General features: G+C 64.8%; 56 protein-coding genes and 2 pseudogenes. 41 read left to right on the forward strand and 17 right to left on the reverse strand.

The genetic code is table 11. From position 1 onward, the window contains the following. Positions 1-237 precede the first annotated feature (237 nt). From RW112_RS09880 to RW112_RS09890, 3 genes are all read left to right on the forward strand, one after another. Entirely contained in the window at positions 238-951 is a 714-nt protein-coding gene (locus RW112_RS09880) for a 4a-hydroxytetrahydrobiopterin dehydratase (RefSeq protein ID WP_317781606.1), read from the forward strand. 1,150 nt (positions 952-2,101) lie between these two features. Continuing rightward, positions 2,102-2,722 (forward strand): prolipoprotein diacylglyceryl transferase family protein, encoded by a 621-nt coding sequence (locus tag RW112_RS09885; RefSeq protein WP_317781607.1) that lies wholly within the window; start codon positions 2,102-2,104, stop codon positions 2,720-2,722. A gap of 19 nt (positions 2,723-2,741) precedes the next feature. After that, entirely contained in the window at positions 2,742-3,014 is a 273-nt protein-coding gene (locus tag RW112_RS09890) for a hypothetical protein (RefSeq protein ID WP_317782176.1), read from the forward strand. Between the two features lie 685 nt (positions 3,015-3,699). Here RW112_RS09890 and RW112_RS09895 read toward each other — a convergent pair. Both RW112_RS09895 and RW112_RS09900 read right to left on the reverse strand, forming a co-directional pair. Beyond that, entirely contained in the window at positions 3,700-4,431 is a 732-nt protein-coding gene (locus tag RW112_RS09895) for a phosphonatase-like hydrolase (protein ID WP_317781608.1), read from the reverse strand. Next, complete coding sequence (locus RW112_RS09900) at positions 4,424-5,200, reverse strand: GntR family transcriptional regulator (protein ID WP_317781609.1); 777 nt, start codon at positions 5,198-5,200, stop codon at positions 4,424-4,426. The genes RW112_RS09895 and RW112_RS09900 overlap by 8 nt, the downstream gene beginning before the upstream one ends. Positions 5,201-5,363: 163 nt before the next feature. Here RW112_RS09900 and RW112_RS09905 point away from each other — a divergent pair, with 163 nt between their 5' ends. The 5 genes from RW112_RS09905 (at position 5,364) to RW112_RS09925 (ending at position 10,339) form a co-directional block, all read left to right on the forward strand. Then, on the forward strand, positions 5,364-6,590 hold the full coding sequence (locus RW112_RS09905) for a TIGR03364 family FAD-dependent oxidoreductase (RefSeq protein ID WP_317781610.1): 1,227 nt from the start codon (positions 5,364-5,366) through the stop codon (positions 6,588-6,590). A gap of 53 nt (positions 6,591-6,643) precedes the next feature. After that, entirely contained in the window at positions 6,644-7,558 is a 915-nt protein-coding gene (gene phnD, locus RW112_RS09910) for a phosphate/phosphite/phosphonate ABC transporter substrate-binding protein (RefSeq protein WP_317781611.1), read from the forward strand. After that, complete coding sequence (locus RW112_RS09915) at positions 7,558-8,322, forward strand: phosphonate ABC transporter ATP-binding protein (protein ID WP_317781612.1); 765 nt, start codon at positions 7,558-7,560, stop codon at positions 8,320-8,322. Before phnD ends, RW112_RS09915 begins: the two co-directional genes overlap by 1 nt. Further along, entirely contained in the window at positions 8,319-9,149 is an 831-nt protein-coding gene (gene phnE / locus RW112_RS09920) for a phosphonate ABC transporter, permease protein PhnE (protein ID WP_317781613.1), read from the forward strand. Before RW112_RS09915 ends, phnE begins: the two co-directional genes overlap by 4 nt. Positions 9,150-9,544: 395 nt before the next feature. Beyond that, a complete protein-coding gene (locus RW112_RS09925; RefSeq protein WP_317781614.1) occupies positions 9,545-10,339 on the forward strand; it encodes a hypothetical protein in 795 nt (264 codons plus the stop codon). A gap of 266 nt (positions 10,340-10,605) precedes the next feature. On the opposite strand, the gene RW112_RS09930 is transcribed toward RW112_RS09925, so the two are convergent. The 3 genes from RW112_RS09930 to RW112_RS09940 are packed head-to-tail and all read right to left on the reverse strand — an operon-like array spanning position 10,606 to position 12,644. Continuing rightward, on the reverse strand, positions 10,606-11,373 hold the full coding sequence (locus RW112_RS09930) for an SCO1664 family protein (RefSeq protein ID WP_317781615.1): 768 nt from the start codon (positions 11,371-11,373) through the stop codon (positions 10,606-10,608). Then, a complete protein-coding gene (locus RW112_RS09935) occupies positions 11,373-11,927 on the reverse strand; it encodes a DUF3090 domain-containing protein (protein WP_317781616.1) in 555 nt (184 codons plus the stop codon). Before RW112_RS09935 ends, RW112_RS09930 begins: the two co-directional genes overlap by 1 nt. A 24-nt stretch (positions 11,928-11,951) precedes the next feature. Then, on the reverse strand, positions 11,952-12,644 hold the full coding sequence (locus RW112_RS09940) for a histidine phosphatase family protein (protein ID WP_317781617.1): 693 nt from the start codon (positions 12,642-12,644) through the stop codon (positions 11,952-11,954). A gap of 855 nt (positions 12,645-13,499) precedes the next feature. Between RW112_RS09940 and RW112_RS09945 the strand changes: the two genes are divergently transcribed. Continuing rightward, positions 13,500-14,027, forward strand: a complete 528-nt coding sequence (locus RW112_RS09945) for a hypothetical protein (RefSeq protein ID WP_305940865.1) — start codon at positions 13,500-13,502, stop codon at positions 14,025-14,027. 231 nt (positions 14,028-14,258) lie between these two features. Then, positions 14,259-14,482: pseudogene (locus tag RW112_RS09950) on the forward strand (4-hydroxyphenyl-beta-ketoacyl-CoA hydrolase); the annotation flags it as partial. A gap of 18 nt (positions 14,483-14,500) precedes the next feature. Here RW112_RS09950 and RW112_RS09955 read toward each other — a convergent pair. Then, positions 14,501-14,689, reverse strand: a complete 189-nt coding sequence (locus RW112_RS09955) for a hypothetical protein (RefSeq protein WP_317782207.1) — start codon at positions 14,687-14,689, stop codon at positions 14,501-14,503. Between RW112_RS09955 and RW112_RS09960 the strand changes: the two are divergent. After that, positions 14,628-15,052 (forward strand): annotated as a pseudogene (locus tag RW112_RS09960) (SDR family oxidoreductase). The gene RW112_RS09955 and the pseudogene RW112_RS09960 sit on opposite strands and share 62 nt — an antisense overlap. A gap of 45 nt (positions 15,053-15,097) precedes the next feature. Here the strand turns inward: RW112_RS09960 and RW112_RS09965 are convergent. Beyond that, positions 15,098-16,030, reverse strand: coding sequence for a LysR family transcriptional regulator (locus tag RW112_RS09965; protein WP_317781618.1), 933 nt, complete (start codon positions 16,028-16,030; stop codon positions 15,098-15,100). Between the two features lie 155 nt (positions 16,031-16,185). Here RW112_RS09965 and RW112_RS09970 point away from each other — a divergent pair, with 155 nt between their 5' ends. Then, entirely contained in the window at positions 16,186-17,487 is a 1,302-nt protein-coding gene (locus RW112_RS09970; protein WP_317781619.1) for an aromatic ring-hydroxylating dioxygenase subunit alpha, read from the forward strand. Next, the gene (locus RW112_RS09975) at positions 17,484-18,899 is read left to right on the forward strand and encodes a ferredoxin reductase (RefSeq protein ID WP_317781620.1); all 1,416 of its coding nucleotides are present in this window, start codon (positions 17,484-17,486) and stop codon (positions 18,897-18,899) included. Before RW112_RS09970 ends, RW112_RS09975 begins: the two co-directional genes overlap by 4 nt. Before the next feature lie 136 nt (positions 18,900-19,035). Here RW112_RS09975 and RW112_RS09980 read toward each other — a convergent pair whose 3' ends face one another. From RW112_RS09980 to RW112_RS09990, 3 genes are all read right to left on the reverse strand, one after another. Then, a complete protein-coding gene (locus RW112_RS09980; protein WP_317781621.1) occupies positions 19,036-19,653 on the reverse strand; it encodes a TetR/AcrR family transcriptional regulator in 618 nt (205 codons plus the stop codon). 134 nt (positions 19,654-19,787) lie between these two features. Beyond that, positions 19,788-20,654, reverse strand: coding sequence for an alpha/beta hydrolase (locus tag RW112_RS09985; RefSeq protein WP_317781622.1), 867 nt, complete (start codon positions 20,652-20,654; stop codon positions 19,788-19,790). A gap of 46 nt (positions 20,655-20,700) precedes the next feature. After that, positions 20,701-21,699 carry an NADP-dependent oxidoreductase gene (locus RW112_RS09990; RefSeq protein WP_317781623.1) on the reverse strand — a complete coding sequence of 333 codons (999 nt, stop codon included), beginning with the start codon at positions 21,697-21,699 and terminating at the stop codon, positions 20,701-20,703. Positions 21,700-22,066: 367 nt separating this feature from the next. Between RW112_RS09990 and RW112_RS09995 the strand changes: the two genes are divergently transcribed. Next, the gene (locus RW112_RS09995; protein WP_317781624.1) at positions 22,067-22,690 is read left to right on the forward strand and encodes a hypothetical protein; all 624 of its coding nucleotides are present in this window, start codon (positions 22,067-22,069) and stop codon (positions 22,688-22,690) included. A gap of 134 nt (positions 22,691-22,824) precedes the next feature. On the opposite strand, the gene RW112_RS10000 is transcribed toward RW112_RS09995, so the two are convergent. Next, positions 22,825-23,556 (reverse strand): GntR family transcriptional regulator, encoded by a 732-nt coding sequence (locus RW112_RS10000; protein WP_317781625.1) that lies wholly within the window; start codon positions 23,554-23,556, stop codon positions 22,825-22,827. A 148-nt stretch (positions 23,557-23,704) separates the two neighbouring features. On the opposite strand from RW112_RS10000, the gene RW112_RS10005 reads away from it, so the two are divergent. From RW112_RS10005 to eda, 6 genes are all read left to right on the forward strand, one after another. Then, positions 23,705-25,087 carry an MFS transporter gene (locus tag RW112_RS10005; RefSeq protein ID WP_317781626.1) on the forward strand — a complete coding sequence of 461 codons (1,383 nt, stop codon included), beginning with the start codon at positions 23,705-23,707 and terminating at the stop codon, positions 25,085-25,087. Further along, complete coding sequence (locus tag RW112_RS10010; RefSeq protein WP_317781627.1) at positions 25,084-26,118, forward strand: L-idonate 5-dehydrogenase; 1,035 nt, start codon at positions 25,084-25,086, stop codon at positions 26,116-26,118. The genes RW112_RS10005 and RW112_RS10010 overlap by 4 nt, the downstream gene beginning before the upstream one ends. 81 nt (positions 26,119-26,199) lie before the next feature. Next, the gene (manD, locus tag RW112_RS10015; protein ID WP_317781628.1) at positions 26,200-27,411 is read left to right on the forward strand and encodes a D-mannonate dehydratase ManD; all 1,212 of its coding nucleotides are present in this window, start codon (positions 26,200-26,202) and stop codon (positions 27,409-27,411) included. Between the two features lie 20 nt (positions 27,412-27,431). Continuing rightward, positions 27,432-28,397 (forward strand): PfkB family carbohydrate kinase, encoded by a 966-nt coding sequence (locus RW112_RS10020; RefSeq protein WP_317781629.1) that lies wholly within the window; start codon positions 27,432-27,434, stop codon positions 28,395-28,397. Between the two features lie 71 nt (positions 28,398-28,468). Next, complete coding sequence (locus RW112_RS10025) at positions 28,469-29,854, forward strand: mannitol dehydrogenase family protein (protein ID WP_317781630.1); 1,386 nt, start codon at positions 28,469-28,471, stop codon at positions 29,852-29,854. Next, entirely contained in the window at positions 29,847-30,476 is a 630-nt protein-coding gene (gene eda, locus RW112_RS10030) for a bifunctional 4-hydroxy-2-oxoglutarate aldolase/2-dehydro-3-deoxy-phosphogluconate aldolase (RefSeq protein WP_317781631.1), read from the forward strand. Before RW112_RS10025 ends, eda begins: the two co-directional genes overlap by 8 nt. Before the next feature lie 48 nt (positions 30,477-30,524). Here eda and RW112_RS10035 read toward each other — a convergent pair whose 3' ends face one another. Beyond that, positions 30,525-31,361, reverse strand: coding sequence for a hypothetical protein (locus RW112_RS10035; protein WP_317781632.1), 837 nt, complete (start codon positions 31,359-31,361; stop codon positions 30,525-30,527). On the opposite strand from RW112_RS10035, the gene RW112_RS10040 reads away from it, so the two are divergent. Continuing rightward, positions 31,360-31,512 (forward strand): hypothetical protein, encoded by a 153-nt coding sequence (locus RW112_RS10040; RefSeq protein ID WP_317781633.1) that lies wholly within the window; start codon positions 31,360-31,362, stop codon positions 31,510-31,512. The genes RW112_RS10035 and RW112_RS10040 overlap by 2 nt on opposite strands. Before the next feature lie 86 nt (positions 31,513-31,598). Beyond that, complete coding sequence (locus tag RW112_RS10045) at positions 31,599-32,435, forward strand: alpha/beta hydrolase (RefSeq protein ID WP_317781634.1); 837 nt, start codon at positions 31,599-31,601, stop codon at positions 32,433-32,435. A gap of 46 nt (positions 32,436-32,481) precedes the next feature. Here RW112_RS10045 and RW112_RS10050 read toward each other — a convergent pair whose 3' ends face one another. Further along, entirely contained in the window at positions 32,482-33,294 is an 813-nt protein-coding gene (locus tag RW112_RS10050) for an MBL fold metallo-hydrolase (RefSeq protein ID WP_317781635.1), read from the reverse strand. A gap of 218 nt (positions 33,295-33,512) precedes the next feature. Between RW112_RS10050 and RW112_RS10055 the strand changes: the two genes are divergently transcribed. From RW112_RS10055 to RW112_RS10075, 5 genes are all read left to right on the forward strand, one after another. Then, positions 33,513-34,199: a flavodoxin gene (locus RW112_RS10055; protein WP_317781636.1), complete on the forward strand. Its 687-nt coding sequence runs from the start codon at positions 33,513-33,515 to the stop codon at positions 34,197-34,199. 51 nt (positions 34,200-34,250) lie between these two features. Beyond that, positions 34,251-35,438, forward strand: coding sequence for an MFS transporter (locus RW112_RS10060; RefSeq protein ID WP_317781637.1), 1,188 nt, complete (start codon positions 34,251-34,253; stop codon positions 35,436-35,438). A 28-nt stretch (positions 35,439-35,466) separates the two neighbouring features. Continuing rightward, positions 35,467-36,084: a dihydrofolate reductase family protein gene (locus RW112_RS10065; protein WP_317781638.1), complete on the forward strand. Its 618-nt coding sequence runs from the start codon at positions 35,467-35,469 to the stop codon at positions 36,082-36,084. A gap of 114 nt (positions 36,085-36,198) precedes the next feature. Next, positions 36,199-36,465, forward strand: a complete 267-nt coding sequence (locus RW112_RS10070; protein WP_305940887.1) for a DUF1876 domain-containing protein — start codon at positions 36,199-36,201, stop codon at positions 36,463-36,465. A gap of 44 nt (positions 36,466-36,509) precedes the next feature. After that, positions 36,510-37,973 carry a protein adenylyltransferase SelO gene (locus tag RW112_RS10075; RefSeq protein WP_317781639.1) on the forward strand — a complete coding sequence of 488 codons (1,464 nt, stop codon included), beginning with the start codon at positions 36,510-36,512 and terminating at the stop codon, positions 37,971-37,973. 20 nt (positions 37,974-37,993) lie between these two features. On the opposite strand, the gene RW112_RS10080 is transcribed toward RW112_RS10075, so the two are convergent. Next, the gene (locus RW112_RS10080) at positions 37,994-38,416 is read right to left on the reverse strand and encodes a hypothetical protein (protein WP_317781640.1); all 423 of its coding nucleotides are present in this window, start codon (positions 38,414-38,416) and stop codon (positions 37,994-37,996) included. Between the two features lie 292 nt (positions 38,417-38,708). Here RW112_RS10080 and RW112_RS10085 point away from each other — a divergent pair, with 292 nt between their 5' ends. The 9 genes from RW112_RS10085 to RW112_RS10125 all read left to right on the forward strand — a co-directional run bounded on the left by RW112_RS10085 (position 38,709) and on the right by RW112_RS10125 (position 48,702). After that, positions 38,709-39,503, forward strand: coding sequence for an IclR family transcriptional regulator (locus RW112_RS10085; protein WP_317781641.1), 795 nt, complete (start codon positions 38,709-38,711; stop codon positions 39,501-39,503). 154 nt (positions 39,504-39,657) lie between these two features. Then, positions 39,658-40,935, forward strand: a complete 1,278-nt coding sequence (locus RW112_RS10090) for a cytochrome P450 (protein ID WP_317781642.1) — start codon at positions 39,658-39,660, stop codon at positions 40,933-40,935. A gap of 4 nt (positions 40,936-40,939) precedes the next feature. Further along, positions 40,940-42,019: a PEP/pyruvate-binding domain-containing protein gene (locus tag RW112_RS10095; RefSeq protein WP_317781643.1), complete on the forward strand. Its 1,080-nt coding sequence runs from the start codon at positions 40,940-40,942 to the stop codon at positions 42,017-42,019. A 47-nt stretch (positions 42,020-42,066) separates the two neighbouring features. Further along, a complete protein-coding gene (locus RW112_RS10100; protein WP_317781644.1) occupies positions 42,067-43,944 on the forward strand; it encodes a PEP-utilizing enzyme in 1,878 nt (625 codons plus the stop codon). Further along, positions 43,937-44,701, forward strand: coding sequence for an SDR family NAD(P)-dependent oxidoreductase (locus tag RW112_RS10105; protein ID WP_317781645.1), 765 nt, complete (start codon positions 43,937-43,939; stop codon positions 44,699-44,701). Before RW112_RS10100 ends, RW112_RS10105 begins: the two co-directional genes overlap by 8 nt. A gap of 48 nt (positions 44,702-44,749) precedes the next feature. Continuing rightward, positions 44,750-45,070 carry a 2Fe-2S iron-sulfur cluster-binding protein gene (locus RW112_RS10110; protein WP_317781646.1) on the forward strand — a complete coding sequence of 107 codons (321 nt, stop codon included), beginning with the start codon at positions 44,750-44,752 and terminating at the stop codon, positions 45,068-45,070. Between the two features lie 2 nt (positions 45,071-45,072). Beyond that, the gene (locus RW112_RS10115; protein ID WP_317781647.1) at positions 45,073-46,386 is read left to right on the forward strand and encodes an NAD(P)/FAD-dependent oxidoreductase; all 1,314 of its coding nucleotides are present in this window, start codon (positions 45,073-45,075) and stop codon (positions 46,384-46,386) included. 40 nt (positions 46,387-46,426) lie between these two features. After that, entirely contained in the window at positions 46,427-47,188 is a 762-nt protein-coding gene (locus tag RW112_RS10120; RefSeq protein ID WP_317781648.1) for an HD domain-containing protein, read from the forward strand. Continuing rightward, positions 47,185-48,702 carry an aldehyde dehydrogenase family protein gene (locus RW112_RS10125; protein WP_317781649.1) on the forward strand — a complete coding sequence of 506 codons (1,518 nt, stop codon included), beginning with the start codon at positions 47,185-47,187 and terminating at the stop codon, positions 48,700-48,702. The genes RW112_RS10120 and RW112_RS10125 overlap by 4 nt, the downstream gene beginning before the upstream one ends. 27 nt (positions 48,703-48,729) lie before the next feature. Here RW112_RS10125 and RW112_RS10130 read toward each other — a convergent pair whose 3' ends face one another. Then, the gene (locus RW112_RS10130; RefSeq protein ID WP_411709902.1) at positions 48,730-50,709 is read right to left on the reverse strand and encodes an amino acid transporter; all 1,980 of its coding nucleotides are present in this window, start codon (positions 50,707-50,709) and stop codon (positions 48,730-48,732) included. Between the two features lie 221 nt (positions 50,710-50,930). On the opposite strand from RW112_RS10130, the gene RW112_RS10135 reads away from it, so the two are divergent. From RW112_RS10135 to ppk2, 5 genes are all read left to right on the forward strand, one after another. Next, entirely contained in the window at positions 50,931-51,260 is a 330-nt protein-coding gene (locus RW112_RS10135) for a PadR family transcriptional regulator (RefSeq protein ID WP_317781652.1), read from the forward strand. A 1-nt stretch (position 51,261) separates the two neighbouring features. Beyond that, positions 51,262-51,633, forward strand: coding sequence for a DUF1048 domain-containing protein (locus RW112_RS10140; RefSeq protein ID WP_317781653.1), 372 nt, complete (start codon positions 51,262-51,264; stop codon positions 51,631-51,633). Further along, positions 51,630-52,433 carry an ABC transporter ATP-binding protein gene (locus RW112_RS10145; RefSeq protein ID WP_317781654.1) on the forward strand — a complete coding sequence of 268 codons (804 nt, stop codon included), beginning with the start codon at positions 51,630-51,632 and terminating at the stop codon, positions 52,431-52,433. The genes RW112_RS10140 and RW112_RS10145 overlap by 4 nt, the downstream gene beginning before the upstream one ends. Further along, positions 52,430-53,191, forward strand: a complete 762-nt coding sequence (locus RW112_RS10150; RefSeq protein WP_317781656.1) for an ABC transporter permease — start codon at positions 52,430-52,432, stop codon at positions 53,189-53,191. The genes RW112_RS10145 and RW112_RS10150 overlap by 4 nt, the downstream gene beginning before the upstream one ends. Positions 53,192-53,316: 125 nt before the next feature. Further along, entirely contained in the window at positions 53,317-54,252 is a 936-nt protein-coding gene (ppk2, locus tag RW112_RS10155) for a polyphosphate kinase 2 (protein ID WP_317781657.1), read from the forward strand. 78 nt (positions 54,253-54,330) lie between these two features. Here ppk2 and RW112_RS10160 read toward each other — a convergent pair whose 3' ends face one another. Together RW112_RS10160 and RW112_RS10165 are read right to left on the reverse strand one after the other, a co-directional pair. Next, positions 54,331-55,848 (reverse strand): CYTH and CHAD domain-containing protein, encoded by a 1,518-nt coding sequence (locus tag RW112_RS10160; RefSeq protein WP_317781658.1) that lies wholly within the window; start codon positions 55,846-55,848, stop codon positions 54,331-54,333. 5 nt (positions 55,849-55,853) lie between these two features. Then, positions 55,854-56,120, reverse strand: coding sequence for a hypothetical protein (locus RW112_RS10165; RefSeq protein ID WP_305940901.1), 267 nt, complete (start codon positions 56,118-56,120; stop codon positions 55,854-55,856). Positions 56,121-56,178 lie beyond the last annotated feature (58 nt).

A 56,178-nucleotide genomic window follows, 5' to 3' on the forward strand; every position in this document is an offset into this window, starting at 1 on the left:
CGTGACCGCCTTGCGCTGGCTCATCGTCAAACCCATCCCTCAAGGATGTCCGCACCACGGCATTCCCGGACCTTTTCAGGTGAGGCAACGTATCCCGCTCCACGGACCTTTCCTATGAGTCAATGCGTTCCCTTGAAGATGCGTTCGGTATCGGCTTTACTTTGGCAAAGGGGGCGGGAGGCACTTAGAGATGACGAGCTCCAGCGCTGAGACGAAATCACAGATGAGGTCCCGAACATGGACATGCTGAACGGCGAGGAGGTCGCCGAGGCCAGGCTGACCGACTGGCGCAAGTTGGCCCAGGGACTCCACGCCCGCTACCTGGTCGACGACTTCGGCACCGGTGCACGGTTCGTTACCGCGGTAGGCGAGGCGGGCGATGCGCTTGGACACCACCCGAGCGTGTCGATCGGCAAAGGGTACGTCGATCTCAAGTTGGTCAGCGCAGACGCCATCTACCGCGACGACGAGGGCACCGAACACGTCGTCGAATGGGTAACTCAGCAGGACGTCGACCTCGCGCGACGGATCACCGAGATCGCCGCCGACCACGAGGTCGACCCCGACCCGGCCTCGGTCAGCGTCATCGAACTCGGTCTCGATACGGCCCACTCCGCGACTATCGCCCCGGTGTGGGCCGCCCTGTTGACCGGGAACGCCGAGGCCCAGGGTCACGGGTCGCCCAGCGACGAGATCAGGGACGCCACAGGGCGTGTACCGAACCTGTGGTTTGGGGACGCCGGTGAGCACGAGGCCCCGAGTCAGCGGTTCCACGTCGAGGTCTACGTGGCGCCCGAAGTGGCCGAGCAACGAATCGCCGCTGCCGTTGACGCGGGCGGGACTGTCGTCGACGACAGCGGCGCGCCGTCGCTCACCGTGATCGCCGACCAGGACGGCAACACAGGAGTCCTATGCGTCGCCGAGTCCCCCTCGACGAGATCTACCTCCTGACTTTCTTCAACCCGTTCCCGAGACAACCCCTGAGGTGGGCGTGACGACTTCGCACGTGATAGGCCGCTCACGGCCGAGACCTTCCCGGCGTGGCTGACGCTCGCGCAGAGGCGCAACGGGGTCTGGGGTGGGTGCTTGGTACGTTCCGGGTTCAGCGGGAACGTCTTTGGGTTAGCTATGGCTGGCGTACGATCCGTCGACAGGGTCCAGGTTTGGGATCCGGACTCTTCTTCCGGGGACGGTCCCGGTTTGGTTGACATCACCGCGGTCATTCCGCTGAACACGGCGACGGTCACGCTGGCGACACTGGCGTCGTGGACGAGGTAGTCGGCCGTTCCGGGCACTCGATGTGTGTCTGTCAGATTTGTGCGTTGATCTGATAACGGAGTCACCGCTGGGTAGTGCTGGGCTGGTTGCTGGAACTCAAACACAACCGCGGACTCGAAGACGTTCTCGCCCACGATGTGTTTGATTCGTGGCGGCGCTCACCACGTGGCGGCCGCCCCGGGAACTGAGCGTCACAGACGCGCCTCCGCTCGTCCCCGAGATGGAGGACGCTGTCCTGCAGACAGCCAGGAGCGTGTGCCAGCCAGAACACCACAATCCGCCCGGGCACCCGTCTACTTGCGGGACGGCCGGCCTCACCCTCCTGCCGTCGGCCCTATCCAGGCACTGTAGTTGCCTCCTGATCCTCCGCCGCCGCTATCGTCATCCTTGCCGCATCGTGAACAGCGTCTATACACGCCCCCGTCGTCGGCATGTTCGACGTGCCAATCGTGCCGAACGTTCAGCTTGCACAGCAGGGCCTGGATCATGGCAGCCTCCGATTCAAATCGTAACGCTCTTACCTCTAATGATGGCCTCCGCACCGCACCTGGGAAACGGGCAATCGTTGGATAGCGACTGACGTGTGTTTCCGTGTCCTATGGATGCTGAATGTTTCGTGGGACCGGGCCACTGAAGCGGAGACGTCGGCTCGGGTGAAGTGCGATGCGGCTGCAGGAACAGACTCCGGCCGCGCCAGCGTGTTCACCGTGTGCCCGTCTCTCAGGGTTCTATCTCTGAAGCCGCGTGGCGTCTCCACGTCCATATGTGGTTGCCGGGGCAACAGTTCCCTGGAAGCCTGGCAGGCCACTGTTACACTCTGCTCATGATCTGGCTTCCCTTCGCGGGAGACGTGTCGGTGCACGCCGGCGCGTTCGGGCTGGGAATCCTCGCAGCCTTGCTGTTCTACGCCCATGAGAAGCGCCGGCATGGTCTGTCCGACCCGGGGTTGTGGCCCGTTGCCGGTTTCACGGTAGCCTGCGGGGCCCTCGGTTCAAGGGTGCTCACGTGGGACTTTTCCCGGCAGGTCTCCTTGGCGGACTGGTGGGGAAACGGTGACCGCAGCATCCTCGCGGGCCTTGTGGGAGCGTGGCTTGGCGTCCACTTGGGTAAGCGGATCCTGTTCCATGTGGCCGCATTCGCGCTCAGGTGGCGCTATCGGGACCGCCTGCCTGGTCCTGGCGACCTCTTCATCTGCTACGTGGCGTTCTACGCCTTGCTCCGGTTCGGCGTCGAATTCGTCCGGGGCAACGAGATGCTCTGGCTGGGGATGAGCCGTCCCCAATGGTTCTTCCTGAACACTCTCCCCCTGCTGCTCTGGCGGATGCTGCGGGATTCGGGAAACCACTCCGCCCAAAGTTGGAAAGAAGAGTGGCATGAGCGACGACAACCCCGAAGAAGCCTGGAGCCCACTGCCACCGCCCCGAGAAGAGGAGCCGCCCTCTAAACCAGGGCTCGGCCTCGTGATGCTCGGAATCCTGTTAGGGGCTCCTGCCCTTTATGCCCTTTATTTTGGGACAACAAGGGGTATCGCTCCGGATGAAGGGTACAAGACCTTCCTCGCCGGGCCTGCAGCGTTCATACCCATCGCCATCTATCTGGTGGTGGCGATTGTGCTGGCGGTCCGGCCACGCACGTCCCGGTTGGGTGCGGGGCTGCTCATGGGCCTGGGAATCTTCACCCTGCTAGGCGGCGGGCTCTGCGTCGGATACCTCGCGCAGATGAGAGGCGAGGTCTGAGACGAATCCGTCACCGTTCTCTTCCCGGCCAGAGCCTGCCGCACCGTTCTTCGATGAACCCCATGCCGGGCCGCCAGCGCGCGGACCCACAGGCCCTCCACCCGGGAGTCCTTTTGGATCCGCGAACAACTCCACTTTCGACTCCATCCAAACCAGCCTTCCGCCGCATCCATCCACTGATGATCCAACGTTGGAGGCGGGGCGACACATGAGCGTCACAAGTGCCCCGCGAGTCCCGGAGTGGGGCCAGGAAGCCGTTGGGGTCGCGCCAGTCGTCGAAGATTTGGCCCTCGGACGTCTCCGCCCGAACGCCCCCACCGCGGTGGACCCGGACGCCAACCGATTCGACGACGTCGTCGGAGACGGTTTCGCGCTGCTGGCTCTCGCGATCACTCGTGAGGAGCGCGAACGGATCCTGCACAAGGGCGCGGCGCCCGTCGTGCCGGACCCCGGATCTGAGCTCCACCAGTGGCTCGTCCGCAATCGAGCCGCTGCTGCGGTTGTCCGCCCGGATCGCACCGTTATGTTCACCTCCGACTCCGTCGCCGGGAGCCTCACCCGCCTGCTCACGCTCCAGGACGTTGCCATTGAGTTGTCGGCCGCAACAGGACGGCCGATCGAATTCCTGCCTTGCAGCGCAGAGGAATTTGCGGCGTTTGGACCGTGCGGCACTCAGATGACGCAATCAGACGGGCAATATGGCCGGGATATTCCTGACGCCGTCCAGGATGTGCTGGTGCGGGTATTGCGCGAGAGCCGCACGGTTAAGCTTTCCCGTCAGCACGCCCACCGCCGTGACACCGGCGCGGGTGGCGGCGAGCAGGTCATTGGCGGTGTCCCCGGCGGCCAGCACTTCGCGGACATCCTGGACTCCGGTGAGTTCCATGGTCCGGTGGATCATGTACGGTGCGGGCCTGCCTGCGGCCACGTCATCGGCGCAGACCACGGCATCGAGCACGATGCCGTGGCGGGCCTTGCTGCCCCCGGCGGTGCCGTTACCGCCGGGGATGCTGCCGCCGTCGTCCGCAACGGTCCAGCCCAGCCCCGCCAGTAGCGGCTCCGCGACGTCGCGGGAGAAGCCGGTGGTGAGCGCGACCTTAATTCCGCGGTCCTGCAGTTCGCGGATGGCGTCCTCGACGCCGGTTAGCGGCACGGGCGGGTTGGCCGCGTAGGAATCAGCCAGCAGCTGTTTGAACCGGGCGAAGGCATTCCTGACGGTATCGGGGGCAGGGGTTCCGCCGCCCCGTTCGATGAGTGCGGTGATGGCTTCGACCTTGTCTGCGCCCATCCACTCCTGGACGGCCTCGGCTGTGGTGGCGGCGCCGGTTTCTTCAACCGCCCGGGCCAGCGCCACATAAACGTCGCCGTGTTCATCGATGGTGGTTCCTGCCATGTCGCAGGCGACGAGCTTAATCATTGGTTCCGTTGGCGCTTTCTGTGTGGACGCGGACCAGGGCTGCGCGCCGGTCCACGGTGTTGTCGATCGTAAAGTTGGTCAGGGATGGCAAATAGCAGTCTTCGGAGTATTCAAGCGGTAGCCCGTCAGCTGATGAGGTGAGCCGGCGTTCGCGCAGCAGGGGAGTGCCCGGGGCCTGGTTCAACAGTTCGGCGTCTTCGTCAGTGGCGGCCACGGCGTCAATAGTGTGTCGGGCGCCGTGCAGGTCAACGCCATGTGCCTTGAGGAACGCGAAAATGGAGCCGGAGTCCGTGTCGAAGTCAAAAAGCAGCCGGCCCACTTCCGGTACGAAGGTGGTCCGTTCAATCATGGCCGGTGTCCCGTCGAGGAAGCGGACCCGCAACACCTCCACCACCTTCGCTCCGGCAGGCACGCCGAGCTGTTCGGCGGCCTCGATGCCCGGTTCCCGGAGGGCTACTTCCAGGGTCCTCTGCCCGGGAACCTTTCCGATTCCCACGGCCCACTCCGTGAAGGAGTTGAACGTGGAGAAGGATTGTGACGGAACGGCGGCGCGGACCATGGGGGACCGGCCCCGGCCGCCCGTCAAAACTCCTTCGGAGCGGAGTGCGGCCAGCGCCTGGCGGATGGGTCCCCGGGATGTTCCGAACTCACGGCACAGCTCAGCTTCACTGGGCAGCTGAAAGCCTGGAGGCCAGGAACCGTCCGAGATCCGGCGCGCGAATTCCTCGCTGAGTCGAAGGTGAAGGGGAGCGTTCTGCTGGGTAGTCACAAGTTGATAATACAAGTTACCGTGACTGTTTTCCCGACTTTTCAGCTGTAAATGGTGAATTCGCGGTGAATGAACCACCCTTCAAGTTAAGACTCAGCAAACTTGTATATACAACAGCCGATCTGGCTTGATTCCTCTTTCCGCGACGTCCAGTGTCTACGTTGTGAAGAACGAAACGCATGAAACCAAGCCCCCCTCCGGAACAGGCGAAAGACCCGGCGCTCCCGCCGACCTCGTCATCGTCGGAGCGGGAATCATCGGCCTGGCCCACGCAGCCCACGCCGTGGCCAATGGACTGACCGTCACCGTCCTGGAGCGTGACCACCGCGCGGTGGGCGCCTCAGTGCGCAACTTCGGCCATTGCTGCATTACTGCGCAAACCGGTGAACTCTACGAACTGGCGCAGGTCTCCCGGAAGTACTGGCTCGAGTTCGCCGAACTGGCGGGATTCTGGGCCGTCGAGTCCGGTGCCGTGGTTCTGGCCCGAACTGCTGCGGAGATGACCGTCCTGGACGAACTCGCGGCCGTCCGCGAGCCCGGACAGGTGGTGCTGCTGTCCGCTGGAGAGACCCGCGAGCGGCTCACCGGAATGCCCGACGGCGGAGCCTCCGCCCCGGACGGAGGAACCATCGGTCCCAGTTGGCCGGGGCTGGTGGGCGGTGCGTTCCTGCGCGACGACCTGAGGGTTGACCCTAGGACCACGGCGGCTCGGCTGGCGTCCTGGCTGGAGCGGCAGCCCGGCGTCGAGTTCCGGTGGAATACCTCAGCTGTTGGGTTCGGACTGGACGCCAAGGGGACGGCCACGGTGAGCACCTCCCGCGGCGAAGTCCGCGGCAGGCAGGTCCTCGTCTGTGTTGGCCATGATGTGGATTACCTGTTCCCCGCACTGGCCGCCGAGCACCGGATTGAGCGCTGCTCCCTGCAGATGTCGCTCGCCACGCGGCCGGTCGGACTGGACTTGGCTCCGGCGGTGCTGACGGCCACCTCCATGCTCCGCTACCCGGCATTTACTGAGATGCCCGCCGCGGCGGCGCTCCGGGCCCAAATACGGGAGACGCGCCCCGAGCTGCTGGACATTGGCGCCAACGTGATGTTCACGCAGCGCCCGGATGGCAGCCTCATCCTCGGGGACTCCCACGACTACGACCGCACTGCCGCCCCCTTCCTCGACGAACCGGTCACGGCAATACTCAACGACGAAATCGCCCGGACACTCGGCGCGGAGCTGGACATTGTCCAGCGGTGGCAGGGCATATACGCCTCCAGCGACGTCGGGCCGCTACTGGAGCGAGAAGTCCAGCCCGGCGTGACCGTGATTTCCGTGACGTCCGGCGTCGGCATGACGCTGTCTTTCGGGCTGGCACACCGGACCATCGCCCGGCTCTTCTGAACCCTCCCTGCTGAACCTCCGACTGCTCCATCCATCGCATCCCAAGGAATCCCATGAAAACCAAGCTCTTGACCGGACCCGCCGCGGCCATCGCTGTTGTGCTGGCACTCACTGCCTGCGGCGGCAACGCCCGCTCCGGCGCGGACAGCGCCAGCGCCACCTGCCCCGGAGGTGAAATAAGGTTCGGCATTGAACCCTATGAAGACCCCGCCAAACTCAAACCGGCCTACGACGTCCTTGCCGCGGCGCTCGAAAAGAAGCTCGACTGCCCCGTCGAAGTCCAGGTCGTGGAGGATTACGCCGCCGAGGTCCTGGCAATGCGCAACGGGAAACTGGACCTGGGGCAGTTCGGCCCGCTGGGGTACGTCTTCGCCAGCCAGAAGGCCGGGGCCGAACCGCTTGTCTCCTTCGGCACCGCGGGGAAGGAACTCAGCTCCTACACAGCCGGTATCTGGGTGGCGAAAGACAGCCCGATCACGGACATCGCCGGCCTCAGGGGCCAGTCCCTGGCCCTGGGCAGTGTGGGGTCCACGTCCGGGGATGTACTTCCCCGTTTCGGTCTCCGTGAAGCGGGCATAGCGGATGCCGACCTCAAGATGGACTACACGGGCGGCCACCCCGAGGCCCTTCTCGCCCTCAAGAACGGCAAAGTCGAAGCGGCCGAAATCAACTCCCAGACCCTGGCCACCGCCAAGTCCGCCGGGACCTTCAACCCGGAGGACTTCCGCAGGATCTGGACCTCGGACCCCATCCCGAACGATCCCATCACCGTCCGCGGCGACGCAGACCCTGTCTTCAAGGAAGCAGTCAAGGCCGCCTTCCTGGACCTCGATGCAACCGACATCGCTAAAGTAGGCGAATTCCTCGACGTGACACCTCCCGGTCCCCTCCTGCCCGTGACCAAGGAAACCTATGCGCCCTTGTTCGAGCTTGCCAAGACCATGGACCTCTCCGAAGAGGACCTCTGATGCAGACTCCACTCCTCAGCGTCACGGGGCTGAGCAAGTCTTTTGGCGGCAGACCCGTACTCCAGGGCGTCGATTTCGACCTCAGGAAAGGTGAACTGGTCGCCTTCCTGGGGGCCAACGGCTCCGGTAAATCAACGACCCTCCGCTGCGTCATGGGCATCTCCCGGCCGGACGCCGGATCCATCAGTATCGACGGCGTGAATCTTGCCGACCTGCAGGGCCGCGCGCTTCAGCAAGCCACCCAGCGGACAGCCATGATCTTCCAGAAGATCCACCTGGTCCCGCGCCGCTCAGCCCTGGACAACGTCTGCGCCGGCGCCCTGGCCAGAATCCCCACCACGCGGTCGCTAACCCCGCTGTTCTATCCCGCTGCCATCCGGCAGGAAGCACTGGAATGCCTGGACCGGGTAGGGCTGGCGGACCGTGCGCTGGACCGGGTGGGACGGCTGTCCGGCGGCCAGCAACAGCGCGTTGCCGTTGCCCGCGCCCTGTGCCAGCGCGCAGATATCGTCCTGGCCGACGAGCCGGTCTCGGCCCTGGATCCACACGCCGCCGAACAGGTCATGGCTCTGCTGAGGGACCTCGCCCACCGCGAACAGATGGCCGTGGCCGCAGTCCTGCACCAGCCGGACCTTGCCCTGCGATATGCGGACCGATCCATCGGCCTGCTCAACGGAACCATGGCGTTCGACCTCTCCTCGGGCAATGTCAGTTCCGAGCAGCTGGACAAGCTCTACGCCCCGGACCGGAGGCTCGCGGCATGAACCCGGACGCCCCCACCGAGAATTCGGTCCGCCCGGACGCCAGGCTGCTAAAGAAGCCCACACGATGGGTGACGACGGCGGGCGTCACTGCCGCCGTCGTCGTCCTCCATCTTTTCGCCTTCGAAGGGACGGACTTCCAGCCCGGTCTGCTCGTGGACGGCGGGAAGGGCATGGCGGCGTTCGTCGGCGATGCCTTCCCGCCGGACCTGGACTGGGACCGGACCGTCAAACCTGGTCTTGACGCGACACTGGTCACGCTGTGGATCGGGCTGCTGGGCACCACCATGTCAGTGCCCTTCGCGCTGCTGCTGGCCGTGCTGGCAGCCGACACCACCACCCCGCACCGGTTGGTCTACCAGGCAGCACGATCTGTTCTGTCCTTCTTCCGGGCAGTACCGGACATCGTTTTCGCTCTGATCTTCGTCACGGCCGTGGGCCTGGGTCCCTTCGCCGGCGTACTGGCGCTGATCTGCCACAACACGGGTGTGATGGGCAAGCTGTGGGCGGAATCCATGGAGGAGATCGACGGCGGCCCGCAGGAAGCGCTGCGCACTGCCGGCGCCAGCCGGATCCAACAGGTGGCTAATGCAACACTGCCCATGGTGGTTCCCCAGTTCGTGGGGCTGCTGCTGTACCGCTTCGACGTCAACGTCCGGTCATCCTTGGTTTTGGGGCTGGTGGGTGCAGGCGGCATCGGACTCCTCATCAACCAGGCCATCAAATCCTTCCAGTTCGACGCCATGCTCACGCACATCATCATCGTGCTGGTGCTGATCATCGCGGTGGACCAGTTCTCGGCGTGGATCAGGCAGCGCCTGGCGGCCTGATCTCGTGGGGGAGGGGTCCCTACGGGCTCCGGTCCAGGAGCCCGGCGCGCTCCCGGGGCCAACTCGTTCACCGCGGACGGGTGGTGGATATCCTTCGGTCGGGCAATCTGTTTTGGATCCGCGAGTTGCGCACAGGGGACAGACGTTTGCCCGACACCGAGGAATTCAGCATCACGCCCGTTTCTTGACCTGCTCGGAAAGTGGAGCCTTCGGCCTGCGGATACATTAAGTAGCGGGGTGATGCCGCGGGGCAGCAGTCGCATTCAGTTCACGCGCCTGTGACCCAAAGAAGATTTCATTAGTGATACCCGGCGACTCTCCGCTGCCCCTTTGCCATACTTAATCGCGCGGACGGACGACGGCGGGTCCGCCTGCCGCATTGCTACAGTGAGCCCATGAGCATGGCTGGAGGGGAACAAAACCCGCCGGACGCCAGCGCAGGGGCGCTTCCGGACGGCCCAGTCGGCGTTGGTCCGGCTGCTGTTGCGCCCGTAGATGGGGCGGTGGGGAATCCTGTTTCCCGGTCCTCTACCGCGTCGGCTGTCCCGCTGTCTCAGCGGCTGCCTGCCTGGCTGGTCCGGAATCCGCTGCATTCAGGCTGGGTGTGGACGGGTTTCTGGGTGTTGCTGATCATTGGTGACGAGTTCGTGGACCTGGCCGGCTGGACCTGGTACGTGCTGGTGGGGATGGCTGCCTTGCCCACACTGGCCTGCACTGTGGCCGTGCTCCATGCGACCCCGCGCCAGTACCTCAAGCCCCAAAAAGAATCGGTGCTCGCGCACTTCTTTGTCCGGTTCCTCGCGCTGACGGCCGCGTTTATGGTGTGGGGCCTCTCCGTGGTGGCCAGCGCCTCGATTTCGACAACCGTCCAGGCACTGGCCGGGGACTCGGAGCGTGCCGTGACGTCCTTGGGGTTCAACCTGCTCCTGGCGGCGGTCCCCCTGGTTGTGTCGGTGTTGTGGATGGCGCTTATTGTGCGCTGCGCGTGGTTCCTGCGCCGTCTCCGCGGCTGGCGGCAGAGCCCGGAAGATTCCCGGCTGCCCAAGAGATTTCTGCGGCATTCGCCCCAACTCCGGCGCGTTGTGGTGGGTCTGGCCCATCCCGGCTTGCTTCTGGTGGCTGGGCTGGGCACGTCTGTTCTGGCACTCTTCCTCGGCGCCGTGGAACTCACGCTCAACCTGATTGCCTGAGGACCGGCACAATGTGCACACCCTCGGCTTCGGATCGGGTCGTCCGGGGGCGTACTGGGCCGGATCGCGGTGGTTTCGGGGGAGTGGCGGAAATTCAGGGGCAGGAACCCGGTTCGAGTCCCGCCTCGGGACAGTGCTGAATTGGTCCAGCGCATCCGCCAAGTTCGCGACTTATCACGACGCAGCGGCCAAGTTAGCAGTGCCTGGTTCATCCGTCCCGTAAGGAGATCGCAACACAGCCTGCGAAGCCCGTAGCCGCAATTCCCTTAGAAAAGCGGCCAGGGCACCGCCGGCGTCTCACCGCTCGGAGCCGGAAACCGCCCTGCCAAGCGCAATCGGGCGCAGCGCGCGGCGAGCGACGCGATTTCCTCGGCGCTGAGCAAACCCGCCAGGTTTCGGCCCAGCCCACCGTGAAGTCCCTCGCTGACACGATCGACGCCGTCGCGTTCCTCGGCGGTCAGATCGTCTCCCATCCATCCCCACAGCACCGTGCGCAGCTTGTGGTCACGGTGAAAGGTGAGCCCATGGTCCACTCCGTGCCGGTGTCCGTTCGTCATGGCCAGAATGTGGTTGCCTTTGCGGTCGGCGTTGTTGACGACCATGTCGAACACCGCCATTCGTCTGAGCGCCGGTGAGTCTTCGTGAACGAGGGCAACCATCCGTCCGTTCTCATCCTGACCCTCAAGGACTTGTTTCCACCCGGTCTCCGGTACGTCGTCGGCCGCAACGAGGTCCACTGCGCTCTGGTCGGGGTCTGACTCCTGCCACAGCTGCACCATTCCTTTACCTAATGGACCGTCGCGCAGCCAGGTGCGCGGCACGACGTCCCAGCCGAAGACTTGCGAGACCAGGTAGGCGGCCACCTCCCGGTGAGCCAGGGTGCCGTGGGGAAAATCCCACAGCGGACTTTCGCCTGCCATCGGCTTATAGACGACCGCCACGTTGCCGATGCTGCCCAGGAATGTAGCGTTTGAAGCCGTCGTGATGCGGCCCGTGAGCGTCAGCTCGGCGGTCACTAGGTCCGGCGCTGGCATCAGACCTCGGGAAGGGTGCAGATGTGCCCATCGGCGTCTATGGGGTAACCGCAGAGCGAGCACGTCGGACGCCCGGCCCCCACGATCTCACGGGTGCGCTTGGCGAATGCGCGGGCGGTGCCGACCGGCATTCGCACCAGCAGCATTTCGGGTTCGTTGGCGCCGTCCTCATCAAGCGATTCGTCGTTGTCATCAGCATCGACATCGGTGATGGGGTACGCCTCTACTACGACCTGGGCCGTGGTTGGGTCCCAACCCAAGCTCATGGCACCGGCGCGAAACTGCTCCTCAACGGCCTCAAGCTGGTCATTGTCGACAAGTTCAATGGGAGTACCCGCGGGAACGCTGAAGGGGTTGCCCTCGACGGTGATGAGCTGGTCGAGAATTTCGTCGATCTTCTCCGCGAGCAGAGCCGACTGCTGCTTCTCCAGGGCAATACTCACGATCTGAATCCCTGAGCGCACCTGCAAATAGAACGTGCGCGCCCCCGGAAGGCCAATGGTGCCAACGACGACCCGATCAGGCCAGGCAAACTCGTGAACTCGTGTAGGCATGTCAGTATTCTAGGCACATGAGGTTCATGGCGCCTTTTGCCCTGCACCGCCGCCCACCGGCGCATCGCCAGACTGGATGCCGTTCGACAGCCACGACAGATCACCCGCGTCGGTGTTGGTCGCGTAAACGCTCGGCCGACTAGCGCCGTAGCGCACGATCGATACGGAGGCGGGGCCCACGATAATACGCTGGAACAGGTCAAGGTGCATGCCGAGCGCGTCGGCGAGGATTGACTTGATGATGTCACCGTGACTCACCGCCACCCACACGGCCCCTGGCCCGTACTCGGCTTCGAAGGCTGCATCGTGGCGTCGAATCGCTGCCACCGACCGAGTCTGCATCGCGGCCATGGATTCACCACCGGGAAACACGACGGCGGACGGTTGCGACTGCACCACCGGCCACAAATCCTCGGTCGCGAGATCACTGAGCGTGCGGCCCTGCCACTGGCCGTAATCGCACTCGGTGAGATCGGGATCGACAGGCGCGTACGGCGAGCCAGCCTGACGATCGAGGATGAGCTGGGCGGTCTGCTGACAACGCTCAAGAGGGCTCGACACCACCCCGACTAAGGGCACGGCCGCGAGCCGGTCGCCGGTCAGAGCCGCCTGGTCGCGCCCCATCTGGTCCAGGCTGACGCCGACGGCCCGACCGGCCAGCAGTCCGGTGGCATTGGCTGTGGTGCGGCCGTGCCGCACGAGAATAACTGTCGCCATCCACCCAGCCTAACCACCCGCTCGATGTCGGTGTGAACCGCACCGGGTCCGGCGTCGTACGGGCACATAGAGTACTGGCGGAACCTTTCAAGGCACGCCGACGCGCACAAAGCCGCCCAGACGAACTCAGGACGCATTGAACAGCTCATGGCTGAGGCAGCAAAACCGGAGGAACCGGCACCGCCAGAACCCCCGGCCGAAGTCGCCCCCGCATGGAGGACGTCCTGTACCCGCGCCGCGACGGATCCAGTAGTTCCCGCCCTCTCAGAGCGGGTCGTGTGCCATTAATTGTGATGGACCACACCAGCCCCGCGCTGTGCGCCCAGGGACAGTCTGCATAACGGCGGATCCAGGTTTGGCCTGACACGCCGGGCGTTGCCCGGCGGGGAGGACTAATCATGAGCGACACCATGGATCCCATGGCGACTGATGTGGATCAGCAATGCTCCGCCTCCTTGAGGCGGCATTCGGCGGACAGGGCAAACCTATGCAGATAAGCCGCGTAGAGGACTATGCGCTGACAGCCAGGGAGCAGCAGATCCTTCAGTTACTGGGCAAAGGCTCAGGAGTGACCCGTAACCGCCAAGAATCCGGCCGGCACAACAGGCCCGGCCCGGAACGATCAACCATGATCGCTCCAGCGGTGCCCATTCATATTTCAGCAGGCGTACCGCCTGAGAACCTGGACTATTGCCACTGAAGTGTCCTGTGTTTGGTGATCGCGTGAAAGACATGTTTGCTCCTCCCAATGGTCATCTCGTTCGCTTCGAAAGCAACTCAGATACAACGATGGCAACATCAAGGGGTGCCAGACGGAAAGTTATCCACACCAAGACATCCGATACGGTTGATGTCGTGGGGGAAAAGAAGGCTGCCGACGCGCACTTCCTGCGGGCAGTGAACCGTCCGTACTACTACGGGTACGCCAAAACAGGTAAAACCGTCTACGCCTACACGAAGGAAGAATGGGGCATCGGTGCAAGCTCCGGCGGCGGCGACCAGCACGTGATTCGCTCCTTCTACTTCAGCCTCCTGGGAACCGTCCTGATCTTTCTCCCGGCCACCCTTGCCTGTGTCATCTTCGGGCTCCTTGTGCTGTTCAAGATGCCGCTCATGGCGTTGGTCATGCTTTTCTTCGCCGCCCTCTTCGGACTCGGAGTCCTCCAGGGATACTTCAACGTCACCGAAGAATGGCGGGGGAGGAAGGCCCGGAAACTCAAAGGCCTCCCCAAGCCCTGGTGGGAGGCGGCCGATGACCACGCCTACGAATGGTTCCTCACCCACCCTGATCCCCGCATCCAGTTGACCCTGGATTACTTCCCGTATTCGGTGAAACTCCGGAACGAAGACCGACGCAACGGCCAGATCAGCGGAGGGGCCTGACGTGCCTGGTGGCTCGCCTGCAGACTCCGACATCCCGCTCGAGGTGAGCATGAGCGTTAAAGGACGGCTGGGCCGGGTGGCCGCCCGTCGATGAAGAGTTGACCGTCACCCTTCTCGTCTCCGCATGGCACTTCGCCATACGGCAGCTTCGCAAATGGGACCAGGTTGCGCGACAAACCAACGGCAGTGAGCCGGGGCAGCCCGAACTCAGGGGCCCGGTAATCGCGTCGTTTGAACATCATCATGGCCCACCCGTCGTTTCCCTGGCAGGATGAGGCGCTCGCGGTTGCGGCGCGCCACACCAACGTCTGCATCGACCTTTCCGGTTGGTCCCCGAAGTACTTCCCGCGGACCGCTGGATCGCCGACTTCGAAAAACTGGCCATCAAGCCTGAAGTGCAGCCCCTCATCATGCGTGAAAACGCGATCAGGTTGCTTGGCCTGGGCGTAGCCTGAGCCTGACCCAACCACCGACTAGGCGCCCTGTTCGCTGATGTCGTCAAGGAAGTCGGCGGGCTGGATGTGCTGGTCAACAATGCCGGCATCGCCGGCCCCAACGCCCCGGTGGAGGAATACGACGCCGGGGCTTTCGCCGCCGTTCGTGGGCACCCAGCGGGCCATTTCGCTGCTGAAGGAATCCGACGCAGCCTCTATTGTGACCATGTCCTCCCTGGCCGGCCGCTTCGGGTACCCGAACCGTGTTGCGTACTCCACCACCAAGTGGGGACTGGTCGGCTTTGCCAGGACCCTCGCCACGGAACTGGGCCCTTCGGCATCACCTCGAACACGATCCATCCGGGAGCTGTGGACGGCCCGCGCATCATGAGCGTCTTCGAAGGCCGCGCCTCCGTCTCCGGGCGCACCCTCCAGGAGGAAATTGACTCCGCCATGGACAACCAGTCCGTGAAGAAGTTCATCAACTCTGATGACATTGCCGCACTGATCCTGTTCCTCGCCGGGCCGCACGCCCGCACCATCTCCGGCCAGATGTTCCCCATCGACGGCGACTCAAAGTGTGCAGTCTGAATGCGCACCCAGACAGCTCCCAACGAATCCCTTTTCCAAGCGGTTTCAGAGATCGTCTTCGGGTCGGGCAGTGAGGATCCGGTTGGCCCTGACCTGAAGGATGCCGAGCGACTCCTGGATCAGCGGCGATGCGATGCTGCCGCTGCGCACCGCAGCGACAATGCGGCGCGCGGGTTTCCCCTTGCCAGTAATGCGCAGCCGAACCACGTTTTCGGCTCCACGCAGGGGCGCCAGTCGCGGCAGCAGGCCCACGCCCAGTCCCGCACCAACGAAGGCGATCTGGGTTTCCCATTCAACTGCCTCGTGGGCAATCCGCGGTGTCACTCCGACTGCCGTGAACGCCGCGGTGAATAGGGAATGGTAGGTGGAGCCGGCGGCCTCGGTGATCCAGGGTTCCGATGCCAGCTCTTCGAGCGTCACCGTTTCCCGCGATGCCAACGGATGGTCAGCCGGAATGATCACGTCCAGGGGATCGTCAAGCAGAACGGTCTGCTCGAAGCGCGGATCGTCCTCAACGTAGGTGTCGGACTGCATGGCGACGATGACCGCGAGGTCGATTCGCTCGGCAACCAACAAGTCAAAGCAACGGTCCGGGTTGGCCTCGAGTACTTGCACATCCAGCAGGGGGCGTGTTGAGCGCAGGGTAGCGGCCAGCGGCGCGAGCAACTGTGCGGCTGCCGTGGAGAATCCGCCGAGGCCAAAATGGGATTGCACCTGGTCGCCGGCCTCCATGGCTGCGGCGCGCAGGCTCTCCCATTCGGCAATGATGGTGTCCGAGCCCGCCACAAGAAAGCGGCCCGTGGCGGTCAGCCGCACACCCCGGCCGTCCTTCGTCAACAGCTGCATTCCAAGTACCCGCTGGAGCTCCCGCAACTGCGCGGAGACTGCGGAAGGAGAATAACCTGTCAGCTCCGCAGTTGCGCCAATGGTGCCACACCGGGCGAACACCCGAAGTGTGATGAGCCTTGGGTCAATCATGCACCTATTATGCACGGTTATCTTCTAAATCTTGCGCTTTTGTTGCAGTTCAATCGTCCCTAATCTCATGACTACAAGGATTTCGACAATGCGGTTGCACCACGCACCCGTGGTCACGAAACGCATACTTACCCAGGCCTCCCGGGAGGAAACACATGTCTGCTCCAGTCTTGCCCCTCAACTCACGCGGAAAACTCGCTTCATCTTTGCCTGCAGAGCAGCTGGCGGAGATCAGCGAGCTGTTCGAGTTCCGGCGCAAGGGATATTCCCTCGACGCGCCTTTCTACACCGATGCCACGATTTTCAAGATCGACATGGAAGCCATCTTTGGCCAGCACTGGATTTTTGCCGCCAGCATCGCCGAACTCCCGGAGCCGGGCGACTACGTCACCGTCGACTATGGGCCCTACTCCCTGATCGTGCTGCGCAATGACGACGGCGGCGTGAACGTCCTGCACAACGTATGCCGCCACCGCGGCGCCCGCGTCCTGACTGAGCCCGCCGGGTCAACAGGAAACCTGGTCTGCGGCTACCACTCGTGGACATACTCCCCGGAGGGCAATCTGATCCACGCCTCTGCACCGGGGGAGACGAAGTTCGACAAGGGGTGCTTCGGCCTCAAGCGCGCCCACAGCCGCGTGGTTGCCGGACTCATCTTCGTCTGCATTGCGGACGAACCGCCGGCGGATTTTGACGAAACCGCCAAGATCTTCGAGCCTTACCTCGCGCCCCACGATCTGTCGAAGACGAAAATCGCCTACCAGCAGAACATCGTGGAGGAGGGCAACTGGAAGCTCGTCATGGAGAACAACCGTGAGTGCTACCACTGCGACGGCCACCCGGAGCTCGCCTGTTCGCTCTTCCCCACCTGGGGCCTGACGGAGGGCCTGATTCCGGCCCACCTTGAGGAAGTGTGGGACCGCAACAAGCAAGCCCAGTCCTCGCTCGAGGAGCGTTGCCGCCGCTATGGACTTCCCTACGAGGTGGTGGAGGAGCTCGACACCCGCATAGCGGGAATCCGCATCTCGCGGGAGTCGCTCGACGGCGACGGTGAATCGTTCTCGCCCGATGGGCGCAGGCTGTCCAAGAAGCTGCTCGGTGACTTGCGGGACTTCCGTCTTGGCCGCTGCTCGATGCACCTGCAGCCCAACAGCTGGTTCCACTTCCTGGGGGACCATGTCATCACGTTCGGCGTTTTCCCCATCAACGAACACCAGTCCTTGGTACGCACTACCTGGCTGGTAGCTGACGACGCCGAGGAAGGCGTCGACTACGACCTGGACAAACTCACCTACACCTGGAAGCAGACCAATCTGCAGGACAAGGCGTTCGTGGAGCTGTGCCAGACGGGCGCCGGCAGCCCCGCCTACGAGCCCGGCCCTTACATGAAGAGCGAATACCAGGTGGAGGCGTTCATCAACTGGTACGTGCAGCGCGTCCAGGAGCACTTGGCATGACTGAACTCCTCACTGAGACCGTAGTCCAGGAACCACATCGCATTCGCGGTCTTGAGATGCCGTGGAACAGGGTGATGGGCAGCACCGAGGGACCCGCCAGCGCTGCCCGTGCGCTGGGTCCCTGGCATCCGCAGGAGTTCATGGCCGAATGTGTCGAGATTGTTCCCGAAGTGGGCGGCATGATGACCTTCGTGTTCCGTCGCTCCGACGGTGCGCCCCTGGCGTTCCGTGCCGGCCAATACGTCAACGTTGCCTTCCCCGTGAACGGCGAGGACCATGATCCGCTGGACCGCAGCTACTCGCTGTCCAGCGCACCCACCAAACCGTGGACCTTCGACATCACAGTCAAACGTGATCCCACTGGTCTGGTCTCACCGTGGGTGCACGAGAACATCAAACCGGGCACCGTCCTTGAGATGCTCGGACCGGTGGGGGCATTCCACCTGCCCGACGCCGATCGGCGGGCTCGGTACCTCCTGCTGGCCGCCGGTGCGGGCATCACCCCCATCATGTCGATGGTGCGGACCATCCACTCCCTGCCCGGACAGGCCGATGTGGTGGTGCTTTACCACGGAGCGGAGGCGGGAGGCTTTGCCTTCCACAAGGAACTGGCCTACATCGCGTCCGTGGATTCACGCATCAAGGTCTTCTACTCGCTGGGCGACCGCAGCATACCCGAGGGCTGGGAAGGGCTGAGTGGAAGGCTGACGGCGGCCATGCTGGAGGAGGTGGCCCCGGATGCCAACGGCCGCCAGGTCTACGCCTGCGGCCCCGAGGGCTACCTGAACACCGCCACCGAGCTCCTCGGGAAGGTGGGCGTCGACGACACGTCCATCCACATGGAATTCTTTACGGGTGATCGCCAGACGATCCTTGAATACGAGGCGGAGCTCGCGCTTGCAGTGGACATCGCCGAGGAAATCGCCGAAGAAATCGCGGATTCCGCCGAGGACTACTACGAAAGCCAGCCCACAGCGTTCGGGCTTTACGAGCCCGGCTACGACGCGGAGGGGCCCCTGAAAGCCGCGGGGTTGCCGCTGGAAACCGTCGATCCGAACGCGCCCGATTCCGGGGCCTCCGACGGCGGTTCGGATGTGGGAGCGGAGGCCGCGGCCCCTGATGCTTCGAGCTTCGACACAGTGGGAACGGGAAGCCTCACCCTGTCCTTCATGCGCACCGGCATCAATGTGCGCATCGACCCCACCGAGCACATCCTTGGCCCGGCCCAGCGCGCGGGCGTCAGGATCGGCGCGAACTGCAAGGAAGGCATGTGCGGCTCCTGCAAGGTGGTCAAGCTTTCCGGGGAGGTGGAGATGAACCACCAGGGTGGGATCCGGGCACGGGAAATCGATGCAGGCAAGTTCCTGCCCTGCTGCTCCACCGCGCGGACCGACATGGTGATCGATGCCTAGCAGCTTCCAGATGCTCTGGCCGAAAAACTTCTGAACAGCTTCGGGCTACAGCCGGGGCCGTCCTGGGAGGCAGCCGAACAAACACGATGGTCCACTACGACGCAAACAATCCGATGCGGACTGAAGGACTAATAGATCAGGAAGTTCCTGCGTCAGCGGTCAGGAGCAGGCGGATCTGGGTCCTGATGTCCTGCACAATGTCCTCGACGCTAATAGCGGGATCCGAGCTCCCTGCCATGCTGAGGAACATGATTGCCGAGACGATGCGTGCGGTGGTTGCGGCATCACCGGCGCTGACCGGTCCATTGCGGCCCAAGACGTCTGCGATGGCCTCCTCAGTCTGCGCGACGATGCGGAGGGCTTCACTGTGGCGTGGCTCCGTCGGGTCACCGAAGACCATCTCCCGCAGGTAAGTGCGGCCATTGTGGACCTGGACGCGGTTGCACTCCACGATCGGCTGCACGATGGCCATTACCGCATCCAGTGCATCAGGGATGGTTTCAGCATCTGCCCGGCCCCGCTTGAGCGCTTCGGCGTAGTGGGCGTTCTGCACGAGCAGAAGGAGTTCTCCCTTGGTCTTTGCGTAGAGGAACAGGGTTCCGGTGCCAATGTCGGCCTTATCAGCGATCTGCTGCGTGGTCACATCTTCGACCCCGTGTTCTGCGAACAGCTCACTGGCTGCCGCAGCGATCCGGTCCAGCTTCTGCTGCTTGTTCCGCTCGCGCCGTCCGAGAGGCTGGGAAGCGACAGGCATGAGGACTCCTCCGGATTCAAACTGACTGGACTCAATTATGAGTATAGGGGGACCGGCCGCGCGAGTCAGGTGAAGTGCTGCACGTTCAATTGCGCGGTGAGGCGCCCTCGATAGCCTTGGTCTCTGAGCCTGGGTCAGTTGGCGAGGAATTCGACGGCGGCACGGGCGAACTTGTCATGATGCTGGAAGATGCCGCCGTGACCTGAGTCGGGATAGATGATCAGTTCGGATCCCTTGATGCGCCGGTGCAGGTCCGCAGAGAGGACGGAAGGCACCATGCGGTCGTTGTCGCCATTGGCGATAAGGGTGGGATGCGTGAGCGTGGACAGGTCCGACGGTGCCGAGCGCCCGAACTTCTGGATTGCCTTTAGCTGCGTCTGGAATGCACTGGTGCGGATCGGCTTGTCACGGTCCACCGTGCGTTCGTGGAGGCGCTTGATGAAGGACTTCGCGGCAGGCTTGCCGGTGACGTTGCGGTTGAAGAACAGGAACTCTTTGGGGTCCGACCGTGTCAGGGTGGCGCGGAGTATGTCCCAGTAGGTGGTGGCGACCACCTTGTCCATGTCCTTGCCTCCCCGCGGGCCCGTTCCCGCCAGCACGAGCCTGCGGACGAGGCCGGGATGCTTGAGGGCCAGGTCCTGGGCGATCATGCCACCCATCGAGAAGGAGAAGACGTCGATCTTGTCGAAGCCAAGCGACGTGATGAAGTTGTAGGCGTCGTCGGCCATTGCCTCGATGCTGTGCGGAACCCGCCCGCTGGATGCGCCAACACCAGGCTGGTCGAAGGTGATGACGTGGCGGTTCTGGGCAATGGGGTCGATGATGCGTGGATCCCAGTTATCCATCGTTGCCGCAAGGTGCACGAAGAATACGACGGGAATACCGCCCTTTGGTCCTAAGACCCGGTAAGCATAGGTGGTGCCATCTGCGGTAACGGTTTTGGTAGGTGCTTTCGCGTAGGAGGTGATGACGGAGTCGTGCGGGGTGTCGGTATTGTCCATGACGGTTTTCTCCTAGATAGTCAGCTGAGTGAAGGCCGACGGCGGGTCAGCCGGCGAGGGTGACCACGGCTTTGCCGCGGATTCCGCCCTTGCCGAGGGATTGCAGCGCCTGCGGGGTGTCGTCGAAGTTGAAGACCTGGCCGACGACCGGACGCAGCACGCCGTCGTCCACCAGGGCGCTGATCTGGCGCAACTGGTCGCCACTGGCACGCATGAAGAGGAATTCATAGCTGACGCCGAGCTTCCTGGCCTGCCGCCGGACCTTGCTGCTGAGCACGGTGATCGCCAGGCGCAGCACCGGGTTCAGGCCGGCTTTGCGTGCGAATGCCGGGTCCGGCGGCCCGGAGATCCCGATCGCCTTGCCACCGGGTTTGAGGATGCGCAGTGACTTCTCAAGGTTCTCCCCGCCGAGGCTGTCCAGCACAAGGTCGTATCCGGTCAGGAGTTGCTCGAAGTCCTGGGTGCGGTAGTCGACCACGATGTCTGCTCCGAGGTCACGCGCGAAGTCGGCGTTGGACCTGCTCGCGGTGGTTGCAACGGTCGCGCCGAGGTGCTTGGCGAGCTGGATGGCGATCGAACCGACCCCGCCCGCGCCGGCGTGAATGAGAACCTTCTGCCCCGGCTGCACGTTTCCCTGCTCGACGAGTGCCTGCCAGGCCGTAAGTGCAACGAGTGGCAGCGAGCCTGCCTCCTCCATGCTGGCCGTCGCGGGCTTCAGTGCCAAGTCTTCCTCGGCGACGGCGATGCGCTCGGCAAACGTGCCAATGCGGTCCGTGGCGGGGCGGGCGTAGACCTGGTCACCGGGCTTGAACCCCCGCACCTTAGACCCGGTGCGGATAACGGTACCGGCGAGGTCATGGCCGAGGATCAGCCGGAGCTTGTAGGGGAGGACCTGCTTAAACTCACCAAGCCGGATCTTCTCGTCCAACTGGTTCAAGCCCGCCGCCTCCACCCGCACTAAGACATCCCGGTCCCCGACGACTGGCTCAGCGACATCCGCTTCGCGCAGCGGCTCCCTGTACTTGGTAACGACGAACGCCCGCATGCCGTGATGCTCCTTCTTGGGTGGGATATTGGTTGAGTGGGTGCTGCTATCGGCGCAGCGATATCGGGGAGAGCCCTCCGGTCGCGCTTAGGTGCGTTGTCCATAAGGGAACTCCCGGTTGGCTCTGATTTTTGTTGACTGTAATCAATTATGACTATGCTCAGATTTTTGTCAATGCGCGCTGCCCTGGTCACCGAGCTCTCCGTCGTGGTCCGCTCAGGGGACCACGAACCTCTCATCGAACACTTCATCGACTGCTATGCCCCCGAAGTCGTGACTTGAGCTCGTGCGGAGGTGACTGCACACTAGTGGGATCACGGATCCTGAACGAAACCATCCCTGCAGCGGCCGGACCCGAAAGAGAACAGTGCCCAAGAACAAAGTGAGCGGTCCCCTCGATTACTGGCTATCCCCGGAACTAGCCCGCATCAGCCCGCAGACCGCCCCTTCCCGGTTGCGGGAATTAGCCGATACTCAAGGGACCCTGGCGGCAGGCTGGAGCAGTGCGATCGCCGGCGGACCCGTCCTGGCTTTGGCGGGTGCGTTCTTCTCAGCCATGTCAGGAAACCCTGCCCCGGTGTTGGTGCTCGGCCCACTGGGTACCGCCCTCCTGGTGCTTGGCCTGACCTCGTGGAAGCGGGTTCGTGGCAGGCTTCCCAATACTGACAAGCTGCTTATCACCCGAGGCCCCGGTAACGCCCGCGGCGGCATCACCATGGTGGCCGTACTGGCCGGCCTCGTTGGTGCGGCCATGGCCATGGCCGCACCAACGGCCGCCGAACGCGGCACAAGCGTTTCGCTGATTGGTGCGTACCTGCTCATTGTGGCTCTCCTGGGGGCCTGCATTGCGGTCCCGTCGGCAGTAATGGGCCGGGCCAGGCAGTCCTTCCGACGAAGGGTGCAGGAGAACGGTGTTCTCCGCCAGGCGGTCGAAGAGGATCTGGCCACTTGGCGTGACCCCTATGGCAATGCAGGTTATGGACCGCTCTAGGCTTCCGTGGCCCTGCTCATGACAGTCCCCGCTCTCCTGGCCCCCGGCGCAATGATGCCTTGTGCGCCGAACACAAGAAGGTTGCCGGAGGCCTGACGGCACACCTGTATGACCCGAGCAGCTTCAATGTGAGACTACGTCAGGCGGGCGACGCTCCGGCGGCTGGCGCGTGGTGCGGCGCCATCGGAAAACAGTTCCGGGGTTGATTCCTGGATGCGCTGGACGTCCTCGAAGACGCCCCGCAGGTGGAGGCGAAGGCTGCTGTCGGCGTCGGCGAGGTTGCCGGCCTCCAGTGCGTCCACCACCGCCGTGTGCTGCTTGATCAGCGTGGCCACCGGCCTGGTGTCGCGAAGGCTTAGGCGCCGGGCGCGGTCCAGGTGCGCCTTGGCGGAGTTGACCGCAGCCCATGCCGACTCATGGCCGGCCAGCCGCAGGAGTTCGCGGTGGAAGTCCTCGTCGAGGCGGAAGAACTCCTCCACATCACCATTGGCGTCGGCCGCCGCCTGGCTTTGCAGCATCTCCCGCAGTCCGGCGAGGCCCGCCGTGTCCGCGGCAACGTCCCGCAGGGACGCGCATTCAATGGCTTCACGGACGAACTGGGCCTCCGAGACGCGCGCCAGGTCCACCAGGGAAACGAAGGAACCGATCTGCGGGAAGACCTGGACCAGGCCTTCTTCGCGGAGCAGTATCAGACTTTCGCGCACGGGCGTGCGGCTCACGCCCATTTCTTGTGCAAGTTCGTTCTCTGAGAGCGGCTCACCAGGGGGAAGTTGCAGGGAAATGATGCGACGCCGAAGCGTTTCCAGGGTCTGATCCCTCACGGACAGTCGGGGCTGCTGTCCCTTGCCGCTTTTTTCGGTTGCCATGGCTCCAGTATAAGACTCTTGACACACTAGAATGGTAGTGCTTGTATGGTAGTAGCAACGGGATGCGGCGGATCACAACAGAGGATCTGCAGTCCAGCTTCCGTTCACCTCTCCCCTTCGTTTTTCATCGCCTGCAAAGGAGCATTAGATGACTGAGAGCATCGCGCCGCCCACAACAAAGCCGGATGCAAAGCCCACCCGTGAACTGGCCAAAGTGGCGGTTTCCGGCTGGCTGGGGACGGCCATGGAGTTCATGGACTTCCAGCTCTACTCGCTGGCAGCAGCCATCGTTTTCAATAAACTCTTCTTTCCCGATGTCAGCCCGGTCATCGGCCTGATCGCCGCCATGGCAACGTACGGCGTAGGCTACGTGGCCCGCCTTGCAGGTGCCGTCTACTTCGGCCGCATGGGCGACAGGATCGGCCGCAAGAAGGTTCTGTTCATCACCATCGCCCTCATGGGTGCCTCCACCACCCTCATCGGTGTCCTGCCCACTTACGCGATGATAGGAGTCTGGGCTCCCATCCTGCTGGTCGCGCTGCGACTGGCGCAAGGCTTTGGCGCCGGTGCCGAGATCGCCGGAGCCACCGTCATGCTGGCCGAGTTCGCTCCCGCCCGCCGGCGCGGCCTGATCTCCTCCCTCGTCTGCCTCGGCACCAACTCCGGCACCCTCGCCGCCTCCGCCATCTGGGCAATCCTCGTCTCCACGCTGTCTGAAGAAGACCTGCTCAGCTGGGGCTGGCGCATCCCGTTCCTGTTCAGCTTCGTGCTCATGATCTTCGCCGTCTGGGTCCGCCGCTCCGTCAAGGAAAGCCCCGTCTTCGAAGAGCGCGCCGACGTTGTGGATGGCGTGGCACTGTCCAAGCGGGAAATCGCCGCCGCGGAAGAGCTCGCCAAGACCAGTACCATCGAAGCTGCCCTGCATCAGCGCAAGGGAAAGGCGTTCCTGATCGCCCTGGGCCTGCGCTTCGGACAGGCAGGCAACTCCGGTCTGATCCAGACCTTCCTCATCGGCTACCTCGCCACCGTCCTCCTCGTCGATAAGAGCGTCGGCACCACCGCCATCATGTACGGCTCACTGCTGGGGTTCCTCACCATCCCCGTCATGGGCATGCTCGGTGACCGCTTCGGCCGCCGTCCGCTCTACCTGGCGCTGAGTTCACTCACCGCGCTGTTCGCGATCCCCATGCTGATGATGGTCACCAGTGGAAACACAGTCCTCATCACCGTCGCCATGGTGATCGGCCTCAACCTGGGCGTGCTGAGCCTCTTCGCGATGGAGAGCGTGACCATGGCCGAGTTCTTCGGTGCCCGCACCCGCTTTACCCAGCTGGCGCTGGCCAAGGAGATCGGCGGCATCCTGGCCACCGCCATCGGCCCGCTGCTTGCAGCAACCCTCACAGCAATCACCGGCCACTGGTGGCCGCTGGCCGCGATGCTCATCGCCTACTCACTGATCACCCTGGTCTCGGCCTTCGTGGGACCCGAGGTCCGCGGCCGCGACATGGTCCGCCTGGAAGACGCCGTATGAAAGCCGTCGTAGTCCACGGCGCCAACGATCTCCGCATCGACGAACGGCCGGAGCCGGAGGCTGGCCCCGGGGAGGTAGTGCTCGACGTCGAATGGGGCGGCATCTGCGGATCTGACCTTTCGTACTGGCGCCACGGAGCCTCCGGGACCGCGGCCCTGGAGTCGCCGCTGGTCCTCGGCCATGAGGTTGCCGGCCGGATCGCCCAGCTGGGCGCCGGCGTCGACAACCTGGAGATCGGACAGCCGGTCACGGTCCACCCGGCCGAACTCGTCGGCAACGGCACCATGCCCGACCGGCTCAGGGGGAGGACCAACCTCTACCCGCAGATCCGGTACTTCGGTTCCGCGGCCTTCGACCCCCACACCGACGGCGGCTTCAGCGAACGCAAGCTCGCAAAGGCTTCCCAGATCCGCCCGCTGCCCGACGGTGTCAGCACTCTCCACGGTGCGCTGGCCGAACCGCTCGCCGTAGCCATGCACGCCGTCGGCCGCGCCGGTGACCTTACCGGCCGGGACGTCCTGGTCAACGGTGCCGGCCCCATCGGCTCCCTGGTGGTGGCAGCGGCCAAGCATGCCGGTGCCAGGACGGTCATTGCCGCCGACATCAATGACGCGGCGCTGCAGATCGCCAAGGCCATGGGCGCCGACGAGGTCCGGAACGTCTCCGGCGGGGGCACCCTGCCGGAGGACATGGAGCTGGTGTTCGAGGCTTCCGGGATTCCCGCGGTGCTGGGCGGCGTCCTGCGGGCCACGGCCCGCGGCGGCATGCTCGTCCAGGTCGGAAACCTGCCGGGAGCTCCGGCCCCGGCGGCCCTGGGCGACCTGGTCACCCGGGAAATCACCTGGATCGGTTCCTACCGTTTTGTGGACGAGATGACCGACGCACTCCGCGCCATGGCAGAAGGCCTGGACGTATCCCCGGTCATCACGCACACGTTCGGAATCGACCAGGCCGCCGAAGCCATGCGCGTCTTCGGCGACCCTGCCGCCGGCAGCAGCAAAGTGATGCTCCGGCTCAGCCCAACTGAGTAGCAGCAGGTGTCGTTATGGGGGCTCATAACGACACCTGCTGCGACCTACATGCAGATCCAGATACTTACGAAGGACCAACCAGTGAAGATCACCGACGCACGGGTAGTGGTTTCGTCACCCGGACGGAATTACGTCACGCTCGTTATTGAAACCGAGGACGGCATCACCGGAATCGGCGACGCCACCCTCAACGGCCGCGAGCTGGCCGTGGCGTCATACCTGTCCGAACACCTCTGCCCGCTGCTGATCGGCCGCGATGCGCGCCGGATCGAGGACGCCTGGCAGTACTTCTACAAGGGTGCCTACTGGCGCCGCGGGCCGGTGACCATGACGGCGATCGCCGCCATCGACGTCGCACTCTGGGACATCAAGGGCAAGGCTGCCGGCATGCCGGTGTACGAACTGCTGGGCGGTGCCGCCCGCGAGGGCGTCATGGTCTACGGGCATGCCAGCGGCTCCAGCCTTGAGGACCTCAGCGCCGACTTCCAGCACCACCTGGACCTCGGGTACAAGGCCATCCGGGCGCAGGCTGCGGTTCCCGGCCTGGACAAGACCTACGGCATTGCGCCGGTGGACGGGAAACTTTACGAACCGGCCAGCGGCAATGTCCCGCAGGAAGACACATGGGAGACCTCGGCGTACCTGGACTTCGCGCCGAAGATGATGGCCCATGTCCGCGACGAATTCGGCTACGGCGTCCACGTCCTGCACGACGTCCACCACCGCCTCTCGCCGATCGAGGCCGGCCGGCTGGGCGCAGCCCTGGAGCAGTTCCGTCCGTTCTGGATCGAGGATCCGACGCCGGCCGAGGACCAGTCGGCGTTCCGCCTGATCCGCCAGCACACCACCACTCCCATTGCGGTGGGCGAGGTGTTCAACTCGATCTGGGACTGCCAGCAGCTGATCACCGAACGCCTGATCGACTACATCCGCACGTCCGTTTCGCACGCAGGCGGGATCACGCACCTGCGCCGGATCTTCTCCCTTGCGGACCTCTACGGCGTGCGCTCGGGCTCGCACGGCGCCGGCGACCTTTCGCCGGCGTCGTTCGCCGCGGCCCTGCACGTGGACATGAGCATCCCGAACTTCGGCATCCAGGAATACATGGGCCACCGGGAACCGGCCAACGAGGTGTTCACTACTTCCTACAGCTTCAACGACGGCTACATGCACCCCGGCGACGCCCCCGGCATCGGCGTAGGGTTCAACGAGGAAGCTGCCGCAAGATTCCCCTTTGACCCCAAATACCTGCCCGTCAACCGGCGGCTCGACGGATCGGTGCATGACTGGTGAGCCACTCCAACCAAAAACCCATGGCCCCGTTCGACGTCGTCGTTATGGGGGAGATCCTCGTTGAGGTGGCCACCGACGTGGCCTTCGCACACGGCGTGCCTGCCCAGCTTGGTATTTCCGGCGACGCACTCAACGTCGCGGCCGCCGCGGCGGCAGCCGGCGCCCGCGTGGGCCTGCTGTCAGTCCTGACCGACGACGACCTTGGCAAGGCGATCGCCGCCCGGATCGTTGAACTCGGCGTTTCCCCGGACCTGCTGACGTTCCGGACCGGGCAGCAGGGCGTTTACCTGGTGCACTGCGACCCCGACGGGCAGCGCGAGTTCTCCTACGCCCGCAGCGGCAGTGTCGGATCCAGCCTGGGACCGGACGACGTCGACCCGACTGTGTTCTCGGCCGCCGGCGCCGTGGTGGCGGGCGGCATCGCCTGCGCCATCTCGGAATCGTGCCGCGCCGCGGTCCTCAAGGCCGCCGCGCTGGCCAAACGCTTTGTGTTCGATCCCAATTTCCGGCCGCGGCTCACCTCAGCGGAAGAGGCGACGGCGGCGCTGCTGCACCTTGCGCCGCGCACGTTCCTGGTGACTCCGTCCTTCCCCGGTGAAACGTCCGCGCTCCTGGGCTGCGACACCGCGGTGGACGCGGCGGCCAAGCTCCGCGACCTCGGCGCCGCCAACGTTGCCGTGACCTGCGGCGCAGACGGGATCCAGCTGGAGGGTGAAGGCGGGGTCAGCACCTGGATCGAGTCCATCCCGGCGCCCGCTGTGGTGGACCAGACCGGCGCCGGCGACGCGTTCGTCGGCACCCTGACCGCCCGGCTGGTCCTGGGGGACGCCCTTCCCCTGGCGGCCCGCCTTGGTGCGGCGGCGGCATCGCTGGTGGTGGGCGGCAAGGGCGGCACGGGCTTCATCCCCACCCTGGAGCAGACCCGCGCCCATGCCGGATCTGCCGCCGCGCCGGCCCACGAAGGAGCGCAGCCATCACACGCCTAAACGCAGCCACTCTCGCGGCCGCCGGCAAGCACCAGCCGCCGCTGGCCCCCGGTACGGTCAGGCCCGGCATTGTGCACCTGGGCCTGGGCGCCTTCGCCCGTGCCCATACCGCCGTCTTCACCGAAAACGCCATGCTAGCGACCGGCTCCTCAGACTGGGGGATAGTGGGGGTGACCCAGCGCTCGGACACCGTGGCACGCCAGCTCGCACCGCAGGACGGGCTGTTCACCGTGGCCGAGCGGGGCAGCGGAGCCGGTCCGCTGCGCGTGGTGTCCAGCATCGTGGAGGCCATCTCCGGCCGGGACGATCCCGAAGCTGTCGTGGAGCGGATCGCCGCCCCCACCACGCAGGTGGTCACGCTGACCGTCACGGAAAAGGGATACCGGATTGATCCCAGCACGGGGTCGCTCAACACCGCCGACCCGCAAGTGGAGGCCGATCTTGCTGGCCACCCGCCGCAGACCGCCATCGGACAGATCGCCCGCGGCATCCAGCAGCGCGCCCGCACAGGGGCCGGGCCGCTCACCGTCGTCTCGTGCGACAACCTGCCCGGCAACGGCGAGCTGACCGGAACCCTGGTCCGCGCGTTCGCCGCGGCCCTGCCGAACACGGAGGCGGAGCCGCTGCTCGCCTGGCTGGATGCCAACGTCACGTTCCCGTCCACCATGGTGGACAGGATGGTGCCGGCCACCACCGAAGGCGACCTCGCCGCCGTCGAACATGAACTCGGACTCCGGGACGAAGCCGCGGTGGTGGCGGAGCCCTTCATGCAGTGGGTCATCGAGGACAAGTTCGCCGCTGGGCGTCCGGCGTGGGAGGAAGCCGGTGCGCTGTTCAGCACCGACGTTGCCGCGTGGGAGGCAGCCAAGCTGCGCCTGCTCAACGCCAGCCATTCGATGCTCGCCTACCTCGGCCTCGCCGCCGGGAAGATGACCATCGCAGACGCCGTGGGGGAGAATTCCTTCCGCACAGCGTGCCGCCTCATGCTGGCCGAGGACGCCCTTCCCACCATCAGCCTGCCCCAGGGCCTGGACGGCGCCGCCTACTGCGCCCGGATCCTGGACCGCTTCGCCAACCCGGCCCTGGGACACACCACTGCCAAGGTGGGCAGCGACGGCTCGCAAAAAATCGGCCTCCGGCTGCTGACCACTATCCGTGCAAACCTCGACGCCGGGCGCGAACCGAAGTGGGCTGTGCTCGCCGTGGCAGCGTGGATGCACCACGTGGCCACCACGCCGGCGAACGAGCTGAACGATCCCCTCACGGCGGACCTCAGCGCCGCACTCCCCGCGCAGCGCACCGCCGCCGCCGTCATTCCGGCGCTGCTTGGCGTGCGCAGCATTTTCGACGCCGGGCTCGCAGCGAACACAGCCTTCATGGACCTGCTCACACACTGGTACAACATCATCGACACGGACGGGCTGGACGGCCTGAGAAAAGAGATCACCCATGGCTGACGCAACCAGCGCCCTGCATGTTTCCCCCGTCATCCCGGTGGTCACCATCGCCGACCCGCAGCACGCCGTACCGGTGGCACGCGCCCTGGTTGCGGGCGGCATCTCAATTATCGAACTGACACTGCGCACGGACAGTGCCCTCGAATCGCTGGAGAGGATCGCCAGTGAAGTGCCGGACATCCTGGTGGGAGCCGGCACCATCCTCACCCCGGCGCAGGCCGACGCCGCCATGGCGGCGGGCGCCCAGTTCCTGGTGAGCCCCGGCGTAACGCCGGCCCTGCTGGACCACATGCTGCAACTCGACGTTCCCGTCCTTCCCGGGGTGGCCACCGTGGGCGAAGTGATGGCCGTCCTCGAGCGGGGCATTACGGCCATGAAGTTCTTCCCCGCAGGTCCCGCCGGAGGGCCGGACTACCTTGCGGCCATCGGCGCACCCGTTCCCGCAGTGCAGTTCTGCCCCACGGGCGGCATCAGCCTGGCCTCCGCGCCGGACTACCTGTCGCTGGCGAACGTCACCTGCGTCGGCGGCAGCTGGCTGACCCCCCGGGCAGCGGTCGAGGGCGAAGACTGGCAGGAAATCACCCGTCTCGCACGGGAGGCCGCCGGGCTGCCGCGAGGCTGAGCATTTCCAAACCCAACGACGACGGCGGGCTTCCCGCCGTCGTACTGATCAGGCCTTGGCGAGCGGCAGCACCAGCATGTAACCGGTCGGCAGGTCGCTGCTCCAGCGTCGCGGCTCGCGGACCACGAACTGCGTCGCCAACTGTTCAGGGGTGAGGACGGCGTTGGGCGCGGGGGACGGTCCCCACTGCCCGTCGCCGTACGGGTAGAGCGGATCCTGGACGCGGATGCCGGTGACTGAGAAGTCCTGGAAACGGTCGGGATCTCCGAGTGACTCGAAGCCGCTCATCACCCATACGTGGCGGCCGCGCCACATGACCAGCCCGACCGGCCGGTCCGTGTCGGCGATGGCGCGCGCAGCGGTCTGCAGCGCTTCCTCGTAGTCAGCGATGCTGACAACGGCGTACGGCCCCATCCCGACCTCGTTCAGCACCTGCGCCCAACCCAAGGGGTTGGCACCGTTGAACGAGTTGGACGACCGTGCCCGGGCCATCTCCCACAGCTCGCCCTGCTGAACGCTATCGGCCCACGTGACGGTCCCCGTTTCGTCGATGAGGTTGTGCATCATCTGGATGCTCGCCGCCACACACCACTCAAAGGTGTACTGCGGCACGAAGTCCCCCTCCTGGTAGAGGTTGAGGGCGAACGCCTGGGGCACAGGGGGCGGCGCGGGAACCGGGGCCGGCGTGGGGACCGATGGCGGGGTCGGCGTGGGGACCGATGGCGGGGCGGGGACGTCATCGCGTGCGGCGGGCGGGGCCGAGGAGGACTGGATGGGTTGATCGGGGGTGTTCTCATCGAGTCTGATCGCGGGTGTGCAGGCCGAGAGGAGGGTCGCCAGGATGACGAACCAGGCCAGAAGCAGACGGAGCTGGGCACCGATCATGATCGATCCAGTTTATCCCGGTCAGGCGCAGTTCGCCCTCAGCATCGGGACGCTCGTGGCAGCACTGGCGGGGGTCCTCCTCATTGCCGTGCCCTATGCGGAGGCAGGTGTCCAGCTACTCCGCGAACGCAGGAATGTCGCCGGCGGATAATGCCAGTCACCCTGCCGCCCGGACTGCAGCCGGACTAGGATGGCCCCAAAACGAAGGGCTTCCCGAAACGAGCGGAGAACGACCGGATGGATCAGCAAACGACGGCGGCCCCCGAAACCGGGTACGCCCCCGTCAACGGAATGCAGATGTACTACGAGCTGCATGGTGCCGGCGGCACGCCGCTGCTGCTATTACATGGCGGACTGTTCGATATCGAGCAGCAATTTGGGGCTTTGCTTCCGGGCTTGTCGGCGGACCGCCGGGTCATCGCGACGGACTTCCAAGGTCACGGTCGAACCAACGACATCGACCGTCCACTGAACACCCGCGACCTCGCCTCCGACATCGTTGGACTGCTGGACCACCTGGACGTCCGGGAGGTGGATATCTTCGGATTCAGCGTCGGCGGCGCGGTGGCACTGCATCTGGCAGTCAAGCGCCCGGACCTGATCCGCAAACTTATCGTCTCGTCCGTGTCTTTCCGGCCAGACGGCGATCGGGGCGAAAACTCCGAAGCGGTCGCCGCAATGACCGTGGACATGATCGCCGGCACCCCCATGGAAGAGCGCTATCTGACGGTGTCGCCGCACCCCGACCACGAGCATCTACAGGGACTCCTGGACAAGCTGGGGCGCTACGACGCGGGCGCCACGGGATGGAATGATGACGAGATCCGGGGCATCGCGGCCCCCACCCTGATCACCGTCGGCGACTGCGACATGGTCAAGCTCGAGCACGCGGTGCGGTTCCTGCAGCTGCGCGGGGGAGACGTGAACGGCGACTTTGAGGGCGTACCGGCGTCGCAGCTCGCGGTTTTTCCCGGCACGACACATTTTTTCGGACTCGCGAAGACAAGTTTGGTGCAGGAAGTTGTGACCACTTTCCTCGACTCGCCTCCGCCGTCCGGGTGGCGGGACCGGTGACAACCTGAAGCGTTCGACGGCGGGTGCCCACCCGCCGTCGAACCCTTCAGGTCAAATGGTCGAAGTCTCCCCGCACCCAGGCAGCGTGCCTTTGGGCGGAATCGTGCAGGATCGCTTTAGCTCCGGACGCGATGACGTTGTTGAAGTTGCCGTAGATCCGGTCGAACGTGAGCTCTTCCAGCTGCGCGGCGATGCGCAACGCCACCTGTCCGGACAGCGGTAAATGATTCGGGTAACTGCGCATGAAGGAGATGGAGCGACGGTCCGGATTCGGGTACACGCTGTCACCGGTCAGCAGGACTCCTTTACCGCCCGCGCCTGCGGGCCAGTGCACCACCGCGCTGCCTGGGAAGTGCCCGCCGGTCTGGTGGAGCGTCAACCCTGCGGCGATGGTTTGGCTGCCGGACCAGTAGTCGATGACCGGATCCTGGCGCCCCAGCCACCGCCGGTCCGCGTCCGCCACGAGCACCGGGACGCCACCGAGGCGATGCGACCATTCGACCTGCACACCGAACATATGTGGATGGCTGGCGGCAATCGCCACGACCGGGCCTCGCTCGAGCACTGCCCTGACAGCACTGTCATCGACATATCCGACCGGATCCCACAGCAGGGAACCCCCGGTTGTCACCACAAGCTGGGCGGTCTGGCCGATCCCGACTTTGGGCTCCGTCTTGATCCCGATAAGTCCAGGTTCGTTCTCCTTCAGGATCGTCTGCTGGCCTGCCTGCGCCAGCCCGTCCAGTGTGAGCCACTTCTGTCCGTCTTCGGGCACGTACTGCCGCTCATCGGTGCAGATCGGGCAGAGCCCCGGAGCGGGTTCGTCGCGTTCGACGGCGCAGGTTGCGCAGATCAGCATGGTTGGTCCTTCCAGAGCGTCTTGGCCGCAGGCTGGCGTGCCCAGACTATGGCACGCGAACGTGTCCGAGGAAGACTGTTTGTCTTAGCCGAGGCCGTCGAGCCAGGAGCTGACTTCGGAATCAAACAGGAACTGTCGTAACACCTCACAACAGGTACTCCCACGTTCGAGAAGGGACTGGTTTCCTTGAATCAGTTCCGGTTTCCCCACACAAGGACATGATGCACACTCCAGCTATTGATCGACGCTCTGCGCTGCGCACCGCCGTCGCGGGCCTGGCCGGAGTGGTGTTCGCGGCCGAAACCGCGGCCTGTGTTCCGGCGCCGAACCCTACGCCGTCCGCTTCCGCGCAGAGCACCACAGACACCGACAGGAACGGCCGACGCGTGCTGCTCGCCTGCTTCTCCCGGGCCGGGGAAAACTACTACTACGGCGACCGCATTGACCTGGAAGTCGGCAACACTGAAGTGCTGGCCGGCATAATCCGGGAGCTCATCGGATGCGACGTCCACCTCATCGAGGCTGCGGACCCCTATCCGGAAGACTACGAAGAAACCGTTGCGCGGAACAGCCGGGAACAAAGGGAAAATGCCCGGCCGGGCATCGGCAATCCACTCCCGGACCTGTCTCAATATGACACCGTGCTGTTGGCAAGCGGCATCTGGGGCAGCCGGGCACCGATGATCATGACGACATTCACCGAGGCGCTCGATTTCGCCGGCAAGGCCATCCACCCCGTCACCACCTTCGCCGTGAGCGGTCTCGGATCCACCGAACGTGACTACGCAGCTTCCTGCCCGGGGGCCACCCTCGGCGAAGGGCTCGCCGTGCGCGGCGAGGAAGTAAAGGAAGCCGGTGCCGACGTCGAGGCCTGGCTCCTCCGCACCCTGCTGCTCGGCAGCTGAACAGTCCGCCCGGGAGGAAGACATGACCGAAAAATCCAGGAGGTACTGTCAGTGAAGCATTTGCTCACCACGTCGATGGCGTTGCTGTGGGGGCTGCAGTTTGCCTTCCTCACTCCGGCCTTGGCGCTCCTTCTTGTCGACCTGTACGATGCCACTCCTGCCGACGTGGGCTGGGTTCTTGCGGTGTACAACGCGGGAGGCTTTGTCGCCGCGCTGCTCATCCCGGCATACGCGGACCGGAAGAACGACTACCTTCGGCCCATGCTGCTTTGCGGCACCCTGGCCCTGGCCCTGCCCGGCGTACTGACACTCACCACGACACTGCCCGCTGCCGTGGCTGCACTGATCGCGATAGGCGGCCCGGCAGGGGTGGGCATGTCGCTCCTCTTCGCGCACCTCAAACACTCCGGGGCGGGACCCACGGATGTGGTCAACACTCGCGCGATCGTCTCGTTTGCATGGGTGGCGGGGCCACCGCTGGCCGTGTTCATCGTCGACACGTTCGGCAGCCGGGCGATCCTGCTGGCCCTCGCCGCGATCGCCCTCCTCAACCTCCTGGCGACGGGCGCAACCGCATTCCGGCAGAAAGGTATCCGACCGGAGCGTGGCATCCCGGCCAGCCCGACGGCTGAAGATGGACCTGTGCCGCCAAAGATGGCGGTTGCCGGAGTGGTCATTGGCTTTATCCTGCTTCAGGCCACCGACAGCGCGGCCGTGACCATCCTGGCATTGTTCGTGAGCGAGCGAATGGGGGAGGGACTCATTTGGGCAGGCATCGCCCTGGGCGCTTCAGCGGCCCTCGAGATTCCCGCGCTCCTCATCATCGCTCGCCTGAGCCGAAAGTTCTCAGGGAAAACACTCATCGCTTCGGGATGCCTTGCCGGCCTCGCTTACTACGCAGGAATGACTTTTGTCGCCGACCCGATCACCCTTATCGGACTTCAGCTGCTCCATGCCTGGTTCTTCGGAGTAGTGGCCGGCGTAGGCCTGACCTTGTTTCAGCAGATCATCCCGCGTCCGGGTCTGGCGTCGGGCATGTTCACCAACACGCGACGCCTTGGCGCCATCGCATCCGGTCCGATTATCGCCGTTGGATCGACGACAGCATTCGGATATCAAGCAGTTTTTGCCACCTGCGCGGTCCTCACGGCCGTGGCCCTGGTAATCATCGAACTGACAGCAAAGACCCGAGAGCAACCGCGGAGCCAGTCCGAACGGCGAGTAGCGTTGAGGCCATAAGTGGTCAAGTATCGAGAGGGGATAGACGTTGAAACTGACACTGACGCAGTTCCTGACCCTGGATGGTGTTTCCCAGGGTCCTGGATCCCCAGAGGAGGACACCACCGACGGATTCAATAAGGGAGGCTGGTTCGTGCCTTACCTGGACGAGGAGTTCGTGAAACTGGCCGCGGACTGGCTGGGCGAGGCTGATGCTTTGCTGTTTGGCCGCCGTACCTACGACAACTTTTCGCGGGACTGGCCACGGATCACGGACCCTGATGATCCGTTCACGGAAAAGATGAACGGGCTCCCAAAGTACGTTGCCTCCCAGAGCTTGAAGACGGCGGATTGGGCTCCGACGACGATCCTGTCGGGAGACATCGCCGCGCAAGTTTCTGAACTAAAGCAGGAGTCCGGCCGGGAGTTGCAGATTCACGGCAGTGCTGCCCTGGCCCAGTCGCTTTTGGCCGCAGGGCTGCTCGACGAGTTGCGCCTCGTGATCGCTCCGGTCGTGCTGGGCAGCGGCCGGAGGCTCTTTCCTGAGGGAGGCGCCGAGGCCGGGCTGCGGCTGATCCGCAATGAGGCGACGCCGGGTGGCCTGGCAGTTCACGTCTATGAGTCGGCGGGTCTTCCCAAGTACGGGACCTACGAGCCAGGCGCGTAGTTCCCCCGGGGGTTCGACCGCCGGAATAGCCTCGTCATTTCGGGACAATTTCAGGCCCTTGACGGCCTGCCTCGATCTTGGGATCGTGGAAATTGGACCGAGGAGGCGGGCACCATGCAAGAGAAAAACTGGTCGGTGAAAATCGTCATCGACGAACATGAAAACCAAACGAGGGCCACAGCGCGATTGAGGACCGGGAACCCGGCTGAACTGGAAGGCGTCGGGTTGGCCAGGCTGAATCCGGTGGACTCCAATGTGCCCGAGATCGGGGACGAGCTGGCCACCGCACGCGCCTTGGCGGACCTGGCGCATCAGCTGATCGAAGTCACCGCGGCCGATATCGAGAAAATTACCAAGGAACCTGCGCATCTCCGCCCTTAAGCCCGGGCGCTGCGTCGCTGGCAGCGTCGCCGTACCCTTGATACATGAGTGACATCGCGCATTCGACCGTCATGTTTGATGGCCGCTTCGCACGGGACTTCAAGGAGATGGCTATTCCCTGGCGGGCGGAGGAAGCTCCCGACCCGCAACTCCTGGTCCTTAACGAGGCCCTGGCCGCCGAGCTCGGCCTCGATCCTGCCTTTCTCCGGAGCCCAGAGGGTGTGCGTCTGCTGATCGGCAACGCCATAACTGCGGACGCCACTCCGGTGGCGCAGGCGTACGCCGGCCACCAGTTTGGCTGGTACGCGCCACGTCTGGGGGACGGGCGGGCGCTCCTGCTCGGTGAGGTCAGGCATTCGGACGGGCACCCGCGCGAGATCCACCTCAAGGGGTCAGGACGGACGCCGTTCGCGCGGAACGGGGACGGCCGGGCAGTGGTCGGGCCAATGCTGCGTGAATTCATCGTGAGCGAGGCAATGCACGCCTTGGACATCCCCACCACAAGGTCCCTCGCCGTCGTCGCGACCGGGCGTTCCGTGCAGCGGGAGACTCCGCTGCCGGGCGCCGTTCTTACCAGGGTTGCCAGCAGCCACCTCCGCGTGGGCAGCTTCCAGTACGCCAGGTCCACGGGCGACATCGGCCTGCTTCGCCACCTTGCCGAACACGCACTCGCCCGTCACTACCCGTCCATAGCCGCGGCCGGGAACCCATATCTCGCACTGTTTCAAGCGGTCATATCCGCCCAGGCGTCGCTGGTGGCCCGGTGGATGCTCGTGGGATTCGTGCACGGGGTCATGAATACCGACAACATGACGATCTCGGGCGAAACCATCGACTACGGGCCGTGCGCCTTCATGGAAGGCTTCGATCCCGGGGCCGTCTATAGTTCGATCGACGAGACCGGACGCTACGCGTACCGGAATCAGCCGGTGGTCGCGGAATGGAATCTTGCCCGGCTCGGGGAGTCTCTCCTACCTTTGCTCCACGATGACCAGGAGCAGGCGGTGGCCCTCGCTGTGGACGCACTTGGCGGTTTCCGGCGGCAGTACAGTGAAGCCTGGTCGGCGGGCATGAAGGCCAAGCTGGGATTCCGTGCGGGTCTTGACGATGAGGTGGCCTCGGCTCTCGTGGACGAGCTTGTGGCTCTGGTTCAGGAGTCACGTGCGGACTACACATCGTTTTTCCGGCACCTCGCCAACGCCGCCCGCGGACGAGCAGGGGCTGCGCGCGGCATGATGCTTGACCTGGCCGCATTTGATGCCTGGGCTGAACGCTGGCGCGGCTTGGGGCCGGATGCGGACGCCATGGACCGGGTCAACCCCGCATACATCCCGCGGAACCACATGGTGGAGGAGGCCTTGACGGCCGCCACCGGCGGGAACATGGGTCCGCTGGAACGGTTGATGGAAGCAGTTGGTTCACCCTTCGATGAGCGGCCCGGACTCGAACGTTACACCGCGCCCGCACCGGACAGCTTCGGCCCCTACCGGACTTTCTGCGGAACCTGAACCGCTGAGTCTGACGTGTGTCATCGCACGCTTCGCATGCCGCTGTAGGCTGCGACGGACCCTACCAGGAAAATGAGGACGGTGAGATAGACCGGGCCGAGGTGTCCGAGCGTGGCCAGCCCCCATGGGTAGTGTGCAGGGAGGGCCACGGCGAGTCCGACGACCGGGACAACAACGGCTGTGGCGAAGGCCCAACGGTTTCCGCGGCGCACCCCAAACCAGGACAGGCCCGCGATGGCCAGCCCGGTCGCAGCGATGAAGCCGCTGAGTGCGATGTGCAGATGGCTGATGTAGTGATACAGCTGCGCGCTGAACGCCTCGACGTCCGCCTTCCCCTTGTCCACCTCATCGGGGCCGATGCCCAGTTCGAGGAAGGTGCCCGAAAAGTTCAGTACCAAGAAGACTGCGGCATACCCCACGAAGGCCAGGCCGGCAAGCGTCATCAGAGCGGCTCCTGTCCGGAGGCGGGACTGTTTCCCTTGGGGAGCTTGGACGGCAGACAAGGCCACCACCCCCTTTCCTATTCACGTAGATAGGTGAATGGGAGTCCTCTCGCCCCTGGCTTGTCAAGAGACGACTTGTAGACGCGCAGGCTGGTCCGGAACGTTTTCCGGGTTCGCGGAGGTGCCTTTCGCCCATGGGGTCATTCTGCGTCAAGGCCGGCGCGGGAAGACTAGACTCTGATCGGACTGCCGGAGGCGGTCCTGCAATCGGAACGTACGCAAAGGAGCAGCGATGGCCGGCGGCAGCCGCGAACCTGGCCGTTCCGTGACGTCCAAGGTCCTGGCCATCCTGGAAGCATTCGAGAAATCCCGCGGCGCAATGAGCCTGACCGACATTGCGGAACAATCAGGGCTGCCGCTGAGCACCGCACACCGTCTGGTCAACGAACTCACGGACTGGGGTTTCCTGACGCGCGAACCCAACGGCCGCTACCAGCTGGGCATCCGGCTGTGGGAACTTGCCCAGAACACCGGACGGCAGCTCCGCGAAGCTGCCCGTCCCTACATCCAGGACCTGTTCTCCCTGACAGGCGAGACAGCGCACCTGGCCATCCGGGCGGGACATGAGGTCCTTTACATCGACCGGGTCTACGGTTCCAAGCGCGTGCCCCGGGCCTCCCGCGTCGGCGGCCGCCTTCCCATGCACGCCACAGCCGTCGGGAAAGTCATCCTTGCGTTCGAGGACGAGTGGGTCCGGGACGCCTACCTCAACCGCGACCTCGAGCGGCCCACCGCCCATACCCACATTGACCCGCGGCGGTTTGCGGAAGAGCTGATCCAGATCCGGGAACAGGGCTACGCCACCACCATGGAGGAGATGCGGCTCGGATCGTGTTCCATTGCGGTCCCGGTTTTCCACACCGGCAGAATCGGCGCCGGACTGGGCCTCGTGCTGCCCACATCGCAGGCATCCACCATGACCAGGCACCTTCCCGTCCTCAAGGGCATATCGGCCCAGATTGAGCGTGCCACTGCACGGATTCCGCTGGAAACGTTGATTGGCGTGCATCGCGGAGCAAGGGACTGACGGGTCAAAGCGACGACGCCGGGCCGGGTCTGACATTGCCTTCCGCTCAGTGGAAGTCAAAGCTGTTATCCCGAGGTGAGGTGGACCACACTGGTCCGTAAGAACCCCGGGCACCGTTGACGGTGCCGGGCGGAACCACTTTTCAAGGAGCCCCATGTCATCGTCGACAGAAACGGCCGGCCGCTGTCCCTTCGGATACGGCGCCGAAGCCCCCGCCGGACACCACGGCTATGAGCCCTTCCAGATGAAGGACCCTTTCGTTGCCTATGCCGAGCTCCGGGCCGAACAGCCAGTGATGTTCGATGAGCGCGTCGGTCTCTACGTTGTCTCCCGCTACGACGACATCAAGGCCGTTTTTGAGGACTGGGAAACCTTCTCCAGCGAAAACGCCCAGGCCCCGGTCCGCGAGCGCGGACCCGCCGCGAAAAAGATCATGGAAGACGGCGGCTTCACCGCCTACTCCGGACTTTCCGCCCGCCGCCCGCCGGAGCACACCCGGATCCGCGCCGTGGTGCAGAAGGCCTTCACGCCCCGCCGCTACAAAGCACTGGAGCCCTTCATCCGGCAGAACGTCGTGGCACTGCTCGAACGGATGCTGGCCCGCCCGGAACGCCGCGGCGACATGGTCAAGGACCTCGCCTACGACGTCCCCACCATCACCATCCTCACCCTGATCGGCGCGGACGTTACCCAGGTGGACACCTTCAAGCGCTGGAGCGATTCCCGCGCCGCCATGACGTGGGGTGACCTGAGCGATGAGGAACAGGTCCCGCACGCCCGCAACCTGGTCGAATACTGGCAGGAATGCCTGCGCCTGGTCCGCGTGGCCCATGAGGAAGGCGGGGACAACCTCACCGCTGACCTCGTGAAGGCACAGCACGAAGGCGCGGAAATCTCGGACCATGAGATCGCCTCGGTCCTCTACAGCCTGCTCTTCGCCGGTCACGAAACCACCACCACGCTGATCGCCAACGCCCTGCGGGAGCTGCTGGCCCGTCCTGCGCAGTGGCAGCAGCTGGTCGAAGACCCCAAGAAAATCCCCGCAGCGATCGACGAGGTCCTCCGCTACGCCGGCTCGATCGTCGGCTGGCGCCGCAAGGCCCTGAAAGACACCGAGGTGGGAGGGGTGCCCATCGAGGAGGGTTCGCAGCTGCTGCTCCTGATGGGCTCCGCCAACCGCGACGAAAGCAAGTTCGAAGCCGGCGAAGAGTTCGACATCACCCGCCCCAAAGCCCGCGAGCACCTCTCCTTCGGCTTCGGAATCCACTACTGCCTGGGCAACATGCTCGCCAAGCTCCAGGCCAAAATCGCGCTCGAGGAAGTGGCCCGGCTCGCCCCGGAGCTGCAGCTCGAGGACCCGGAAGCCATCGCCTTCCGCGAGAACCTCTCCTTCCGTGTACCCGAGACCGTTCCTGTTACCTGGAAGGCCTGACCCCATGCAAAGCAATGAATACATCCAGTTCTTCGACGGCGGCATCGAACCTGAGCTTGAAAACCTTGGGGGCAAGGGCGCTTCCCTGGTCACCATGACCTCCGCCGGCATGCCCGTCCCGCCCGGCTTTGTGGTCACCACCGCCCAGTTCGATGCGTTCATGGACGAAGCAGGCATCACCCGGCACATCCACCAGCTCCTCGCCGATCTGGATCCGGAGGACATGGGCCAGGTCGACAAGGTGTCCGCCGCCATCCGCGAGGACATCTGCTCCCGGCCCGTGCCGCAGGCCATGCGCGCCCTGACCGTCGGCGCGTACGAAGCCCTGATGTCGCGCTTCGACGCTCCGGTGCCGGTGGCCGTCCGCTCCAGCGCCACCGCCGAGGACCTGCCCGACGCCTCCTTTGCCGGCCAGCAGGATACCTACCTGTGGCTCGACGGGGTCAAAGCGGTCACCGAGCACATCCGCCAGTGCTGGGCCTCGCTCTTCACCTCCCGCGCCATCATCTACCGGCTCAAGAACAGCATCCCCAACGAGGGCCTGTCGATGGCCGTCGTAGTGCAGAAGATGGTCAATTCCAAGGTGTCCGGCGTCGCCATCACCATGGACCCCACCAACGGTGACCGCTCCAAGATCACCATCGACTCGTCCTACGGGGTGGGGGAGATGGTGGTGTCCGGCCAGGTCACCCCGGACAACATCCTGCTGGACAAGGTGACGCTCGCCGTCGTCAGCGAACACCTCGGCGACAAGCACGCCGAACTGGTCCCCGACGCCGGCGCCAAGCGCCTGGTGGAACGCGAGGTCGACGCCGAACGCCGCGGCCGCCGCAGCCTCACGGATGCGGAACTCACCGCCGTCGCCCGGATGGCCAAGCGGGCCGAGAAACACTACAAGTGCCCCCAGGACATCGAATGGGCCCTCGACGCGGACCTGCCCGACGGCGACAACCTGCTGCTGCTCCAGTCCCGCCCGGAGACCGTTCATTCCTCCAAGCCGGCCGTGCACACCGCCCCGCAGCCCGTCGTCTCCGGCGGCTACTTCAGCGGATTCAGCGCGCCATCACTTAACCCCTCTGCCTAAGGCTCCACACACAAGGCTCACCGCCGAGCCCTCTTGAAAGGACCGCCATGTCCCTGAAATCCTTCCCGAAACCCTCCGAGCTTCCGGTACCCGCCGGCGCCGAGGGATGGGAAAAGATCTACCCCTACTACCTCGTGTTCCAGGACAAGCTCAAGGAACAGGAGGACGCCAAGTTCTGGTTCTGCGACAGCCAGCACTGGCCCACCGTCTTCAAGCCCTTTGAAACCATCGGCGGCGAGTTCGCGGTCAAGTGCCTGGGCCAGTACAACGCCCGGCACCTGATGATCCCCAACGCCAACGGCATCGAGTTCCGCATCCACCTGGGCTACCTCTATATGTCACCCATCCCTGTGCCGGAAGACCAGATCGGCGCCCGTGTGCCGCTGTTCGAGCAGCGCGTGGGCCACTACTTCCAGAACTGGGAGCAGCTGCTCAAGGAGTGGCACGTCAAAGTCAAGGGCACCATCGCCGAGATGGAAACCATTTCCTTCCCCAAACTTCCGGACATGGTCCCCATGGAGGACATCGTTACCGGCAAGGGCAAGGACGGTTCCGAAAAGCTGCTGGAAAGCTACGACCGGCTGATCCAGCTGGCCTACCAGAACTGGCAGTACCACTTCGAGTTCCTCAACCTGGGCTACATCGCGTACCTGGACTTCTTCAACTTCTGCAAGCAGGTCTTCCCGAACGTCCCGGACCAGTCGATCGCCACCATGGTGCAGGGCGTGGACATGGAACTGTTCCGCCCGGACGACGAACTCAAGGGACTCGCCAAGCTGGCCGTGGAACTGGGACTCCAGGCCCACTTTGGCAACACGGACGACGTCGATGCCACCTTGGGTGCCGTCGCAGCCGCTCCGGGCGGGGACCGCTGGATCGCCCAGTATGAAGGCGCCAAGGACCCGTGGTTCAACTTCACGGTGGGTAATGGCTTCTACGGCCACGACAAGTACTGGAACGAACACCAGGAAATCCCGCTCGGCTACATTGCGGACTACATCCGCCGCGTGGACGACGGCCAGGAAATCATGCGCCCCGTCGAAGCCCTGATCATTGAACGGGACCGCATCATCGAGGAATACCGCGACCTGCTCGAAGGCGAAAACCAGGCAATCTTCGACGCCAAGCGCGGCCTCGCCGCCACCGCCTACCCCTACGTGGAGAACCACAACTTCTACATCGAGCACTGGACCATGGGCGTCTTCTGGCGCAAGATCCGTGAGCTCTCCCGCATGATGCACGCCGAGGGCTTCTGGACCGAACCGGACGACCTCCTCTACCTGGGCCGCAACGAAGTCCGCGACGCCCTCTTCGATCTCGTGACCGGCTGGGGCGTCGGCGCCAAGCCGATCGGCCCGGACTACTGGCCCGAAGAGATCGAGCGCCGCCGCGGCATCGTGGACGCGCTCAAGACCGCCCGGCCAGCACCTGCGCTCAACACCCCGCCGGAATCCATCACCGAACCGTTCACCCGGATGCTCTGGGGCATCACCACCGAGCAGGTCCAGCAGTGGCTGGGCGCAGGCGTTGCGGTGGAAGGCGGCGGACTGCGCGGCATGGCAGCCTCACCGGGAGTGGTGGAAGGCCTGGCCCGCGTAGTCACCGACGCCGACCAGCTCTCCGAGGTCCAGCAGGGCGAGATCCTGGTGGCCACCGTGACGGCACCGTCCTGGGGCCCGATCTTCGGCAAGATCAAGGCCACTGTCACCGACATCGGCGGCATGATGAGCCACGCCGCGATCGTGTGCCGCGAATACGGACTTCCGGCCGTGACCGGGACCGGTTCGGCCTCCACCACCATCAAGACCGGCCAGAGGCTGCGGGTGGACGGGACCAAGGGCACGGTCCAGATCCTCGACGCGCTGGAACCGGAACTCCTGGCCACCGGTGCCGGCGCGCACGCCCACAGCCACAGCCATGTCTGAGGTGACCATGCCTGAAGCAGGGAAAACCGTCCTGATCACCGGTGCCGCCGGCGGGCTGGGCCGGGCGTTCGCGCTCGGCTTCGCCGGCCGCGGCTACCGGGTCGCGGTGGCGGACATCAACCTTGAAGGCGCCGAGCAGACGGCGAAGCTGGTCCGCGAAATCGGCGGCGAAGCCGCAGCCTTCCCAGCGGACGTCACCAGCGTGGACTCCACGGAGGACCTCGCGAAAAGCTGCGCACAGTTCGGAAACGGAAGCATCGACGTCGTCCTTAACAACGCCGCGGTGTACGCGGGGGTGACCCGCACCCCGTTCGAGGACATTGACCCGGCCGAATGGGACCTGGTGATGAACGTGAACCTCAAGGGCCCGTGGCTGGTGACCCGCGCGGCCAGCCCCTACCTGCCGGGGGGAGGGCGCGTCATCAACCTCTCCAGCGCCACCATTTACAGCGGCTCCGAGCAATGGCTGCACTACGTCGCCTCCAAGGGCGGCGTGGTGGCCATGACCCGGGTCATGGCCAAGGAACTGGGCCGGCGGGGGATCACGGTCAACGCGATCGCCCCGGGGTTTACCCTCACCGAGGCCAGCTACGGGCTGATGGAAAACGCCGAGAACTACGGCGTGGACCGCGGTGCGATCAAGCGGGCCAGCCAGCCGGAGGACATCGTGGGGGCCGCGCTCTTCCTCGCCGGACCCGACAGCTCCTACTACACCGGCCAGACCATGGTGGTTGACGGCGGCCGCCAGTTCATCTGAGCGCTGTCTCCACCCTTTCCACATCACTTCACTTCCCAAGGAGGACCAATGCCAACGGTTCACTTCACCGACGCCCAAGGCGCCGTCCGCGACGTTCAGGGCAACGCGGGCGACTCGGTCATGGAAACCGCGGTACGCAACGGCGTCCCCGGAATCGTGGCCGAATGCGGCGGCTCACTGTCCTGTGCCACCTGCCATGTCTTCGTCCGGGAGGACTGCGTTTCGCAGCTGCCGCCCATGGAGGACATGGAGGACGAAATGCTCTACGGCACCGCCGTGGACCGCGAGGACAACTCCCGGCTGTCCTGCCAGCTGCGCCTGACGGACGAGCTCGAACTGTTCGTCACCACCCCGGAAACGCAGGTGTAGCCGTGGGTACCCACGCAGCGGCGCAGCCGACCAGCGTCAAAGCAGGGGCACAAACCCTCCCCACACGGACGGGGCTCCTGATCATCGGCGCGAGCCAGTCGGGCGTGCAGCTTGCTGTGTCCCTCCGGGCCCTGGGCTTCGACGAGCACATCACCCTCCTCGGCGACGAGGACCACCGCCCGTACCAGCGGCCGGCACTGTCCAAGGAGTTCCTGCAGGGCACGGTGGAGAGCGAATCACTGATCTTCCGCTCCAACGAGTACTGGGCCGAGCACAACGTGGAGCTGGTCAAGGGCGAATACATCGTCCGCATCGACAAGGAAGCGGACGGGTCCGGGGTGGCGCATGGGTCCTCCGGCCGGGAGTTCCCCTTCAAACGGCTTGCGCTCACCGTGGGTGCCCGTGCGCGGAAACTGAACATCGACGGCGGGGACCTGGACGGCGTGCTGTACCTGCGCAACGCCGACGACGCCCTGGCGCTCAAGGCCCGGGTGGGCGAAGCCACGGATGTGGTGGTGATCGGCGGCGGGTTCATCGGCCTCGAAGCCGCGTCCAGCCTGCAGAAAATGGGCAAGAACGTCACCGTTCTCGAGTTCGGTCCGCGCCTGGTGGGCCGGGCTGTGGGTGCGGAGACCGCCGAGTACTTCCTGCAGGCGCACCGCTCCCGCGGTTTGGACATCAGGCTCAACACGAGCGCGTCCCGCTTTACCGCCGCCGACGGCGGCAGGAAGGTCGCCGCCGTCGAACTTCAGGACGGCACGGTGCTGCCGGCCCAGATTGTGCTGATTGGCATCGGCGTCATTCCGAATACCCAGCTGGCCGAACAGCTGGGACTGGCCGTGGACAACGGCGTGGTGGTGGACCGGTTCGCGCTGGCGTCGGACGGGACCACTGTGGCGGTGGGGGATGTTGCCAATATGCCCAACCCGGTCCCCGGATCAACGCCGGGGGAGCGGATCCGGCTGGAGTCCGTCAACAACGCCATCGAGCATGCCAAGGTGGCGGCCTACTCGCTCACGGGCAGGCGGGAGGAATACGCCGGCATCCCGTGGTTCTGGTCCAACCAGGCCGATCTCAAGCTCCAGATCGCGGGCCTCTGCAACGGCTACGACCGGACCGTGCTCCGGCGCGACGAGGAACGCGGCAAATTCAGCGTCCTGTACTACCGCCAGGGCCGGATCATTGCCGCGGACTGCGTCAATGCGCCGCTGGACTTCATGGCTGTCAAGAACGCCCTGGCCAAGGGCCAGAACATCCCGGCCGATGCCGCCGAGGACACCGCAACACCCCTCAAGACCATCACCACGGACAGCTAACTGCACTCAGACAGCAGCTTGGCCCACCCGAAGGAGCATTATGAGCACCCCCAAGACTCCGGTCGCCGAGGCTGGCCCCGGCGCCGTCCCCACCGCTGTGGATACCGAAAATCCGGACCCGTTGGCCGAGGCCTTCGCCGCCGAGTACAGCATCCGGCCCGTTCCCGCACCGGGGCCGGTGGACACCACGCCCATCTGCACCACCCCCGCAGCCCTTGAGGAGCTCGACGCGCTGTGGCAGGCCGTTGTCCACGAGACCCGGACCCGCGGCAACGACATCCACCTGCCGATTTCCCTCGCCTTCGCCGAACGGCTGTGCCGGGCCTACCCCCGGGCCGACGCCGGACTGGTGAGGGTGGCCACCCTGCTCCACGACACCGGCTGGGCCCACGTTGATGAAACCCGCATCATTTCGGAGGGTTTCGCGGGGGACTGGCGCAAGGCGGCCATCCGCTACGAACACGAGCAGCAGGGCTGCGACGTGGCGCGCCGGGTGCTGCCCGGGCTGGGCTATTCGGCCGCGTTCGTGGAAAGCGTCTGCGAGATCATCGACGGCCATGACACCCGTCCCGTGGCGCGCTCGCTGGAGGATGCCCTGATGCGCGACGCCGACCGGCTATGGCGGTTCGACCGTGCCGGGATTGCGCTGGCCTCCTCGTGGTTCAAGATGGACCCTGCAACCTACACGGACAGGCTGGCCACCGAGATCGTGCCCGAACTCATCACCCAGGCAGCCGTGGACATGGCCGCCGCAGACCTCGACCGCTCCAATGCCCTGCTGAAGACGGCGGTGATCCGATGACGTCCGCCACCCCTGAAGCTCCCGCCCTGACAGCCCGGAGTGGACTCTCCCTGCCGCACACCCACGTGGACACGATTTTCGTCGACGGCGCCTGGCAACCATCCCGCGGCACCGGCCGGAACCCGGTCACCGACCCTGCCACGGGCGAAATCTGGGGCTCGGTCCCGGACGGCACTCCCGAAGACGTGGACGCCGCCGTCGGCTCCGCCCGGCGGGCGTTCCATAATTCCGACGACGGCGCCTGGCCCCGTCTGGCACCTTCCGAGCGCGCCGCCTATCTGCTGCGGATTGCCGACGAAGTGGAAAAGCGGGCTGACGAGCTGTCGCTGACCAACTCCCGGGAGAACGGCTCTCCGGTGGCCGAGTCCGCCGGTGCCGCGGCCAACGCGGCAGGCATCTTCCGCTACTTCGCGACCCTGGCTGAATACCTGGAGCGTGAGGACGTCCGTCCCTTCCCCCGCGGCGGGGGAGAGTCCGTGGTCCGGCGCGATCCCCTGGGAGTGTGCGCACTGATCGCGCCGTGGAACTTCCCCATCAACCTTGTGGTCATCAAGCTGGCGCCGGCACTGCTGGCCGGCTGCACCGTCGTGATCAAACCGGCGTCGCCCACACCCTTGTCCATCCGTGTGATCATCGAGGCGGTGGCCGCTGCCGGAGTACCCGCCGGCGTCGTCAACCTGGTCACCGGCTCCGGCCGGCTGGGAGATGCGCTGGTGAAGCACCCCGGTGTGGACAAGGTGGCCTTTACGGGTTCGACGCCCGTGGGCCGGAAAATTGCCGCCGCATGCGGGGAGCTGCTGCGCCCGGTCACGCTGGAGCTCGGCGGGAAGTCCAGCGCCATAGTACTGCCCGACGCCGACTTGGAGGCCATGTCCAAGGTGCTGATCCGCTCCTCCATGCGCAACACCGGCCAGACCTGCTACATCTCCGCCCGGATTCTTGCACCCGCGAGCCGTTACGACGACGTAGTGGACATGGTCACGGCAACCATCGCCGCCGGGAAGCAGGGTGATCCGCTGGACCCCGCCACCGTCTTTGGGCCCTGTGCCACGGAGTCCCAGTACCGGACTGTGCTGGAGTACCTGGAATCGGGGCTTGCCGAAGGGGCGCGCGCCACGACCGGCGGCCGTGCGGCGTCGTTGGCCGGCGGGTTGGAGGGCGGCTACTTTGTCGAGCCCACGGTGTTCGCCGACGTCACCCCTGACATGCGGATCTCCCGCGAGGAGATCTTCGGCCCGGTGATCTGCGTCCTCAAATACGATGAGGTCGATGAGGCGGTTGCCCTCGCAAACAACACGGACTTTGGGCTGGGAGGCCTGGTGTTCGGGCAGGACCCGGAAGCGGCGCTCGCTGTTGCTGACCGGATGGATACGGGCTCCGTAGGCATCAACTTCTTCGCCTCCAACCATGCCGCACCCTTCGGCGGCCGGCACGATTCGGGCCTGGGCACCGAGTACGGGATTGAAGGCCTGAACGCTTACCTGAGCTATAAGTCCATCCACCGCCGCGGGTAACGGGAGCCGGTTCCCGTCGGCGTCCGCTTACCCGACGTGGATGCGCGGGCGCCGGGCGGGATCCGGTTCGTGCTTCCGGATGATTTCCCGCACGACGGGCGGGGTGTCGCCGCGGCCCAGGAGGAGGTAGCGCATCAGGTGGGCAAGGGGGTTGCCTTCGGACCACTCGAAGTACGCGTGGGGGATGACGCCGGCCGTGTCCCTAAGGGCCAGGAGGATCGCGGCGATGGCGTTGGGAGCGGCCGGGCTTTCGACCCGCAGGATGCGGTGGCCGTCGACCTCCACGCCGCGCACGTCCAGGGTCCCCCCGAAGTTGGACGGGTCGATGATGTCGATTTCAAGGAAGATGATGTCGGCGGTCCCGGGGACGGCATTCTGGCCCCGTTGCTCATATTCCTTTTCGGCGTATTCCCTGGTGTCGCCGGTTTGGCGGCGGTTGGCGATAAGGTTCAGCGCGCCGTCGTAGTCCAGGGAGTCGGCGATGAAGCGGCGGGTGTTGTCGTCAAACCTGATCAGGTCTGCGCGCAGTTCCGTTGTCCGTGCGACGCGGGAAACCAGGGAGATCGCGATGATTCCCAGGATGAAGAAAGCCGAGATGGTCAGTCCGTCCGGTTTCTCGATGACGTTGGCGGCCAGCGCGTAAAGCAGGATCAGGGACAGCAGCGCGAAGCCCGCCCCCGATCGTCGGTTGCCTCTCCTTAACGCGGAGATTGTGACGGCGATGGATCCGGAGACCATCATGGCAAGGATGCCCGTGGCGTACGCGCCGGCCTGGGCGTTGACATCGGCATTGAAGCCGATGGTGATGAGGATGCTGACAGCCGTGTAGACAAGGACCACGGGGCGCACTGCCCGTCCCCATTCGGGGGCCATGCCGTAGGCGGGGAGGTAGCGCGGGACGATGTTGATCAAGCCGGCCATGGCCGAGGCGCCCGCAAACCATAGAATCAGGATGCTGCTGATGTCGTAGACGGTGCCGAAGGTGTCCCCGAGTTGCTCATGCGCGAGGTAGGCCAAGGCGCGTCCGCTCGCCTCCCCGCCTGCTTCGAATGCTTCGGCAGGGATCAGGACAGTGGTGACGAAACTGCTGCCGAGGAGGTAGACGCTCATGATGGCAGCGGCCGTGGTCAGCAGTTTGCGGGTGTTCCGGATCTTGGAGGCAAGGCGTGCCTCCGGTGTTTGGCCGTCGGAGGCAACCAGCGGCATCATGCTGACTCCGGTTTCGAAGCCGGACAGGCCAAGCACCAGAAGGGGGAAGGCTAGCACTGCCGGTCCCACGATGTCCGCGATACCGCCGCGCGAGGCCAGGAGCCCGGTCCAGGAGTCCAGCGCTGCCGGATCGCTGATGACCCTGGCCGCACCGGCTATGATGACCACCGCGTTCAGGAGCAGGAAGACCGCCACCAGGGGGATGGCTACGACGACGGCTTCACTGAATCCCAGCAGGAACACACCTCCCAGGATCAGGAGCAGAACCACGGTGATGAGCACGGCCTTGCCGTCGAGATAATCGTGAAGGAAAGGGTTCTCCAGCATGTGCACGGTGGCGTCTGCCGACGAGAGCGTGATGGTGATGATCCAGGATGTCGCCACAAAGCCCAGCAGGATCAGGACGAAGAGCTTCCCGCGCCAGAACGGCAGGAGGCTTTCCAGCATTGCTACCGACCCTTGTCCGTGCGGGCTTTCCCGTGCGACCCTGCGATACATGGGCAGCATTCCCAGGAGGGTAAGGGCCACGATCAGCAGGGTGGCGAGCGGGGACAGGGCTCCGGCGGCGAGGGCCGCGATGGCCGGCAGGTAGGACAAGGTGGAGAAGTAGTCGACGCCGGTCAGGCACATGACTTTCCACCATGCCTGCGGTGGAGCGTGGTCTTCGGGGCTTTCCGGACCGATCACAGGCTGGACCTGGTGTTTCAGCAGCCACCGCACCAGTGGGTTTCCGGTGTCGGTCTCCGGCCCCGGCCGTCTGACTTCGGCGGGAATGGTCTGGTGGCCCGTACCGCTCATCTGCGTCTCCTGGTGGTTCATCGGGCGCAGCTCCTGGTATGTCCGACACCTCGGCGATTCAACGTAGTCCCCGAACAGCGCTTCGAGGCGTGTTTTAGCGTTTTCTTTACGCGTTCTTAACGCCGCGCGCCGTGCGTCCAGCTGAAAGCCCTTGCCCTTCAGCTACTTAGCGATACTATGTACTAGTAGCTAGTAACACTGAGTAGTTGGAAAGGCATCCGATGGGCAAGCAGATGACGGAAATGCTCAAAGGGACACTGGAGGGCATCGTTCTTGCCCTGCTGACCGGAAAGCCCGCGTACGGGTACGAAATCACGACGCTGCTCCGGGCACAGGGTTTCACCGAGATCGCCGAGGGCACCGTGTACGCACTGCTTGTAAGGATCGAGCAGAAAGGCCTCGTCGACGTCGAGAAGCGTCCGTCCGAGAAGGGCCCGCCACGCAAGGTGTACACGCTCAACGCTCAGGGCGGGAAGGAACTAGACGAATTCTGGAACACATGGGGCTTTCTGTCCGAAAGGCTTGAACAGCTCCGTAAGGGAGGAAATTGATATGGCAGCGAAGTGGATCGAGCTGGTGACCGGCTCGCTCGAGCAGAAGAAGCAGTACAAGCAGGCCAAGGCGCGGCTGGATGCCTTGCCTGAGCCCTACCGCGCCGTGGCGAACGCCTTCAACCGATATTTCATGTACTACGGCGGGGTCACGGAGGGGGACACGATTGTGCAAATGTTCTCCGACCTCGCCGACCTGTGGGAACGCGCCGCCATCGACGGCACGCCGGTGAGCGAGATCGTCGGCGAAGATCCTATCGAGTTCGCCGAGAGCTTCGCTCAGGCATACGGCGGAAAGCGGTGGATCGACAAGGAACGGTCCCGTCTCAACGAAGCGGTCGACAAGGCCAATGCGAAGCAGGCGGGATCATGACGGCCACGGCAATCCGCGTGCTGGGCATGGAGAAGTCCTACAAGGACCTGCACGTCCTGCGCGGAGTGGACTTCGAGGTGGCACCGGGGAGCATCTTTGCCCTCCTCGGCTCGAACGGAGCGGGAAAGACCACCGTGGTGAAAATCCTGTCCACGCTGCTGAGAGTGGATGCCGGCACAGCCGCCGTCGAAGGATTCGACGTCGCAACAGAACCGCTCAGGGTCCGCGAGGCCATCAGCCTGACCGGACAGTTCGCAGCTGTCGACGAAATCCTGTCCGCCAGGGAAAACCTGGTGCTGGTTGCCAAACTGCGGCACCTGAAAACCCCCGGACACGTGGCGAATGATCTTCTGGCGCGGTTCAACCTCACCGAAGCCGGCTCACGGAAAGTGGCCACGTATTCAGGGGGCATGCGCCGCCGCCTGGACATCGCCATGAGCCTGATCGGGCAACCGAAGGTGATCTTCCTCGACGAGCCGACCACCGGACTCGATCCCGAAGCCCGCCTCGAGGTGTGGCAGCTCGTCAAGGAGCTCTCCAGGCAGGGCACCACCGTGCTGCTCACCACGCAGTATCTCGACGAGGCTGAACAACTCGCGGATCGGATCGCCATTCTCCACGGCGGGCGCATCATCGCGAACGGCACCCTCGCCGAGCTGAAGCAGCTGCTCCCGCCAACGAAGGTCGAATACGTCGAAAAGCAGCCGAGCCTGGAGGAAATATTCCTCGCCCTGGTGGGGGACAAAGGTGACGCCGTTGGGAACAACAGCAAGGTCGAGTCAACTAGGGACAAGTCATGAGCACACACCTCTTCGCCGACACCTCCGTGCTGCTGGGCCGCTCCATGCGGCACATCTTCCGCAGCGTGGACACGATCATCACCACCGCAATCACGCCGGTGGCCCTCATGCTGCTGTTCGTCTACGTGTTCGGCGGCGCGATTCGGACTGACACCGAGAACTACGTCAACTACCTGCTTCCCGGAATCATGCTGATCGCGATTGCGTCGGGCATCGCGTACACCGCCGTTCGGTTGTTCACGGACATGCAAAGCGGTATTTTCGAGCGGTTCCAGTCCATGCCCATCGCACGATCGTCCGTGCTGTGGGCTCACGTTCTGACCTCGCTGGTCGCCAACGGTCTGTCGCTCGTCATCATCGTGCTGGTAGCCCTCCTCATGGGGTTCCGGACCTCGGCAAGCCTCCTTGACTGGCTGGCTGTCGCGGGAATCCTGGCGCTGTTCACCCTGGCACTCACGTGGATCGCCATCATCGCCGGCCTATCGGCGAAGTCCGTGGACGGTGCCAGTGGCTTCTCCTACCCGCTGATCTTCCTGCCATTCATCAGTTCCGCTTTCGTCCCGACGGAAACCATGCCCGGCCCCGTACGGTTCTTCGCCGAAAACCAGCCCGTCACGTCGATCGTCAACACCATCCAGGATTTGTTCGCTCAGCGACCGGTGGGCAGCGACATCTGGATTGCCCTCGCATGGTGCCTCGGCATCCTGGTTTTCGCCTACGCCTCCGCCACGGCTGTATATCGAAGGAAGATCGCCTAAAAGGCCCCTGCTGTTTACCCTGCGCTGAAAAGATGGGTTCGTTGGGGCGGTCCCTGTCTTCTCCCGCTGGTCATTCGTCAGATAAACTGCCGTCGACGCTTCGGCAATGCCGGAAGGAGACCCGGATGGTGCAGGTAGGCCGGCCGTGGACACCCGGGGATTCGTGGTGGGTCCGGGACAACCTGCGTGAAGCCATAGATCGACTCGTCGAGGTGGGGTACACGGTCAGAGGCGGGCAGGGTGAGGATCCGGAGCTCATTGATCCCGGCGGCTCGGCGGTGGAGACCTGGCGGGAGGACTACCCCTATGAGGAGCGGATGTCCCGGGAGGACTACGAGGCCGAAAAATACCGCCTGCAGGTGGAACTGCTGAAGTTTCAGTACTGGGGCCAGGATCACGGCCTGAAAAATGTGATCGTATTCGAGGGCCGCGATGCCGCCGGCAAGGGCGGGACGATCAAGCGGTTCACCGAACACCTTGATCCCCGTTCGGCCCGGACCGTGGCGCTGAGCAAACCGTCGGACCGCGAACAGGGACAGTGGTACTTCCAGCGCTACATCCAGCACCTGCCCACAGCCGGTGAAATCGTGATGTTCGACCGGTCCTGGTACAACCGTGCCAACGTGGAGCGGGTCATGGGTTTTTGCACCGATGATGAGTACGAGACCTTCATGGGGCAGGCACCCTTGTTCGAGAGGATGCTGGTGGACTCCGGCATCCACCTGAACAAATTCTGGTTCTCGGTGACCCGGCACGAGCAGCGCACCCGCTTCGCGATCCGCCAGATCGACCCTGTCCGGCGGTGGAAGCTTTCGCCGGTGGACCTGGCCTCCCTGGACCGGTGGGAGGACTACACAAAAGCCAAGGAAGAGACGTTCCTGCGCACCGACACTGACCACGCACCATGGATCACGATCAAGTCCAATGACAAGAAGCGGGGGCGGATCAACGCCATCCGATTTTTCCTCAACCAGTTCGACTACGACGACAAAGATGCCTCGGTCGTGTACGACCCGGACCCGCTCATCGTCCGCCGGGGCCGCGAAGCCGTCGGAGACTGAATCCGGCGGCGCCTGGCAGCCTCGCGAGGGGCGGAAAGCCCTTCGACGTACGTAGCTTTCGCTTCCCTAAGGCCTTCGTCAGTGGCGCAGCCGGATCTTGAGTGAGTTCTTTGCGGCAGCCTTCCGGTACGCGGCCTGGGTGTCGCGGGCGATGTCCTCTTCGATCTTCAGCAGCCGTGCGTAGGTGCGCGCCGCTTCCGGGGGCAGCCCCGGCTCCGAGGCCAGCCGGGTCAGGAGTCCGCGGGCCAGGACGCTGTCCTGATGGTCGCCCAGGATCTGCTGAAGCCGTTTGGCCGCCTTGGCGAGTTTGCGGGCTCGTTTTCCGTGGATTACCTCGACGGACTCGGCTGCGTGCCGCAGTCTTTTGGCGTCCTTGCGGACCTGGTGCAGCGCGGCATCGCGGCCACCGGACTTGGCTTGCTTCGCTCTCTTGCGTGCACGCTTGAGGCGTTTGCCCGCCTTGTCGACCAGCGGAGCCGTCGCGGTGCCCGCCGGCCGGGAGGCGCGGGGAGTGGTTGGCGGATGGTCGCGGAAGTTCTCCAGATCCGTCAGGAGTTGGTGGTAGCGGCCGGAGCCCAGCGCGCTGAGGGTTTCCCTGAATCCGGTGTTGTAGGTGGTTTCGAGCTCATGCTCGATCGTTGCCTCGACGGGTCCGGTGCCGGACTGCCCCGGCAAGTCGTTCAAATGCTGACGGAGGCGTTCACGCATGACTTCGGCGTCCCGTGCTTTGCCGAGAATCCGGGCAAGCCATTTCAGTTCACCCGCGAGCTTCTTGACGGTGGATTTATCGAAGAGCGGACGGTAGGTGGCCAGGGCGGAGCGGGTACGCCGGGTCGCGGACCTCATCTGGTGGACGGCGTCCGGTGCTTCCACGCGCACACCGGGGTCGTGGGTGAAGAGTTCAGTGATCTGTGCGCCAAGATAGGCGGTGACGACGTCGGCTGCGGGCCCCTTGTTCCGCGGTTCCCGCGTGTCGGCCACCCGTTCCGGCGGCCATGCCTCCCCGAGAGCCCGCGCCAGTTTGGAGGGATGGCCCGAGCGGACCGCACCGGTTGAGGTAAGGACTTCCTCGGCGTCTGCGAAGAGGCGCTCCGTGCCGTGGACGAGTTCGACTTCCCATTCGCGCCACTCCTGCACCGTCTGGGCCGGATGCAGGGTCTCAGCGTGGACCATGTCGTCGGCCAGGTCGGCAAGGTGTTCGCCTGCCGGACCGTAGAGCCTGTGCGTGGTGCGCCCCGTGCTCAGCCGGGCGACGGGCACAAGTTTTTCTCCCCGGGTGTACACGTGCACGTGGCGGCCCAGTTCCTCCGGCACGGCGTCCGGTTGTCCGAGCGGGGCGTGAAGTTCCTGCCGCTGGTTGCCGCCGGCGGGGAGTTTGAGGTGCCACCCGTGGTCGTTGCCGCCGGTACGGCGGCGCAAAGTGATGCGCCGGGCAGCCAATGCAAGGGTGGGGGTGTCGAAGTACACCGCCTCAAGGCGATCCGTGACCGGTTCTGCGACGCGTCCCACACCGGGGACCTGCATCAGCTCCGGAAGCGCCGTGGAGGCAACGACGTCGTACTTCTGTTCGGTTTCGAGGCTCTCCGTGGACGGCACGGCGGTCAGGCGTCCGCGCCGGCGGCGCCTTCAACCGTCAAGGGGGCAAAGATCGCTGCGACGACGTCGTCGCGGAGGAAGTACTGGCGTCGCTCCAGGGGTACCAGGCTGCCGCGGACTACGTAGTAGCCGCGGCCCTCGCCGGGGCCCCCGGCAGCAGTGTCGATGGCATCAAGCATCTCCGGGGCCAGGACCTGGTCCGGGCCGCGCTCCTGCAGCGCAGTCAGGTCTTCGGGCCGGAGGGAGCTGACGAGCCCCTGAATATCTGTCATTGTCCGTATCCTTGCCGGCACCGCTGGAATGACATTTGTTCCCCCGCGGGCGGTCCCG

Origin of the sequence: Arthrobacter sp. B10-11 (assembly GCF_033142195.1) — a bacterium.
GTDB lineage: Bacteria > Actinomycetota > Actinomycetes > Actinomycetales > Micrococcaceae > Arthrobacter > Arthrobacter oryzae_C.

Coding starts and splice junctions, on each gene's coding strand:
- RW112_RS09880 (WP_317781606.1), top strand. CDS start 238: ATGGACATGCTGAACGGCGAGGAGGTCGCCGAGGCCAGGCTGACCGAC.
- RW112_RS09885 (WP_317781607.1), top strand. CDS start 2,102: ATGATCTGGCTTCCCTTCGCGGGAGACGTGTCGGTGCACGCCGGCGCG.
- RW112_RS09890 (WP_317782176.1), top strand. CDS start 2,742: ATGCTCGGAATCCTGTTAGGGGCTCCTGCCCTTTATGCCCTTTATTTT.
- RW112_RS09895 (WP_317781608.1), bottom strand. CDS start 4,431: ATGATTAAGCTCGTCGCCTGCGACATGGCAGGAACCACCATCGATGAA.
- phnD (WP_317781611.1), top strand. CDS start 6,644: ATGAAAACCAAGCTCTTGACCGGACCCGCCGCGGCCATCGCTGTTGTG.
- RW112_RS09915 (WP_317781612.1), top strand. CDS start 7,558: ATGCAGACTCCACTCCTCAGCGTCACGGGGCTGAGCAAGTCTTTTGGC.
- phnE (WP_317781613.1), top strand. CDS start 8,319: ATGAACCCGGACGCCCCCACCGAGAATTCGGTCCGCCCGGACGCCAGG.
- RW112_RS09925 (WP_317781614.1), top strand. CDS start 9,545: ATGAGCATGGCTGGAGGGGAACAAAACCCGCCGGACGCCAGCGCAGGG.
- RW112_RS09930 (WP_317781615.1), bottom strand. CDS start 11,373: ATGCCAGCGCCGGACCTAGTGACCGCCGAGCTGACGCTCACGGGCCGC.
- RW112_RS09935 (WP_317781616.1), bottom strand. CDS start 11,927: ATGCCTACACGAGTTCACGAGTTTGCCTGGCCTGATCGGGTCGTCGTT.
- RW112_RS09940 (WP_317781617.1), bottom strand. CDS start 12,644: ATGGCGACAGTTATTCTCGTGCGGCACGGCCGCACCACAGCCAATGCC.
- RW112_RS09955 (WP_317782207.1), bottom strand. CDS start 14,689: ATGGTCACAATAGAGGCTGCGTCGGATTCCTTCAGCAGCGAAATGGCC.
- RW112_RS09965 (WP_317781618.1), bottom strand. CDS start 16,030: ATGATTGACCCAAGGCTCATCACACTTCGGGTGTTCGCCCGGTGTGGC.
- RW112_RS09970 (WP_317781619.1), top strand. CDS start 16,186: ATGTCTGCTCCAGTCTTGCCCCTCAACTCACGCGGAAAACTCGCTTCA.
- RW112_RS09975 (WP_317781620.1), top strand. CDS start 17,484: ATGACTGAACTCCTCACTGAGACCGTAGTCCAGGAACCACATCGCATT.
- RW112_RS09980 (WP_317781621.1), bottom strand. CDS start 19,653: ATGCCTGTCGCTTCCCAGCCTCTCGGACGGCGCGAGCGGAACAAGCAG.
- RW112_RS09985 (WP_317781622.1), bottom strand. CDS start 20,654: ATGGACAATACCGACACCCCGCACGACTCCGTCATCACCTCCTACGCG.
- RW112_RS09990 (WP_317781623.1), bottom strand. CDS start 21,699: ATGCGGGCGTTCGTCGTTACCAAGTACAGGGAGCCGCTGCGCGAAGCG.
- RW112_RS10000 (WP_317781625.1), bottom strand. CDS start 23,556: ATGGCAACCGAAAAAAGCGGCAAGGGACAGCAGCCCCGACTGTCCGTG.
- RW112_RS10005 (WP_317781626.1), top strand. CDS start 23,705: ATGACTGAGAGCATCGCGCCGCCCACAACAAAGCCGGATGCAAAGCCC.
- RW112_RS10010 (WP_317781627.1), top strand. CDS start 25,084: ATGAAAGCCGTCGTAGTCCACGGCGCCAACGATCTCCGCATCGACGAA.
- RW112_RS10020 (WP_317781629.1), top strand. CDS start 27,432: ATGGCCCCGTTCGACGTCGTCGTTATGGGGGAGATCCTCGTTGAGGTG.
- eda (WP_317781631.1), top strand. CDS start 29,847: ATGGCTGACGCAACCAGCGCCCTGCATGTTTCCCCCGTCATCCCGGTG.
- RW112_RS10040 (WP_317781633.1), top strand. CDS start 31,360: ATGATCGATCCAGTTTATCCCGGTCAGGCGCAGTTCGCCCTCAGCATC.
- RW112_RS10035 (WP_317781632.1), bottom strand. CDS start 31,361: ATGATCGGTGCCCAGCTCCGTCTGCTTCTGGCCTGGTTCGTCATCCTG.
- RW112_RS10045 (WP_317781634.1), top strand. CDS start 31,599: ATGGATCAGCAAACGACGGCGGCCCCCGAAACCGGGTACGCCCCCGTC.
- RW112_RS10050 (WP_317781635.1), bottom strand. CDS start 33,294: ATGCTGATCTGCGCAACCTGCGCCGTCGAACGCGACGAACCCGCTCCG.
- RW112_RS10055 (WP_317781636.1), top strand. CDS start 33,513: ATGATGCACACTCCAGCTATTGATCGACGCTCTGCGCTGCGCACCGCC.
- RW112_RS10070 (WP_305940887.1), top strand. CDS start 36,199: ATGCAAGAGAAAAACTGGTCGGTGAAAATCGTCATCGACGAACATGAA.
- RW112_RS10075 (WP_317781639.1), top strand. CDS start 36,510: ATGAGTGACATCGCGCATTCGACCGTCATGTTTGATGGCCGCTTCGCA.
- RW112_RS10080 (WP_317781640.1), bottom strand. CDS start 38,416: ATGACGCTTGCCGGCCTGGCCTTCGTGGGGTATGCCGCAGTCTTCTTG.
- RW112_RS10085 (WP_317781641.1), top strand. CDS start 38,709: ATGGCCGGCGGCAGCCGCGAACCTGGCCGTTCCGTGACGTCCAAGGTC.
- RW112_RS10090 (WP_317781642.1), top strand. CDS start 39,658: ATGTCATCGTCGACAGAAACGGCCGGCCGCTGTCCCTTCGGATACGGC.
- RW112_RS10095 (WP_317781643.1), top strand. CDS start 40,940: ATGCAAAGCAATGAATACATCCAGTTCTTCGACGGCGGCATCGAACCT.
- RW112_RS10100 (WP_317781644.1), top strand. CDS start 42,067: ATGTCCCTGAAATCCTTCCCGAAACCCTCCGAGCTTCCGGTACCCGCC.
- RW112_RS10105 (WP_317781645.1), top strand. CDS start 43,937: ATGTCTGAGGTGACCATGCCTGAAGCAGGGAAAACCGTCCTGATCACC.
- RW112_RS10110 (WP_317781646.1), top strand. CDS start 44,750: ATGCCAACGGTTCACTTCACCGACGCCCAAGGCGCCGTCCGCGACGTT.
- RW112_RS10120 (WP_317781648.1), top strand. CDS start 46,427: ATGAGCACCCCCAAGACTCCGGTCGCCGAGGCTGGCCCCGGCGCCGTC.
- RW112_RS10125 (WP_317781649.1), top strand. CDS start 47,185: ATGACGTCCGCCACCCCTGAAGCTCCCGCCCTGACAGCCCGGAGTGGA.
- RW112_RS10130 (WP_411709902.1), bottom strand. CDS start 50,709: ATGAGCGGTACGGGCCACCAGACCATTCCCGCCGAAGTCAGACGGCCG.
- RW112_RS10135 (WP_317781652.1), top strand. CDS start 50,931: ATGGGCAAGCAGATGACGGAAATGCTCAAAGGGACACTGGAGGGCATC.
- RW112_RS10140 (WP_317781653.1), top strand. CDS start 51,262: ATGGCAGCGAAGTGGATCGAGCTGGTGACCGGCTCGCTCGAGCAGAAG.
- RW112_RS10145 (WP_317781654.1), top strand. CDS start 51,630: ATGACGGCCACGGCAATCCGCGTGCTGGGCATGGAGAAGTCCTACAAG.
- RW112_RS10150 (WP_317781656.1), top strand. CDS start 52,430: ATGAGCACACACCTCTTCGCCGACACCTCCGTGCTGCTGGGCCGCTCC.
- ppk2 (WP_317781657.1), top strand. CDS start 53,317: ATGGTGCAGGTAGGCCGGCCGTGGACACCCGGGGATTCGTGGTGGGTC.
- RW112_RS10165 (WP_305940901.1), bottom strand. CDS start 56,120: ATGACAGATATTCAGGGGCTCGTCAGCTCCCTCCGGCCCGAAGACCTG.